At 72.9% G+C, this 57671-nt stretch carries 39 protein-coding genes and 2 pseudogenes; 18 read left to right on the top strand and 23 right to left on the bottom strand.

What is annotated here, in order from left to right:
- Positions 1–582 precede the first annotated feature (582 nt).
- Positions 583–1455, top strand: coding sequence for a peptidoglycan-binding protein (locus tag AC0682_RS08425; protein WP_478531687.1), 873 nt, complete (start codon positions 583–585; stop codon positions 1453–1455).
- 117 nt (positions 1456–1572) lie between these two features.
- On the opposite strand, the gene AC0682_RS08420 is transcribed toward AC0682_RS08425, so the two are convergent.
- From AC0682_RS08420 to AC0682_RS08410, 3 genes are all read right to left on the bottom strand, one after another.
- Positions 1573–3258, bottom strand: a complete 1686-nt coding sequence (locus tag AC0682_RS08420) for a vWA domain-containing protein (protein WP_478531685.1) — start codon at positions 3256–3258, stop codon at positions 1573–1575.
- A gap of 170 nt (positions 3259–3428) precedes the next feature.
- Entirely contained in the window at positions 3429–4346 is a 918-nt protein-coding gene (locus tag AC0682_RS08415; RefSeq protein ID WP_478531684.1) for an ABC transporter permease, read from the bottom strand.
- Positions 4343–6997: an alpha/beta fold hydrolase gene (locus AC0682_RS08410; protein WP_478531682.1), complete on the bottom strand. Its 2655-nt coding sequence runs from the start codon at positions 6995–6997 to the stop codon at positions 4343–4345. The genes AC0682_RS08415 and AC0682_RS08410 overlap by 4 nt, the downstream gene beginning before the upstream one ends.
- 146 nt (positions 6998–7143) lie before the next feature.
- Between AC0682_RS08410 and AC0682_RS08405 the strand changes: the two are divergent.
- Together AC0682_RS08405 and AC0682_RS08400 are read left to right on the top strand one after the other, a co-directional pair.
- Positions 7144–7580: pseudogene (locus tag AC0682_RS08405) on the top strand (GNAT family N-acetyltransferase).
- 69 nt (positions 7581–7649) lie between these two features.
- Positions 7650–8240: pseudogene (locus AC0682_RS08400) on the top strand (phosphatase PAP2 family protein); the annotation flags it as partial.
- A gap of 87 nt (positions 8241–8327) precedes the next feature.
- On the opposite strand, the gene AC0682_RS08395 reads toward AC0682_RS08400, so the two are convergent.
- The 8 genes from AC0682_RS08395 to AC0682_RS08360 all read right to left on the bottom strand — a co-directional run bounded on the left by AC0682_RS08395 (position 8328) and on the right by AC0682_RS08360 (position 18180).
- Positions 8328–9041, bottom strand: a complete 714-nt coding sequence (locus AC0682_RS08395) for a response regulator (protein ID WP_478531680.1) — start codon at positions 9039–9041, stop codon at positions 8328–8330.
- A 7-nt stretch (positions 9042–9048) separates the two neighbouring features.
- Entirely contained in the window at positions 9049–10431 is a 1383-nt protein-coding gene (locus tag AC0682_RS08390; protein ID WP_478531754.1) for a sensor histidine kinase, read from the bottom strand.
- 125 nt (positions 10432–10556) lie between these two features.
- Positions 10557–11177, bottom strand: a complete 621-nt coding sequence (locus AC0682_RS08385) for a DUF4291 domain-containing protein (protein WP_478531679.1) — start codon at positions 11175–11177, stop codon at positions 10557–10559.
- A gap of 80 nt (positions 11178–11257) precedes the next feature.
- Entirely contained in the window at positions 11258–12760 is a 1503-nt protein-coding gene (gene mmsA / locus AC0682_RS08380; RefSeq protein ID WP_254812522.1) for a CoA-acylating methylmalonate-semialdehyde dehydrogenase, read from the bottom strand.
- A gap of 73 nt (positions 12761–12833) precedes the next feature.
- Complete coding sequence (gene iolD / locus AC0682_RS08375; protein ID WP_478531677.1) at positions 12834–14879, bottom strand: 3D-(3,5/4)-trihydroxycyclohexane-1,2-dione acylhydrolase (decyclizing); 2046 nt, start codon at positions 14877–14879, stop codon at positions 12834–12836.
- Positions 14876–15904: a 5-deoxy-glucuronate isomerase gene (gene iolB / locus AC0682_RS08370; protein WP_478531676.1), complete on the bottom strand. Its 1029-nt coding sequence runs from the start codon at positions 15902–15904 to the stop codon at positions 14876–14878. Before iolB ends, iolD begins: the two co-directional genes overlap by 4 nt.
- A 9-nt stretch (positions 15905–15913) precedes the next feature.
- Entirely contained in the window at positions 15914–16933 is a 1020-nt protein-coding gene (locus AC0682_RS08365; RefSeq protein ID WP_478531674.1) for a Cgl0159 family (beta/alpha)8-fold protein, read from the bottom strand.
- The gene (locus AC0682_RS08360) at positions 16930–18180 is read right to left on the bottom strand and encodes a 5-dehydro-2-deoxygluconokinase (RefSeq protein ID WP_478531673.1); all 1251 of its coding nucleotides are present in this window, start codon (positions 18178–18180) and stop codon (positions 16930–16932) included. Before AC0682_RS08360 ends, AC0682_RS08365 begins: the two co-directional genes overlap by 4 nt.
- Positions 18181–18347: 167 nt before the next feature.
- Here AC0682_RS08360 and AC0682_RS08355 point away from each other — a divergent pair, with 167 nt between their 5' ends.
- Positions 18348–19280 carry a sugar phosphate isomerase/epimerase family protein gene (locus tag AC0682_RS08355; protein ID WP_478531672.1) on the top strand — a complete coding sequence of 311 codons (933 nt, stop codon included), beginning with the start codon at positions 18348–18350 and terminating at the stop codon, positions 19278–19280.
- 362 nt (positions 19281–19642) lie between these two features.
- On the top strand, positions 19643–19834 hold the full coding sequence (locus tag AC0682_RS08350) for a helix-turn-helix transcriptional regulator (protein WP_010064909.1): 192 nt from the start codon (positions 19643–19645) through the stop codon (positions 19832–19834).
- A gap of 18 nt (positions 19835–19852) precedes the next feature.
- On the opposite strand, the gene AC0682_RS08345 is transcribed toward AC0682_RS08350, so the two are convergent.
- Together AC0682_RS08345 and AC0682_RS08340 are read right to left on the bottom strand one after the other, a co-directional pair.
- Positions 19853–20605, bottom strand: coding sequence for a class I SAM-dependent methyltransferase (locus tag AC0682_RS08345; RefSeq protein ID WP_478531753.1), 753 nt, complete (start codon positions 20603–20605; stop codon positions 19853–19855).
- A gap of 248 nt (positions 20606–20853) precedes the next feature.
- Positions 20854–23274, bottom strand: coding sequence for an MMPL family transporter (locus tag AC0682_RS08340; protein WP_478531671.1), 2421 nt, complete (start codon positions 23272–23274; stop codon positions 20854–20856).
- A 157-nt stretch (positions 23275–23431) separates the two neighbouring features.
- Between AC0682_RS08340 and AC0682_RS08335 the strand changes: the two genes are divergently transcribed.
- The 3 genes from AC0682_RS08335 to AC0682_RS08325 all read left to right on the top strand — a co-directional run bounded on the left by AC0682_RS08335 (position 23432) and on the right by AC0682_RS08325 (position 27214).
- On the top strand, positions 23432–24169 hold the full coding sequence (locus tag AC0682_RS08335) for a TetR family transcriptional regulator (RefSeq protein WP_478531669.1): 738 nt from the start codon (positions 23432–23434) through the stop codon (positions 24167–24169).
- 191 nt (positions 24170–24360) lie between these two features.
- Positions 24361–24684 carry a heavy-metal-associated domain-containing protein gene (locus tag AC0682_RS08330; protein ID WP_478531667.1) on the top strand — a complete coding sequence of 108 codons (324 nt, stop codon included), beginning with the start codon at positions 24361–24363 and terminating at the stop codon, positions 24682–24684.
- A gap of 181 nt (positions 24685–24865) precedes the next feature.
- The gene (locus tag AC0682_RS08325) at positions 24866–27214 is read left to right on the top strand and encodes a heavy metal translocating P-type ATPase (RefSeq protein ID WP_478531666.1); all 2349 of its coding nucleotides are present in this window, start codon (positions 24866–24868) and stop codon (positions 27212–27214) included.
- Between the two features lie 661 nt (positions 27215–27875).
- Here the strand turns inward: AC0682_RS08325 and AC0682_RS08320 are convergent.
- Complete coding sequence (locus tag AC0682_RS08320; RefSeq protein WP_478531665.1) at positions 27876–29165, bottom strand: citrate synthase; 1290 nt, start codon at positions 29163–29165, stop codon at positions 27876–27878.
- Positions 29166–29379: 214 nt separating this feature from the next.
- A complete protein-coding gene (recD2, locus tag AC0682_RS08315) occupies positions 29380–31605 on the bottom strand; it encodes an SF1B family DNA helicase RecD2 (protein WP_478531664.1) in 2226 nt (741 codons plus the stop codon).
- Between the two features lie 127 nt (positions 31606–31732).
- Here recD2 and AC0682_RS08310 point away from each other — a divergent pair, with 127 nt between their 5' ends.
- Positions 31733–32239: a DUF6584 family protein gene (locus AC0682_RS08310; RefSeq protein ID WP_478531663.1), complete on the top strand. Its 507-nt coding sequence runs from the start codon at positions 31733–31735 to the stop codon at positions 32237–32239.
- Here the strand turns inward: AC0682_RS08310 and AC0682_RS08305 are convergent.
- On the bottom strand, positions 32212–32553 hold the full coding sequence (locus AC0682_RS08305) for a hypothetical protein (RefSeq protein WP_478531662.1): 342 nt from the start codon (positions 32551–32553) through the stop codon (positions 32212–32214). The genes AC0682_RS08310 and AC0682_RS08305 overlap by 28 nt on opposite strands.
- A 246-nt stretch (positions 32554–32799) precedes the next feature.
- Between AC0682_RS08305 and AC0682_RS08300 the strand changes: the two genes are divergently transcribed.
- The 3 genes from AC0682_RS08300 to AC0682_RS08290 all read left to right on the top strand — a co-directional run bounded on the left by AC0682_RS08300 (position 32800) and on the right by AC0682_RS08290 (position 34662).
- Complete coding sequence (locus tag AC0682_RS08300; RefSeq protein ID WP_478531661.1) at positions 32800–33636, top strand: helix-turn-helix domain-containing protein; 837 nt, start codon at positions 32800–32802, stop codon at positions 33634–33636.
- On the top strand, positions 33611–33832 hold the full coding sequence (locus AC0682_RS08295; RefSeq protein WP_478531660.1) for a DUF397 domain-containing protein: 222 nt from the start codon (positions 33611–33613) through the stop codon (positions 33830–33832). Before AC0682_RS08300 ends, AC0682_RS08295 begins: the two co-directional genes overlap by 26 nt.
- 113 nt (positions 33833–33945) lie before the next feature.
- Complete coding sequence (locus tag AC0682_RS08290) at positions 33946–34662, top strand: bleomycin resistance protein (RefSeq protein WP_478531659.1); 717 nt, start codon at positions 33946–33948, stop codon at positions 34660–34662.
- 383 nt (positions 34663–35045) lie between these two features.
- Here the strand turns inward: AC0682_RS08290 and AC0682_RS08285 are convergent, their stop codons facing one another.
- Together AC0682_RS08285 and AC0682_RS08280 are read right to left on the bottom strand one after the other, a co-directional pair.
- Positions 35046–35687: a hypothetical protein gene (locus AC0682_RS08285; RefSeq protein WP_478531658.1), complete on the bottom strand. Its 642-nt coding sequence runs from the start codon at positions 35685–35687 to the stop codon at positions 35046–35048.
- Between the two features lie 902 nt (positions 35688–36589).
- Positions 36590–38911 carry an MMPL family transporter gene (locus AC0682_RS08280; RefSeq protein ID WP_478531657.1) on the bottom strand — a complete coding sequence of 774 codons (2322 nt, stop codon included), beginning with the start codon at positions 38909–38911 and terminating at the stop codon, positions 36590–36592.
- Positions 38912–39167: 256 nt separating this feature from the next.
- Between AC0682_RS08280 and AC0682_RS08275 the strand changes: the two genes are divergently transcribed.
- A complete protein-coding gene (locus AC0682_RS08275) occupies positions 39168–40076 on the top strand; it encodes an AfsR/SARP family transcriptional regulator (RefSeq protein ID WP_478531656.1) in 909 nt (302 codons plus the stop codon).
- 202 nt (positions 40077–40278) lie between these two features.
- Here AC0682_RS08275 and AC0682_RS08270 read toward each other — a convergent pair whose 3' ends face one another.
- Genes AC0682_RS08270 through AC0682_RS08260 form a run of 3 tightly spaced genes read right to left on the bottom strand, consistent with a single transcriptional unit; the run spans position 40279 to position 43411 of the window.
- Complete coding sequence (locus AC0682_RS08270) at positions 40279–41112, bottom strand: sugar phosphate isomerase/epimerase family protein (protein ID WP_478531655.1); 834 nt, start codon at positions 41110–41112, stop codon at positions 40279–40281.
- A complete protein-coding gene (locus AC0682_RS08265) occupies positions 41109–42263 on the bottom strand; it encodes a dihydrodipicolinate synthase family protein (protein ID WP_478531654.1) in 1155 nt (384 codons plus the stop codon). The genes AC0682_RS08270 and AC0682_RS08265 overlap by 4 nt, the downstream gene beginning before the upstream one ends.
- Positions 42260–43411 carry a Gfo/Idh/MocA family protein gene (locus AC0682_RS08260; RefSeq protein ID WP_478531653.1) on the bottom strand — a complete coding sequence of 384 codons (1152 nt, stop codon included), beginning with the start codon at positions 43409–43411 and terminating at the stop codon, positions 42260–42262. The genes AC0682_RS08265 and AC0682_RS08260 overlap by 4 nt, the downstream gene beginning before the upstream one ends.
- Before the next feature lie 107 nt (positions 43412–43518).
- Here AC0682_RS08260 and AC0682_RS08255 point away from each other — a divergent pair, with 107 nt between their 5' ends.
- From AC0682_RS08255 to AC0682_RS08235, 5 genes are all read left to right on the top strand, one after another.
- Positions 43519–44589: a LacI family DNA-binding transcriptional regulator gene (locus AC0682_RS08255; RefSeq protein ID WP_478531652.1), complete on the top strand. Its 1071-nt coding sequence runs from the start codon at positions 43519–43521 to the stop codon at positions 44587–44589.
- 151 nt (positions 44590–44740) lie between these two features.
- The gene (locus AC0682_RS08250; protein ID WP_478531651.1) at positions 44741–47857 is read left to right on the top strand and encodes a type 2 lanthipeptide synthetase LanM family protein; all 3117 of its coding nucleotides are present in this window, start codon (positions 44741–44743) and stop codon (positions 47855–47857) included.
- A 119-nt stretch (positions 47858–47976) separates the two neighbouring features.
- Complete coding sequence (locus tag AC0682_RS08245) at positions 47977–48171, top strand: hypothetical protein (protein WP_478531650.1); 195 nt, start codon at positions 47977–47979, stop codon at positions 48169–48171.
- 70 nt (positions 48172–48241) lie between these two features.
- Positions 48242–51163: a helix-turn-helix transcriptional regulator gene (locus AC0682_RS08240; RefSeq protein WP_478531648.1), complete on the top strand. Its 2922-nt coding sequence runs from the start codon at positions 48242–48244 to the stop codon at positions 51161–51163.
- Positions 51164–51338: 175 nt separating this feature from the next.
- Positions 51339–53237: an AfsR/SARP family transcriptional regulator gene (locus tag AC0682_RS08235; protein ID WP_478531646.1), complete on the top strand. Its 1899-nt coding sequence runs from the start codon at positions 51339–51341 to the stop codon at positions 53235–53237.
- Between the two features lie 167 nt (positions 53238–53404).
- Here AC0682_RS08235 and lanKC read toward each other — a convergent pair whose 3' ends face one another.
- Positions 53405–56137, bottom strand: coding sequence for a class III lanthionine synthetase LanKC (lanKC, locus tag AC0682_RS08230; protein WP_478531645.1), 2733 nt, complete (start codon positions 56135–56137; stop codon positions 53405–53407).
- Between the two features lie 11 nt (positions 56138–56148).
- The gene (locus AC0682_RS08225; protein WP_478531644.1) at positions 56149–57471 is read right to left on the bottom strand and encodes an MFS transporter; all 1323 of its coding nucleotides are present in this window, start codon (positions 57469–57471) and stop codon (positions 56149–56151) included.
- Between the last annotated feature and the right edge of the window lie 200 nt (positions 57472–57671).

Here is a 57671-nt window from a genome sequence, read left to right as displayed (position 1 = left end):
CCGGCCGTGAGGGCGTCGAGCTGTTCCGCTCCGGCCGCCTCGGGTCCTTCGGCCCCGCGAACTTTTCGACCACCCGGCGGGTGACCGCCGCGGCGAGCAGGGCCCGGCTGAGCGCGTCGGTCTGCCGGTAGGCGGAGTCGTCCACCGCCGGGTCGGGCCAGGTGAACAAGCCCACCACCGGCGACCAGCAGCAGATCAGCACTCCCCCCGTGCGCCTTCTCGCCCTTCTCCTTGCTCCTTCTCGCCCTCCCCGTACCCGCCCGCTCCGGCGCCAGAACTGCCGCCCCAGCCGCCCCCCGCGCCTCCCTGAGCGGAATCTGTCGCACAAGGGTGGAGGGCCGACGAAACGTTCGGTAAGGGACGACGTTCAGGGCGGCGCAAGAACGGGCAAATCGATCCTGTAGGGCCCGTAGGCGGAATCCCGCCGCAGGGCGCCCCCCGCCTCTCCGCAAACCCGTTCGGGCGAGCGCCACTTCGGTGTGCCGTCCGGCATCCAGGCCTGCCCGCCACCCCTCGAACGTCTCCCGCACATCCCCCGTACATCCCTGCGAACACCTGCACCGCCGGGAAAGGAGCGCCACGATGGCGACGCCACTGTCCGCCGACAAGCTGCTCAAAGCCCTCCGCGACGAAGGCCTCCATGTCGTCGAGCACCGGAGCTGGCGTACCAACAACCGGAATCACAAGGGGCCCTGGGGCCCGACGCACGGCGTCATGATCCACCACACCGTCACCTCGGGCACCGCGTCCTCGGTCGAGCTCTGCTACAACGGCCACTCCGCCCTCCCCGGCCCCCTCTGCCACGGGGTCATCGCCAAGGACGGGACCGTCCACCTCGTGGGGAACGGGCGCGCCAACCACGCCGGGCTCGGCGACGGGGACGTGCTCCGTGCCGTCATCGCGGAGAAGGCCCTGCCGCCGGACAACGAGGCCAACACCGACGGCAACCGGTACTTCTACGGCTTCGAGTGCGTCAACCTCGGGGACGGGAAGGACCCCTGGCCGGCCGCCCAGCTGCTGGCGATCGAGCGGGCCGCCGCGGCTGTCTGCCGGGCGCACGGCTGGGGTGAGCGGTCGGTGATCGGGCACCTGGAGTGGCAGCCGGGCAAGGTCGACCCGCGCGGCTTCACGATGAGTTCGATGCGCACCAGGATCGGAAAGCGGCTGGGCGGCGCCCCGGACGGGCCCTCCCGGCCGCCGAGACCGACGTACGAGCCGTTTCCGGGGGCCTCGTTCTTCACTGTGGGCCGCAACAGCCCGATCATCACCGCGATGGGCAGGCGCCTGGTGGCCGAGGGCTGCGGCCGGTACACCGTGGGCCCCGGCCCCACCTGGTCGACCGCCGACCGGAACTCGTACGCGGCCTGGCAGCGCAAGCTCGGCTACACGGGCACCGATGCGGACGGCATTCCGGGCAGGACCAGCTGGGACCGGCTCAGGGTGCCCAACGTGTGAGCCGGGCGGGGGCCCGGCCCGGGGCCCGGCGTGTTCACCGCGCGGTGGCCGGCAGCGCGCGGGCCACCGGCACGAACACGGTGCGGACCTGGTGGAAGGTGTTCCAGCGGGGCCGGCTCAGCCGATCTCCCCCTCGCCCCCGTCCTCTCCCCCGTCGTCCGGGGCCGTACCGTCGCGGAGCGCCTGCGCCTGGCCGATCGCCTTCGCCAGCTTCCGTACGGAGTCGTCGTCGGTCTCGGCCGCCAGCCTCGTGGCGCGCGAGGCCAGTTCGCGGAGGGCGGGGGTGCCGGGCAGGTCGCCGCCGCGCAGGGTGTCGGCGAAGTAGGCTGCCACGGCGGCCACTTGGAGCCGCTGCGGTGCGGCGCCCCACAGCGTGCCGTCGATCGCCCCGGTCCGGACCGTGCCGCTCTCCTCGTACGCCTTGCGGGTCTCGGGGTCGAGCCAGCGCACGGTCGCCCTGGCCACCTCTCCCGAGGCGCCTTCGCGCAGCCGTACGGCATAGAGGGCGGTCACCGTGTGGCCGGGGCCGACCTCGCCGCCGTCGACGCTGTCGTCGCGGAAGTCCTCGTCGGCGACCTTGCGGTTCTCGTAGCCGATCAGCCGGAACTGCTTCACGGTCGTGCGGTCGAACGCCACCTGGGCCTTGGCGTCGCGGGCCCGCAGTTCGATGTGGGCGGGGAGCTGGTCGACGAAGACCCTGCGGGCCTGCTCGTCGTCGCCGACGTACGTGGTGTGGCCGTCGCCCTTGTTGGTGAGCCGTTCCATGAACGCGTCGCCGTACTGGCTGCCGACGCCGACCCCGAAGAGCGTGATGCCGTACTCGCGGCGGGCGGAGTCGATCCGCTTCAGGATGTTCTCGGCCTTGGTGTCCCCGGTGTTGGCGAGGGCGTCGGAGAGCAGCACCACCCGGTTGTTGACGCCTTCGCGGTGGCCCTTGACCGACTCCGCGTAACCGCGCAGGACCCCCGCCTCCACGTTGGTGGAGCGGGCGGGCCGCATCTCGTCCACCGTGTCCCGGATTCTGTTCCGGTTGCCCTTGACCCGGGTCATCGGGAGCCGGGTCTCGGCCTTGTCGCTGAAGGTGACCAGGGCGACGGAGTCGTCGTCGCGGAGTTCGCCGGTGAGGATGTTCAGGGACTTCCGGACCAGCTCCAGGCGGCCGGGGCCGGCCATGGAGCCGGAGATGTCGACGACGAACGTGAGGGCGGCGGGCGGCCGTTCACCGCTCGGCGGGGCCGCCTTGGTGGCCAGTCCGACGCGAAGCAGCGACCAGTCGGAGGGGCCGGACGCGGTGGAGCCGCGGGGGCCTGCGGGGATCCGGGCTCCGTCGACCGTGACGGAGAAGCCGTTGCCCTTCGGGCGTTCGTACCCCTGCTTGAAGCTGTTGACGAACTCCTCGGGCCGGATGTCCGCCGCGTTCGGCAGCCTGCCGTCGCCGAGGGTGCGGCGCGCGTAGCCGTAGCTCGCGGTGTCCACGTCCAGGGCGAAGGTGGAGAGGTAGTCGGGGGCGGCGAGGTCCGGCGCGGCCCTGTCGCCGCCCTCACCGTTCTCGCCGCCCTCCGGGGAGTGCCGGTGCCGTTCCGGCGCCACCGCGTCGGGCGCGGGCTGCCCGCCGCCGGTCACCCCCTGCGGGGGGCGTGCGCCGGAGCGCTGGTCGGCGGCGGTGCCGTCCGGCGAGCCGCTGCCGGTGCATGCGGTGAGCAGGATGCCGCCCGTCAGAGCAAGCGCCACCGCACCCGCCCGGCCGCCTGCCCAGGCCCCCGCCCGTGCCCCCGTCGTCCGCCTGCCGCTTCGCTGGTGCATCCGTATCCCCCACGTCATCACGGTGTCGTGCCCTTCGTCCCGGACACCTGTGAATGTGACGTACGAGCCCCCCGAGCGGAGTCGGCGAAAGCGTTGCGGAACCATCTCGATGCGGCAACAGAGGCCGGGCGGAGCGCCTTTGCGATCGGCAAACCCCCGGAACATCAGGTTCAGGACACGATGTCCTTACGACTGAACCCGCGGAACGCCAGAGCGAACAGGACCAGGGCGTACGTCACCGAGATCGCCGCCCCCTTGATCATGCCGCCCCACTCCAGTTCGGGCTGGAGCGCGTCCGCCCACGCGAACTGCCAGTGCGCGGGGAGGAAGTCGCGCCAGGAGCCGAGTGCCGTGACCGCGTCGAGCACATTGCCGACGATGGTGAGGAAGACCGCGCCGCCGACCGCGCCGAGCGGGGCGTCCGTCCTCGTCGAGAGCCAGAACGCCAGCCCTGCCGTCACGAGTTGGGAGACGAAGATGAACGCGACGACGAGCGCGAGGCGCGGCACGGTGTCCCCGGCCGCCAGCGCTCCGCCGGTCGGCAGTTTCAGCGGCCCCCACCCGTAGGCGGCCGTGCCCGCCGCCAGGGCGACGACCGGCAGCAGCACCATCGCGGCCAGGCTGAAGCCGAGCGCGACGACGAGTTTGGACCAGAGCAGCCGGGTCCGGGGCACGGGCGCGGCGAGCAGATAGCGCAGCGAGGACCAGCTCGCCTCGGAGGCCACGGTGTCCCCGCAGAACAGGGCCACCGGGATCACCAGCAGGAAGCCGGCCGAGACGAAGAGGGAGGTCGCGGCGAAGTTCGCGGCGGACTCGGTCGCCACGTCCATCAGGTTGATCCGGTTGCTGCGCCGGCCGCCGCCCTCGCCGTCCGGGGTGCCACCGATGGCGAAGGCGATGATCAGGATGAACGGGAGGGCCGTGAGGACCCCGCCCATGAGCAGGGTGCGGCGGCGGCGCAGCTGCCGCATGGCCTCGACGCGGAGGGGGAGCGTGCGCCCGGCGCGGTAGCCCGCGGCCTCCGGGTGCTCGGTCCCGGGGGCGCCGGCCTGCCCGGGGGCCTCGGGGGGCTGGACGGGGGCGCTCATGCTGCTCCTTGGGAGATCAGGGTGAGGAAGGCGTCCTCCAGGCGGCGGTGCGGGCCGATGCCGGTGACCGGGACGTCGAGCCGGACGAGTTCGGCGACGAGGCGCGAGGTGGTGGCCCCGTCCAGGCGGACGAGGAGGCCGCGCCCGTCGTCGGTGCGGACGGCGGAGCCGACGCCGGGCAGGGCGGCGACCTTCTCCGCGAGCGGCTCGGACACCTCCTCCGCCGTGGTCACCAGGATCATGTCGCCGGAGCCGGTGATCTCCGCGACCGGACCGGCCTGGACGAGCCGGCCCCGGTCCATGACGACCAGGTGGGTGCAGGACTGCTCGACCTCCGAGAGGAGGTGGCTGGAGACGATGACGGTCCGGCCCCCGGCCGCGTAACGGATCATCACGTCACGCATCTCGCGGATCTGCGGCGGGTCCAGCCCGTTGGTCGGCTCGTCGAGGATGAGCAGGTCCGGCAGGCCGAGCATGGCCTGCGCGATGGCGAGCCGCTGCCGCATGCCCTGGGAGTACGTCCGTACGGCTCGGGCCAGCGCGTCGCCGAGGCCCGCGATCTCCAGGGCCTCGTCGATGTGGGCGTCCTCGGCGGGGCGGCCGGTGGCCTGCCAGTACAGGTCCAGGTTGGCGCGCCCGGAGAGGTGCGGCAGGAAGCCCGCGCCCTCGACGAAGGCGCCCACCCGGGAGAGGACCGGGGCGCCGGGGCGGATGGCCTGCCCGAAGACGCGGATCTCACCCTCGTCGGGGGTGATGAGCCCCATGAGCATGCGCAGGGTGGTCGTCTTGCCCGCTCCGTTGGGCCCGAGGAGTCCGAGGACCTGGCCCTTTTCGACGCGGAAGGACAGCTCGCGCACGGCGTACCGGTCGACGGACTTCGCGTACTTCTTCGAGAGCCCGGTGATCTGGAGCGGCACGTCGGTGAGTCCGGGGTCCGGGGCGGGCGTCGCGGTCCGCCGCCGGGCGGTGAGCAGGAGCGCGGCCGCGATGACGAGGGCGGCGGCCGGGAGGCCCCAGGTCCACCAGGGAAGGGCGGCCGCGGCGGTCCTGACGGCGGGTGCGGTGGGGACGGTCAGGGGGCCGTCGAGGGTGACGGTGTACGTGGCGGGCTCGGCCGGAGAGGCGTAGCCGAGGTCCGTCGCGGAGAGGACGAGCCGCATCCGGTGCCCGGCGTCGAACTCGTGGTCCACGGCGGGCAGCGCCAGCTCGATCGGCCTGCCCTGCTGGTCGGGGGTGATCCGGTAGGGGGAGACGAGCTGGGCGGGCAGCCGCTGCTGGCGGCCGTCCGGCGACACGTCGTACACCTTGCCGAAGAGCACCGCGTCCCGGCCCTCGGTCGCCTTGACGGTCACCCGGACCGTGGGCGTGCCGGTGACGCGTACGGAGGTGTCCAGCGGGGCCGAGTCGAAGCGGCCGAACTGGCCGGGGAAGTCGAGCGAGAGCCCGACACCGAGCGAGGAGAGCTGCGAGATGCCGCCGCCGAGGCCGGGGACGGCGGAGATGGCGGGCGGGGCGGAGCCGGCGGGATTGCGGAAGGTCTTCGTCCCCTTGCCTAGCGCGATCTCCCGGCCGCCGCTGCGCAGCCCCGGGTAGGTGTCGCTGCTCGCGCCGCGCCGGAGGGCGGCGCCGTCGGTGGAGTCGACGCCTCCGGTACGGGTGACACGGAAGGCGGGACCGGCGTCGGCTCCGGTCTCCTCCTTCAGATACCGGTCGAACCAGTCCCCTACGCGCTCCTCGACCCGGTTCGTCTCGTTGTCACCGCCGTCGTGGCCGCCGGAGATCCAGTCGACGGAGACGGGTGCGCCGTTGGCGCTGATCGCCTTCTGCATGGCGTCGGCGTGGCCGAGCGGGAAGAGGGAGTCGGACTGGCCCTGGAGGATGAGCGAGGGGACCTTGATGCGGTCGGCGACGGCGGACGGCGAGCGCTCGGTGAGCATCTGGATCGCGGCCGGGTCGGGCGTGCCGCTGACCGCGACGCGCTCGTACATCTCGCAGAGCCGCTTCTCGAACTTCTCGCAGCCGCCCCCGGAGGTGACGAAGATCCCGGCCCAGAGCTTCTTGAAGACCCCGTCGGGGAAGAGGGCGTCGGCCAGGTTCCAGTACGTGATGACGGGGGCGATGGCGTCGACCCGCTGATCGTGCCCGGCGGCGAGCAGGGAGACCGCCCCGCCGTAGGAGGCCCCGGTGAGACCGACGCGGGGGTCGCCCTCCTCGTCCAGCTCCACCTCGGGCCGCTCGGCCAGCCAGTCGATGAGCCGGGAGACGTCCTTGACCTCGTGGTCCGGGTCGTTGAGGGAGATCTCTCCGCCGGACCTGCCGAAGCCGCGCGCCGACCAGGTCAGCACGGCGTACCCGTCGGCGGCCAGCTTCTCGGCCTGGGCCCGGACGTCGTTCTTGCTGCCGCCGAAGCCGTGCCCGATCAGCACGGCGGGCCGCTTGCCGGGACCTCCGGCATGGAAGTACGAGGTGTCGATCGGCACCCCGTCCATGCGCAGCGTCCGGTCCTCGCGCTGCACGGCGGGCGAGCCGTCGTCGGCGACGGCGGTCCAGGTGCCGCCGCCCACGAGCACGGCGAGCGCGGCACCGGCCGCGGCCCACCGGCCACGCGTACGGGGCAGCAGGCGCCGCCATCGAGCAGTAGGGGTCTCCATCCCTCGACCCTAAACGGCGGACGCAAGCCGGTTGAGTGCCGCCAGGGGGAGGTGAGCGGCCTCCTTGAGAGGTACGCGCCGCCCCCGCCGTACTCCGGACGCGGTACGCGGAACACGTACGGAAACCCCGCCCCCGGGAGGCCGTGGTGGACATGCGCCGCGCCACGGCCGTCACGGAACCCCTGGCCGCCGGCCACCTCCTCGACGTACCGCCCCGCGAGGTCCGGGCCACCCGCTTCCTCGCCGCGGACGGTCACGTGATGCTGATCGCCTACGTGGACGGCGTCCCGGCGGGCTTCGTCCCGGGCACCGGGATACCGCACCCGGACCGGGGCGCGGAGATGTGCCTGGACGAACACGGCGTCGACGGACCGTTTCGCCGCCGGGCATCGGCAGGGCCCTGACCCGGGCGCTGGTGGACCTCGCCCGAGAGCGAAGGTGCTACGAGGTGTGGGGCGGCGTGGAGCCGGACGACGAGGCGGCGCTCGCCACGTACCGGTCGGCGGGGGGGGCGGGTGACGACGGGCGGTTCGCGATGCCGGTGTGGAAGTTCGGAGGCGACACGGACGGGCGTCAACCCTGACGTTCGTCGGGGGGTGCTCCTGCCCTTCGGCCCCCGCGCCGGGCCGTCGCCCCTCCGTACGTTCGCCGCATGGCACAGCACACACAACAACACCACTGGCCGGCCCGGCTGTTCGGATCGTTCACCCTGACGGCTACGGCGGCGGCCGTGATCGCGATGCTCTCCCCCGGCGGCCTGGGGCGGCCCGGCCCGACCGAGGTCACGGGCGGGGCGTCCGTCTCCGCGTACCGCTCGCTGACGGAAGCGGTCGGTGATGCGCCGGGCTGGGCGGGGCCCCTGTTGGAGCTGTCGTCGGAGGCCACACTGATCGTCCTCGGCCTGCTGCTGCTCGGGATCTGCTGGACCGGCGTACGCCGGAGGCATCCGGACACGGTGGCGGGGGCCGTGCTCGTCGGCGCCGGGACCGTGGTGGCGTACGCCGTCAGCGAGGTGCTGAAGCTGGTCTTCGACGAGGAGCGGCCGTGCCGGGCACTGGACGGTGCCGAGGCGGTCGCCGCGTGCCCGGCACCGGGCGACTGGTCGTTCCCCAGCAACCACGCCACCCTGGCCGCCGCCCTCGCGGTCGGGCTGGCCGTGCGGCGGCCCCGACTGGCCGCGGTGACCCTGCCGTTGGCGGTGGCGGCGGCGCTGCTGCGGGTCCTGGTCGGCGTCCACTATCCGCACGACGTGGTCGCCGGCGCGCTGCTCGGCGGTGCGGTGGTCGCCTCGGTGCTCCTGATGCTGATGCGCCCCGCCGGTCTGCTCGCCTCAGCGCTGCTCGGGCGGTGGTGGGGGCAGGACCCCGGCCTCGTGGGCGACGACGGCCGCCGCGGCCCGGTTGTCGACGCCGAGGCGGGCCAGGACGGAGCTGACGTGCGCCTTGACCGTTCCTTCGACCAGATGCAGCCGCCGGGCGATCTGCCCGTTGGACAGTCCGCCGCCGAGGTGCGCCAGCACTTCGCGCTCCCTGGGCGTCAGCCCGGCGATCCGCTCCCGGGCGGCGTCCCGTCGTTCGGCCAGGGCCCCGGCCCGGGTGGATGCGAGGTGCGCGACCACCCGGGCGGTGACCTTCGGTGAGAGGTAGGCGGCGCCTTCGGCCACGGCCCGCACCCCGGCGACCAGTTCCTCGGGCTCGCCGGACTTGATCAGGAATCCGGCGGCCCCGGCCCCCAGCGCCCGCAGGATGTAGTCGTCCTCGCCGAAGGTGGTCAGCATGACGACGCCGGTATCGGGCAGTGCGCGCCGGATCTCGGCGGCGGCGTCGATGCCGTTGGTGCGCGGCATCCGCACGTCGAGGACGGCCACGTGCGGGCGGTGCGCCCGCACGAGCTCCACGGCCTCGTGCCCGTCGGCCGCCTCGGCGACGACCTCGATGCCCGGGTCGGTGGCGAGCACGGCGCGTACACCGGCCCGGATCATGGGTTCGTCGTCGGCGACGAGCACCCGGATGGGTCCGGCCACCGCCGTGTCGGCCCGGCTCATCGGGCGCTCACGGTGTCAGCGCGTCGCGGGAGACCAGTCTGCCGTCCCGGAAGCAGAGCCGGTACGCGTCGCCGGACCGGTCGTCGGAGCGGTCGGCCGTCATCGCGTAGAACTCGCACGTCACTCCCTGTTCCTGCCGTTCGTCTTCCTCCGGCCCGGCGGGCGTCGGCCGCGCCGCCGTCTGCCGGGCCGGCAGCACCTTCCGGATCTCCGACCGATCCTGCCCCACCCGCAGGCGGGCGTAGTCGCCCGGGTCGAGGACGGACCGGGACGCGGCCACGGTCTCCCACGTCCCGACCACGGCGAGCAGCACCGCGCCCGCCGCCAGCGGCACGGTCAGCGCGGTGAGCAAGGTGCGGGGGACGCGCCGCCGGGCCCGCCGGTAGCCCGGGGGCGCGGGGCTCTCCCGGTCGTCGGCGGGCAGCGGCGGGATGTGCGCGGGGGTACGGTGGGGCAGCCGGGCGGCGACGGCGAAGCCGCCGCCCCGGGGTCCGTGGTCGAGGGATCCGCCGACGTGGCGGACGCGTTCGTCGAGCCCGATGAGCCCGCGTCCGCCGTTGCCGGGAGGTGGGGTGGACGGTTGCCGGGCCGTAGGAGCCCCGTTGCGGACCGTCACCCGGGTCTCCCTCGCCGTGTGCGACAGTTCGACGCTCACGGATGCCCCGGGCGCGTGCTTGGCCGCGTTCGTCAGGGCCTCCTGCACGACCCGGTGCGCGGCGCGCCCGACGGTGGGCGGCAGCCCCGACGCGTCGCCGTCCACGGAGAGTTCGACCGGGAGCCCGGAGGCGGCCGCGTCCCCGACGAGCCGGGCGATGTCGGAGTCCCCCGGCCCCTGGGGCGGGCTCTCGCTCTCCTCGCGGAGGACGCCGATGACCTCGCCGAGGCGTTCCACCGCTGCCGCCGCCCTGCCCCGGATGTCCTGGGCGGCCTGCCGGTGCCGCTCGTCCAGGCCGGGCGCCAGTTTCAGGGCCCCGGCCGACAGGGCGATCAGACTCAGATCGTGGCCCAGCACGTCGTGCATGTCCCGGGCGATCCGGGCCCGCTCCAGCAGCCGCGCCTGCTCGGCGACCAACTGCCGCTCCCGTTCCATCTGTTCGGCCCGCTCCCAGTCGGCCCGGACCAGCTCCCGGTACTGGCGGGAGAACCGCCCCACGAACCAGGGCACCAGCACGGCGAGAACGATGACCGCGGCGAACTGGGGCGCGAGTGCGAGCAGGGACGGCACGAAGGCCACCGCCATCGCCCCGGCCGCCAAGGCCCCGGCCAGGAACAGGACGACGGTCCTGCCGCGCCCGGACCCCCGCCCGGCGGCGAACGCGGCGATCGCGGTCGGCAGACCCCACCACCACCCCACCAGGCTCAGCGCGCCGAACGCCGCCGCCGCGGGCACCAGCAGACCCCCCGGGTCCGCCCACCGCAGGCCGGGCCGTCCGCCGGCGGTCCTTTTCACGAGGGAGAAGCTGTTCACCAGGGAGAGGTTACGAAGGCCGGGGAGCCGTCCGGCACTGCCGAAAGTCACCTACCCGGCGCCGAGGAACCGCCTCGCACCGGCCGGGGCGCCGCCAGGTCGAGTGGCGTCTCCACCGGCAGCAGGGCCGCGGCCCGCTCCCGCTCCCCCGCCCGGACCGCCGCGTGCACCTCACGGGCGAGCGGGGTGACATCGCGGATGGAGACGGTCCACTCGTCCGCGTACCGCCGGGCGGCCTCGCCGCTGAGGCCGAGCTGGAGGGAGCGGTACGGGAGGGGGTTCAGGTCCAGGTCGCGTTCGGGGTCCCACTGGACCCGGGCCGGGGCGGTGCGCAGGCTCTGCTTCCAGGACGCCTGGTCGGGGTGCGCCTCGCGTACGTAGTGGGAGAGTTCGGCGTGCGCGAGGGCCCATTCCAGGCCGCTCCGGTCGATCTCGACGGCGAGCACCACCTCCTGGCCCTCCTTCGCGCCCCATCCGCAGCGGTACATCATCCACAGGAAGCTGGGCTTGATCCAGGTCATCCGGTCCCGCTTCCACGCGGCGGGGAACCGCCCGTCGCGGGCGGCGGGCAGCCCGATGGCGGGGCGGTACGCCTGGTAGACAGTGACCGTGGTGGCGGTGTGGTGGGCGCGGATCTCGTAACGGGGCGGGAGGGTCGGGGCGTTCATGCGCCCCAGGATGCGGGACACGGCCGCGCCCGGGCATCCGGTTTTGGCCGGATGCCCGGGCGCGGCCGGGGGTACGTCGGTCAGTGGTTGCGCGGGAAGCCCAGGTCGACGCCTGCCGGGGCGTCGGCCGGGTCGGGCCAGCGGGTGGTGGTGACCTTGCCGCGGGTGTAGAAGTGCACGCCGTCGTTGCCGTAGATGTGGTGGTCGCCGAAGAGCGAGTCCTTCCAGCCGCCGAAGGAGTGGTAGCCCACCGGGACCGGGATCGGCACGTTGACGCCGACCATGCCCGCCTGGATCTCCAGCTGGAAGCGGCGGGCCGCGCCGCCGTCGCGGGTGAAGATCGCGGTGCCGTTGCCGAACGGCGAGGCGTTCATGAGGGCGACGCCCTCCTCGTACGTGTCCACGCGGAGCACGCACAGGACAGGGCCGAAGATCTCGTCCTGGTACGCGTCGGAGTCGGTGGAGACCTTGTCCAGGAGGGAGAGGCCGATCCAGTGGCCGTTCTCGAAGCCCTCCACCGTGTGGCCCGTGCCGTCGAGGACGACCTCCGCACCCTGGGCGGCGGCGCCCGTGACGTACGAGGCGACCTTGTCACGGTGGGCGGCGGTGATCAGGGGGCCCATCTCGGAGGTGGGGTCGTTGCCGGGGCCGATCTTGATCTTCTCGGCCCGCTCGCGGATCTTGGCGACCAGCTCGTCCCCGATCGCGCCGACCGCCACGACCGCCGAGATCGCCATGCAGCGCTCACCGGCGGAGCCGTACGCCGCCGAGACCGCCGCGTCGGCCGCCGCGTCCAGGTCGGCGTCCGGGAGGACCAGCATGTGGTTCTTGGCACCGCCGAGGGCCTGGACGCGCTTGCCGTTGGCGGAGGCGGTGGCGTGGATGTAGCGGGCGATGGGGGTGGAGCCGACGAAGGAGACGGCGGCCACGTCGGGGTGGGCGAGGAGGGCGTCCACCGCGACCTTGTCCCCGTGGACGACGTTGAGCACACCGTCCGGAAGGCCCGCTTCGGCCGCCAGCTCGGCCAGCAGGTTGGCCGCCGACGGGTCCTTCTCACTCGGCTTCAGCACGAACGTGTTGCCGCACGCGATCGCCAGCGGGAACATCCACATCGGCACCATGGCCGGGAAGTTGAACGGGGTGATGCCCGCGACCACGCCCAGCGGCTGGCGGATCGAGGAGACGTCGACCCGGTTGGAGACCTGCGTGGACAGCTCGCCCTTGAGCTGCGTGGTGATCCCGCACGCCAGCTCGACGATCTCCAGGCCCCGGGCGACCTCGCCCAGCGCGTCCGAGTGCACCTTGCCGTGCTCGGCGGTGATCAGCGCGGCGATGTCGTCGCGGCGGGCGTCCAGCAGCGCGCGGTAGCGGAAGAGGATCGCGGTGCGCTGGGCGAGCGAGGAGGTGCCCCAGGCGGCGTACGCGGCCTTCGCCGCCGTCACGGCCGCGTCGACCTCCTCCGCCGAGGCCAGCGCCACCTGCGTGGTCACCTCGCCGGTGGCCGGGTCCGTGACCGGACCGTACGCGCCCGACGTGCCCTCCACTGTCTTGCCGCCGATCCAGTGGTTGACGGTCTTCGTCATGACGTACTCCTTCGGACTTCAGGCTTCGGCCGGGCTTCGGGCCTCAGCGCCTGAGGCGGGCGCGGGGCTGGTTTCACAGGTGGCGGCGTCGGGCGGCGACCTGGCGTTCGTACTTCTCACGGGCCTCGACCGCCGCCGGTCGGCCCGCGGTCTCGGCCACCGGAACATCCCACCACGCCTGTGCCGGAGGGGGGCCCGACACAGTGTCGGGCGTTTCGGTCTCGACGTAGACACAAGTGGGGCCCGTGGCGTCGCGGGCCTCCGCGAGGGCTTTGCGCAGGTCGTCGACGGTGGTGGCGCGCAGCACGTGCAGGCCGAGGGAGGCCGCGTTGGCGGCGAGGTCGACGGGGAGCGGCGGGCCGGTGAAGCCGCCGTCGGGGTCGCGCTGGCGGTAGGCCGTGCCGAAGCGCTCGCCGCCGACCGCCTCGGAGAGGCCGCCGATGGAGGCGTAGCCGTGGTTCTGGAGGATCACCAGTTTCAGCGGCAGGTTCTCCTGGACGGCGGTGACGATCTCGGTCGGGTTCATCAGGTACGTGCCGTCACCGACGAGCGCCCAGACGGGTCGGGTCCGCTCCTGGGCTCCGGTCGCGAGGAGGACGCCGAGCGCGGCCGGGATCTCGTAACCCATGCAGGAGTAGCCGTACTCCACGTGGTACTGGTCGCGGGAGCGGGCGCGCCAGAGCTTGTGCAGGTCGCCGGGGAGCGAGCCCGCGGCGTTGATGAGGATGTCCTCCTCGGTGACGAGGGTGTCGAGCAGGCCGAGGACCTGGGTCTGGGTGGGGCGCGCGGTGGGGTCGGGGGTGGCGAAGGACGCTTCGACCCGCTCCTCCCAGGCCTCCTTCGCGCCGGTGTACTCCGTCTCGTACGCCGGGTCGACCCGGTATCCCCGTCCGGCGAGTGCGCTGGTGAGCGCCTCCAGGCCCGTGCGGGCGTCGGCGACGAGCGGGAGGGCGGCGAGCTTGTGGGCGTCGAAGCCGGTGATGTTGAGGTTGAGGAAGCGGACGTTCGGGTTGGCGAAGAGGGTGCTGGAAGCGGTGGTGAAGTCCGTGTACCGGGTGCCGACACCGATCACCAGGTCGGCGGTGCGGGCCAGCTCGTCGGCGGTGGCGGTGCCGGTGTGGCCGATACCGCCGATGTCCGCCGGGTGGTCGTGGCGCAGGGACCCCTTGCCGGCCTGGGTGGAGGCGACCGGGATGCGGGTGGCGGCGGTGAACGCGGCGAGGGTCTCCTCGGCCCCGCTGTGGCGGACCCCGCCGCCCGCGACGATCAGGGGGCGGCGGGCGGAGCGCACCGCCCGTACCGCCGCTTCCAGTTCGGCCGCGTCGGGCGCCGGCCTGCGGACCGGCCAGACCCGCTCCGCGAAGAACTCCTCCGGCCAGTCGTACGCCTCCGCCTGCACGTCCTGCGGCAGCGCCAGCGTCACCGCGCCGGTCTCGGCGGGGTCAGCCAGCACCCGCATCGCCTGGAGGACCGCCGGAACCAGCGCTTCGGGGCGGGTGACGCGGTCGAAGTAGCGCGAGACGGGCCGCAGGCAGTCGTTGACCGACACATCACCGGCGTACGGCACTTCGAGCTGTTGCAGTACGGGGTCGGCGGGCCGGGTCGCGAAGGTGTCGCCGGGGAGGAGCAGGACGGGGAGGTGGTTGATCGTGGCGAGGGCGGCGCCGGTGACGAGGTTGGTGGCGCCCGGGCCGATGGAGGTGGTCACCGCGTGGGCGGAGAGCCGGCCGGACTGCCGGGCGTATCCCACGGCCGCGTGCACCATGGCCTGTTCGTTGCGGCCCTGGAGGTACGGCATCCGGGGCGCGGCCCGGTACCCGTCGCCGTTGCCCCTGACGTCTCCGTTGCTCTTGCCGTGGCCGTCGCCGACTCCGTTGCCCGCCTCCACGAGCGCCTGGCCGATGCCCGCGACGTTGCCGTGGCCGAAGATGCCCCAGGTCGCGTTGATCAGGCGGTGGCGGCGGCCGTCGCGCTCGGTGTACTGGCGGGCGAGGAAGGCGACCAGGGCCTGAGCGGTGGTCAGACGGCGGGTTCGGGGGCGCGGGTTCGCGGAACGCCCGCCCGCGGGGCCGGTGAAACGCGTCGGGCTCGCGGGGCTCTCGGGACTCGTCGGGGTCAACCTGATACCTCCGGGCCGGGCGACGGGCGCACCGTGTCCGGGCGGGCCGTCTGCGGATGCGCCGTGTACAGCGGCAGTCTGGCGTCCACCGGTTCGTGTCGCCAGGTGTCGCGGATCCATCCGTGGTCCGGATGGTCGCGGATCAGCCAGGCCCGCTCCTCCCCCGGCCCCGCCATGACGTTCAGGTAGTACAGCGTGCGGCCGGGCGGGGCGATGGACGGGCCGTGCCAGCCGTCGGGGATGAGGACCGCGTCGCCGCCGGCCACCTCGGCGAGGACATCCGCACCGCCCTCGCGCGACGGGGAGACCCGGTGGTAGCCGAGGCCGCCGCCCTCCACCTCGAAGTAGTAGATCTCCTCCAGTTCGCACTCCTCGCCCGGGACGTGCTCGTCGTGCTTGTGGGGCGGGTAGGAGGACCAGTTGCCGCCGGGCGTGAGGACTTCCACGGCGATCAGGCGGTCGCAGGCGAAGGTGTCGGCCGCCGCGAAGTTGTTGACCTGGCGCGAGCAGGTGCCGCTGCCGCGCAGTTCGACGGGTACCTCCGGCGCGGGGCCGTAGCGAGCGGGGAGTCGTCGCTCGCACTTCGCTCCTGCCAGGGCGAAGCGGCCTCCTGCGCCGGAGGAGATCTGCACCCGGTCGTCGCGCGGCACGTAGGCGAAATCGCTCACCCCGCTGAACACGCTTTCCCGGCCCAGCAGTTCAAATGTGCCACCTGCCGTATGCACCGTACAGCCACCGGTCAACGGCAGGACGATCCACTCGCACTCCCCGGTGACGAGCGTATGAACTCCGCCCGGCTCCAGCTCCAGAACGCGGAGACTGGACCGGTCCCATCCGGCCATTTTCGGGTCGATGTCCAGGACATAGGGCCCGCGCGCGGCGCTGCCGGAGGGCAGATGACGCCTCCCGGCGCGGCGCTCCGGGTACGGATCCCCGTACGGGTCCTGCTGCCGGTGGCCCTGGTGCCGGTCGTACTGCTGCCGGTGGCCCTCGTGCCGGTCGTCCTCGTGATGGTGCGTGTCCATACCCACTCCCTACCCGTCCCGGCCCGGCTGCAGCAGCGATACGGCGGTGTCGACGGCAGCGGCCACGTCTCCGTCGACCGGGTAGAGCAGTGAACGTCCCACGACCAGCCCCCGCACGGTCGGCAGCCGCAGCGCCTCGCGCCACCTCCCGTACGCCCCGTCCAGGTCGTCGCCCACCTCCCCGCCGAGCAGCACGGCGGGGAGCGTGGAGGTCTCCATGACCCGGGCCATGTCCTCCGGCTCCTCCGTGACGGGGACCTTGAGCCAGGTGTACGCGGAGGTCCCGGCCAGGCCCGACGCGATGGCGATGGAGGTGGCGACGGCGGCGGCGCTCAGGTCGTTGCGGAGGCGGCCGTCCGCGCGTCGGCAGAGGAACGGCTCGACGAAGACGGGCAGCCGCAGCGCGGCCATCGCGTCGATGGTGCGGGCGGCGGCGTGCAGGGTGTCCAGGGAGCCGGGGTCCTCGTGGTCGATGCGGAGCAGCAGCTTCCCCGCGTCGAACCCGTGGCGGACCAGGTCCTGGGGGCGGTGCCCGGTGAATCGGTCGTCCAACTCGAAGGCAGCGCCCGCGAGCCCGCCCCGGTTCATGGAGCCCATGACGACCTTGTCCTCCAGCGCGCCGAGGAGGAGCAGGTCCTCCAGGACGTCGGCGGAGGCGAGGACCCCGTCGACCCCGGGGCGGGAGAGGGCGAGGCGGAGCCTCTGGAGCAGCTCGAACCGGTTGGCCATGGCAAGCGCCCGGCCCCCGACGGCGAGGGCGCCGCGCGCGGGATGGTCGGCGGCGATGATCATCAGCCGGCCGGGGTGGTCCGCACCGCCGCGGGCGGTCTCGCCACCGGGGCCGGGGGCACTGCCGCGCGCGGGGGCGGTCCCGCTGTCGGTGCCGGGGGCGGAGTCGGTGCCGGGGGCGGAGTCGGCCTTACGGAGCAGGGGGCGCCGCTTGCGCCGCGCGGCGGCTTCGGCCACCGCTTCGGGGCGCTCGGCGCGGAGCCGGACGAGATCGTGGACCGAGGGCGCGGCCGGGCTCATGAGGCCGCCCCGGAAGGCCCGGAAGCCCGGCCTTCCGCGCGCGCTCCCGAGGGCCCGGTCGCGGAGGACCCGGACGGCCTGGTCGCGAAAGGCCCGGACTCGGAAGGCCCGGACACGCGGTCCGCCGGGACGGCCCCCGCCGCGAGCGCCCGTTCCACCTCGCCGGGGAAGGGCATGGCGGAGGAGCAGGCGAGGCGGGAGGCGACGATGGCCCCGGCGGCGTTGGCGTACCGCATGATCCGGCCGAGGGCCCACCCGGCCAGCAGCCCGTGGCAGAGCGCCCCGCCGAACGCGTCCCCGGCGCCGAGCCCGTTGACGACCTCCACCGGCAGCGGCGGCACATCAGCGGTGGCGCCGTCGCGGTGGACGGCGAGGACCCCCTTCGGCCCCTGTTTGACGACGGCCAGCTCCACCCCGGCCGCAAGGAGGGCGTGGGCGGCGGCGTGCGGATCACGCTCGCCGGTCGCGATCTCGCACTCGTCGATGTTGCCGACGGCGACAGTGGCGTGGGCGAGGGCTTCCCGGTAGCGGGCGCGCGCCACCGAGCCCCGGTCCCCGCCGTCCCAGAACATGGGCCGCCAGTCCAGGTCGAACACGGTGGCGGTCGCGGAGGCGGTGCCGGCAGAGCCCGTGCCCGTGCCCGTGCCCAAGGCTGTGTCCGTGCCTGTGCCTGCGCCTGCGCCTGCGCCTGCGCCCAAGGCTGTGTCCGTGCCCGTGGCCGAGGCTGTGCCCGTGTTAGTGGCCGTACAGCGCTCCCCGGCCCGGTCCTCGGTGCGGGCCCGGAGCGCCGCCAGCGTCGCGGCCCGGCTGGGCTCGGCGCTGAGGCCCGTACCGGTCATCCAGAAGATCCGGGCGGCCCGCACCGCGTCCAGGTCGAGTTCCGACGGGTGGATCTCCAGGTCGGGTGCCTTGGGCTGCCGATAGAAGTAGAGGGGGAAGTCGTCCGGTGGGAAGACCTCACAGAAGGTGACCGGGGTCGGGTACGCATCGACCGGCGTCACCCACCGGTCGTCCACCCCGAAGCCCCGCAGCTCCTGGTGGAGGTAGTCCCCGAAGGCGTCCCGGCCCGTCCGGGTGATCACCGCCGTCCGCCGCCCCAGACGCGCCGCCGCCACCGCGACGTTCGTCGGGGAGCCGCCGAGGAACTTGCCGAACGTCCCGACCCGGGCGAGCGGCACCCCGATGTCCAGGGGGTAGAGGTCGACCCCGATCCGCCCCATGGTGACCACGTCGTACGGCTCAGGCATCGCGCATCCCTTCGGCCTCCGTCCCCGCCCCTCGTTCCGCCTCCCGTGCGCCCCACCGGCCGGCTGCTCCCAGGTCTAGTCCCCGCCCGGGAGCCCTGTCAATATTTTGTCCGGACATTCGGACGAACTCTTGACACTCATCCGTACGGCCCGCGACGCTGGCCGATATGACCCCCTCCGCACCCTCTTCGGCCCGCATCCGCATCGGCTCGGCTCCCGACTCGTGGGGCGTGTGGTTCCCCGACGACCCGCGACAGGTGCCCTGGCAACGCTTCCTGGACGAGGTGGCGGAGGCCGGGTACGAGTGGATCGAGCTGGGTCCGTACGGCTATCTGCCCACCGACCCGGCCCGGCTGGCGGACGAGACCCGCAGCCGTGGGCTGACCGTCTCCGCCGGCACCGTCTTCACCGGATTGCACCACGGGCCCGACGTCTGGGACCGGACCTGGGCGCATGTCGCGGAGATCGCCGAACTGACCCGGGCCATGGGCGCCGAACATCTCGTCGTCATCCCCTCCTTCTGGCGCGACGACCGAACGGGAGAGGTCCTGGAGGACCGCACGCTCACCCCCGCGCAGTGGCGGGATCTGACGGTCCAGACAGAGCGGCTCGGCCGGGAGGTCCGGGAGCGCTACGGGCTCCGCATCGTCGTCCACCCGCACGCGGACACCCATATCGACGGCGAGGAGAACGTGGCCCGCTTCCTCGACGCCACCGACCCCTCCCTGGTCTCGCTCTGCCTGGACACCGGGCACTACGCCTACTGCGGCGGCGACAGCGTCGAGCTCATCGAGACGTACGGGGAGCGCCTCGGCTACCTCCACCTCAAGCAGGTCGACCCCGAGATCCTGGCGGCGGTGGTGGCGGACGAGGTCCCGTTCGGCCCGGCCGTGGCCCGGGGCGTGATGTGCGAACCCCCCGGAGGCGTGCCCGCCCTGGAGCCGATCCTGGCGGCGGCGCGCGACCTGGACGTCGACCTGTTCGCGATCGTGGAGCAGGACATGTACCCGTGCGACCCGGACAAGCCGCTCCCGATCGCGCGCCGCACCCGCGCGTTCCTCCGCTCCTGCGGAGGTCCCGGCTCCGGCTCGGCCGTCTGACACCGCAGCCCCGCCAGATCCCCGCACCCCCTCGGACTCCCGTACGCCCTTCGTTCCGCTCCCGGATCGGATCGGCGTGCCCGCAGAGGCGCGCACCCGGGACTGACAACGCCCGCCCTCCGCACCGCAGTCAGTGAGCGGGCGAGCGGGCGAGTGCCTGCGTGCGTGAGCGTGAGTGAGTGAGCCAGTCAGCCATTCACCCCTTCTGTCACAACAGTCACCGTTTCGCGACACATATCTCCGTTACGCGGGTTCTCCGTCACAGGCGGACCACAGCCCCACCCCGCCTGCCGTTGGAGGTCGTTCAACCGAGCACAGGCTTGAGTGATCACCGAACAGAGCAGCGCAGAGAGGTGTCACGGATGACGGACAGAACACTCTGGTCCTACAAGGACATTGCCGCCCACATCCAGGTCCAGCCGGACACCGTCCGCTCCTATCGCAAACACGGCCTCCTCCCCCCGCCCGACCAGGTGAAGAACGGAAAGCCCTACTGGTACGGAGACACCGTCCGCGCCTGGGTCGCCTCCCGCCCCCGCAACCGCGGCCGCTGACCCGCATCCCCTCTCCCCTCACTCCTCTTTGCGGAACAGCGCCGTCCAGAGGAAGGGCTCACCGAAGAGCGGCGAGTCGGGCGTCTCGTCGCGCATGCGGCGCAGCTCGATCTCCGTCAGGCCAGGGAGCGAGAAGATGCGGCGCAACTCCTCGGGGGTGTAGGCGAGTCCGCCGCCCAGGCCCCCCTGTCGGTAGAACTCCACGTCCGGCAGCTCGGAGCCCATGCCGCCCTCCCCCGCGGCGAAGCAAGTGAGCGCGAAGTGGCCGCCGGGGGCGAGGCAGCGGTCCAGGAGGGCGAGATAGCTGATGCGCCGGTGGGGCGGCAGGTGGTGGAAACACCCGGAGTCGTAGATCAGGTCGTACGGGCCTGCCGCCTCCGCCCCCCGCGCTGTCAGGGCGAAGGCGTCACCGAGGTGGAACCGCGCCTCCGCCCCCGACGCCCCGGCGCGTCGCTCCTCGGCCCAGGCGATCGCCGCCGGGGAGAGGTCGATGCCGTCGACGCCGAAGCCGAGCGCGGCCAGCCGGTGGGCGTTGCGCCCGGGGCCGCAGCCCAGCTCAAGCGCGCGGCCCGGCCTGATCAGCCCCCGTTCGACGTACGAGACGAGGTTCTCGTCCGGCTTGTCCACGAAGAAGGGCACCGGCTTCGAGCGGTCCTCGTAGAAGGCGTCCCACCATGAGGCGGCCTCGGTGGTCCAGCGGTGCGCTTCGGGTGCGAACAGGTCGTCAAGAAGTGTCATCACATCGTCCGTCGTGCGGATGTCGCGGCCCATCAGGTTCCCCTTCTTCATGCACCGATCTTAGTGATCGGGAGGAAGAAATCCCAGGTCAAGGCTGGTTCGAGGAGGGCGCAGGAGGCGCCTGGAGGGGGCGTGCCCGGGTGGCCGACCTCCGCCCCCTGCCGCCTGGCCGCCACCCACCGCACGCACCCTCACGGCCCGCCGGCGGGGCCTCCACGGCCGACCCGAGACCCCTTTCCGAACCGGTTCGCGGGTTGGCCGTTGGAGTGGCCCTCGGGCGTCTACGCCCCCGTGGTGACCTTCTCCCCCTCCCGGGCCGCCCCGGGTATCACCCCGTCGGCCGGGGGCTCCTCCGGGCCGCCGGGCCCGCTCTCCGCACCGGAGGCGGCCGGTGCCGATTCCCCTTCACTGAGGCCGAACCTCTGATGGAAGGCGCGCAGAGGCCTGGGTGCCCACCAGGTGGCGTGGCCCGTCAGCTTCATGACTGCCGGGACCAGCAGGCTGCGGACCACCATGGCGTCCATCAGGACGGCCAGGGCGATCCCGAGCCCCAGCATCTTGGTGTTGGTGACCCGTGAGGTGCCGATGGCAACCATCACGACCGCCAGGATCACTGCGGCCGCGGTGATCAGGCCGCCGGTGCGGGACAGTCCGAAGGTCACCGAGCGCTCGTGGTCCCCGGTGCGGTCGTACTCCTCCTTGATGCGGGAGAGCAGGAAGACCCCGTAATCCATGGAGAGGCCGAAGGCCACGCAGAACATCAGGACGGGCAGGGTCGTCTCTATGTCCCCCGTACTGGTGAAGGCGAGGACCCCGGAGAGGTTTCCGTCCTGGAAGACCCAGACCACCGCGCCGAACATCGCCGTCAGGCTGAGGGCGTTGAGCACGACCGCCTGGAGCGGGATGAGCACACTGCCGGTGAGCAGGAAGACCAGGAGCAGCGTCACCACGACGATGAGGCCGATCGCCCACGGCAGCCGGTCCGCGATGGCGTCCTTGGAGTCGACGAGGACTGCCGCGGTGCCGGTCACCGAGGTGTCGAGGGAGCCGGCGGGTATCGCGCGCAGGTCCCGTACGAGCTGCTGGGTCTCCTGTCCGACCGCCTCGCCCTCCGGCAGCACGCTGAAGTAGGCGACCGAGTCCCCCGTGACCGGGCCGTCGACGCGCTGCACGCCCGGGACCTTCTCGACCCGCCCCTTGAGGGCCGCGTAGGCGGCGGGCGTCCCCTCCCCCTCGACCAGCAGCTCCAGACCGCCGCCCGGGCTGCCGGGGAAGCCGTCCCTGATGTGCTCCTGGACCACCCGGGACTCGGCCCCGGCGGGGAGCTGGCGGTCGTCCGCCGTACCGAACGTGACGCCGAGGAAGGGCAGCCCGAGAAGCACGAGCCCCACCGTCGTGACGATGGCGAAGACGGGGGCCCTGCGCATCACCAGCCGGGCGAAGCGCGCCCACCCCTCCCCGGACTCCTCGGCGGCGACCGCCGCGCCGGGCCCGCGCTTGCGCCCCCGGCGCAGCAGGCGGCGCAGGTCGAGCGCGTTGACCCGGTGGCCCAGCAGCATGAACGCGGCGGGCAGCAGAATGAGTGCGGCGGCCGCCGCCAGCAGGACCACGGCGATCCCGGCGTAGGCGAAGGACCGCAGGAAGTACTGCGGGAAGACGAGCATGGCCGACAGGGACACGGCCACGGTCAGCGCCGAGAAGAGCACCGTGCGCCCGGCCGTACGCAGTGTGGTGCCGACCGCCGTCCGGGTGTCGGCCCCGGCGTCCAGCTCCTCGCGGAAGCGGCGGACGATGAACAGGGCGTAGTCGATGGCCAGTCCGAGGCCGAGAGCCGTGGTGAGGTTCATGGCGAAGACCGAGACGTCGGTGAACTCGGTCAGACCGCGCAGCACGGCGTTGGTGCCGAGGATGGCGACGATGCCGACGAGGAGCGGCAGCAGGGCTGCGACCGCGCTGCCGAAGACCATGACCAACAGGACGAGCGTCACCGGCAGGGCGATCAGCTCGGCCCGCAGCAGGTCCTCCTGGATGATCGTCTGCATCTCGTGCTGGACGGCGACGGGCCCGCCGACCGAGACCGTCACCGGCCCGCTCTTCCCGGCGAAGTCGGGCGCGATCCGTTCGAGCGTCTTGCCCGCCTCCGTCTCGTCACCGCCGATCCGGGCCGCGATCAGTGCTTCGCGGCCGTCCTCGGCGCGCAGGGCGGGTGCCTTGGTCTGCCAGTACGAGGTGACCCCCGATATGCCCGGCTCACCGGCGAGCCGCTCGCCGATCCTGGCGGCCTCCGCGGCCACCGCGGGGTCGTCGACGGAGGCGGTTCCGCTGCCCACCAGCAGGAGCAGGTTGGGCTGCGAGGCGGGGAACTCCCGCTCCAGCGCCTCGGTCGCGTACGACGACTCGGCGTCGGGGGCCTGCCAGCCACCGCTGCCCATCCGGTCGGCCACCCCGCTCCCGGCGAACACGGCGAGGGCGGTGATCACCAGGGCGGCCAGCAGCGCGAGCCGGGGCCTGGCGGTGACGAACCGGGTCCAGCCCCCGACGGGCCGCGCACCGGACGGACCGGACCGGCTGGACGGACCGGACCGGCCGGAGGCGCCGGACGCACCGGATGCTCCGGACGAACCCGATGAACCCGATGAACCGGATGCTCCGGACGGGCCAGGCGGGCGGGCCGAACCGGGTGGACCGTTGACTGCGGACATGGTGCGGTGTCCCCTTCACCGAGACCCGGCGGCGCAGGGCAGCATGGGTCAGTCGTTGCCACTTACACTGGCAAACACGAGTGATCGCTCGCGTTTCCCAAGAATGCGAGTGAGCACTCGCGTTTGTCAAACGCATCACGAAAGCTGGGGATTCGCCGTGCCGGAGGCCAGAGCCAAGAAGGACGCCGCAGGGGACGGCGCAGTCAAAGAACCCGCGACCGACAGGGCGGGCGGCGCCGCGGGGTCCGCCCGCCCGCGCCGCCGCCAGGCACGCGGCGAAGCCCGTATCGCACAGCTGCTCCAGGCGGCGGCCAGCGTCTTCTGCTCCTGCGGCTACACGGCGTCCAGCACCAACGCCATCGCCCGCGAGGCCGGCGTCTCGCCGGGCACGCTGTACCAGTTCTTCCCCAACAAGGAGGCCATCGCCGTCGAGCTGGGCGACCAGCTGCTCGCCCGCTGGCGCGACACCTACGGAGCGGCCTTCACCCCGAGCCACATCGAGCTGCCGCTCGACCGGATGCTCGACGCCGTGCTGGACCCGCTGATCGCGTTCAACTGCGAGAACCCGGCGTTCTTCGTGCTGATGCACGGTTCGGAGATCCCCGGCAGGATCACCGAGGAGCACGACACCCTGCACGCCACGATGCTGGGCCAGGTGAAGGGGATCCTCACCGACTACCTCCCCACCGTCCCCGCGGCCCAGGTCCACCGGGTCGCCGACATGACGTTCATGATGTTCAAGGCCGGGCTGGACCTGATCCTGGCGCACGAGGGCGAGGAGCGGGACGCGTACATCCGGGAGCTGAAGACCGCCATGCACCGCTACCTGGACCCCCTGATCGGCGGCGAGTCGCCCCACGCGGCCCCGCACGCCCGACAGGGCCGCACTCCCTAGGTGCCGGGCCGCGCGCCCCCTCGCGCCCCGGGCCGCGCACCGCCGCACACCGGGCGGCGCCGTCCGGGCCCCGAGGTCGGCGCGCCCACCTCGGCCTATACCCCCTAGGGGTATAGTATGGAGTGAGCGAGGCGCCCCGGGCACCCCTGTGGCCCCCCGCGCCACACTCGTACGCCGAAGAGGAGAACGCGATGACCGCCGAGACCGAACCCACCACCCAGTCCACCGGCTCCTGCTGCTCGCCCACCGGCGCCTGCAACGGCGGGGGCGCCGCCGACGTCCAGATCGAGCCGACGGATTCGGTCACCGCGGTGTACGAGGTCAAGGGCATGACCTGCGGCCACTGCGAAGGGGCCGTGTCGGAGGAGATCTCCGCGCTCGGCGGCGTGACGTCCGTCGAGGCCGTCGCCGCCACCGGCCGCGTCACCGTCTCCTCCAAGGCCCCGCTGGCCGAGGACGCCGTACGGGCCGCCGTCGACGAGGCCGGTTACGAACTCGTCGGCCGGGCCGCCTGAGCACCGCGCGCGCCACCTTCCCGCCTCGGGCCGGACCCACCAGCAGATACTGGTGAGGTACGGCCCGATGTGCGTCGCCGGGCCACCGGAGACGACCGGCGACCGGACACGACCGGCGACCGGTGACAACCGGCGGCCGGCCCACGTGTCACGCACCACCGCACCACCCAGGAGTTCGGACATGGCCAGCACAGCAGCAGGGACCCCGGCCGCGAACGCCTCCGAGGCCGAACTCGTGATCGGCGGGATGACGTGCGCCTCGTGTGCGGCCCGCGTCGAGAAGAAGCTCAACCGGATGGACGGCGTCACCGCCACGGTGAACTACGGGACCGAGAAGGCCCGCGTCACCTTCGCCGATGGGCTGGAGCTGTCTGATCTCGTCGCAACGGTCGAGAAGACCGGCTACACGGCCCGCCCGGTCACACCCCCGAAGCACCCGGCCACGCCCCCGGAGCGGGAGCAGCAGAAACCGGAACCGGAGGGAGAACGGACGCCGGAGCAGGTGCCCGCCTCGGCCGACGTACGAGCGGCATCCGCGGAAGCGGAGCAGGCCGCCTCCCTCGCCGCGCTCCGGCAGCGGTTCACCGTCTCCGCCGTCCTCAGCGTCCCCGTCGTCCTGCTCGCCATGGTCCCGGTGTTCCAGTTCGACACCTGGCAGTGGCTCTCCCTCACTCTCGCCGCGCCCGTCGTCGTCTGGGGCGGCCTGCCCTTCCACCGCGCCGCCTGGACCAATCTGCGGCACGGCGCGGCCACCATGGACACGCTCGTCTCGATGGGCACCCTGGCGGCCTTCGGCTGGTCGCTGTGGGCCCTGTTCCTGGGGGACGCGGGGGTACCGGGCATGCGCCACGGCTTCGACCTCACCGTCTCGCGTACCGAAGCGGGTTCCACGATCTACCTGGAGGTCGCGGCCGGGGTGATCACCTTCATCCTGTTGGGCCGCTATCTGGAGGCCCGCGCGAAGCGGAAGGCGGGGGCCGCACTGCGGGCGCTGCTGCACCTGGGCGCCAAGGACGTCTCGGTACTCGGGAGCGACGGTACGGAGGTGCGTGTTCCGGCCGACCGGCTCGCCGTCGGGGACCGGTTCGTGGTCCGGCCCGGGGAGAAGATCGCCACCGACGGCACGGTCGTCGAGGGCACCTCCGCCGTGGACGCCTCGATGCTCACGGGCGAGTCCGTCCCCGTCGAGGTCGCCGCCGGAGACACCGTCACCGGCGCCACCATCAACGCCGGCGGCCGCCTCGTCGTCGAAGCCACCCGCATCGGCTCCGACACCCAACTCGCCCGCATGGCACGCCTCGTCGAAGACGCCCAGAACGGCAAAGCAGCCGCCCAACGCCTCGCCGACCGCATCTCCGCCGTCTTCGTCCCCATCGTCATCGCCCTCGCCCTGGGCACCCTCGGCTTCTGGCTCGGCAGCGGCGCCGGACTCACCGCCGCCTTCACCGCCGCCGTCGCCGTCCTGATCATCGCCTGCCCCTGCGCCCTCGGACTCGCCACCCCCACCGCCCTCATGGTCGGCACCGGCCGCGGCGCCCAGCTCGGCATCCTCATCAAAGGCCCCGAAGTCCTCGAAACCACCCGCCGCGTCGACACCATCGTCCTCGACAAAACCGGCACCGTCACCACCGGCAAGATGACCCTCCTCACCGTCCACACCGCCGACGGCACCGACGAGAACGATGTCCTGCGGCTGGCCGGAGCCATCGAGCACTCCTCCGAACACCCCATCGCCCAAGCCGTCGCCACAGGCGCCGCCGAACGCCTCGGCGGAGCGACCCTCCCCACCCCCGAGAACTTCGCCAACGCCCCCGGACTCGGCGTCCAAGGCGTGGTGGACGGCCACACCGTCCTCGTCGGCCGCCCCCGCCTCCTCTCCGACGCGGGCGTCTTTCTCCCCGCGGAGCTGACCGCCGCGCTGGCGGAGGCCGAGGCGCACGGACGTACGGCGGTGGCCGTCGCCTGGGACGGGGCGGCGCGGGGCGTGCTCGGAGTGGCCGACGCCGTCAAGGACGGCAGCGCGGGCGCCGTGGCCGAGCTACGGGCCCTGGGGCTGCGGCCCGTCCTCCTGACCGGCGACAACCGGGCGGTGGCCGATGCCGTGGCCCGCGAGGTGGGCATCGAGGAGGTGCACGCCGAGGTGCTTCCCGAGGAGAAGGTGGCCGTGGTCAAGCGCCTTCAGGCGGAGGGTCGGAGCGTCGCGATGGCCGGCGACGGGGTCAACGACGCGGCGGCTCTGGCAACGGCAGACCTGGGGCTGGCGATGGGAACCGGGACGGATGCGGCGATCGAGGCGAGCGACCTCACGCTGATTCGTGGAGATCTCAAGGTGACTGCTGACGCAATCCGCCTTTCCAGGCGTACTCTTTCCACCATCAGGGGCAACCTCTTCTGGGCCTTCGGGTACAACGTCGCGGCTCTGCCCCTGGCTGCAAGTGGCCTGCTCAACCCAATGATCGCGGGAGCCGCCATGGCGTTTTCGTCCGTGTTCGTCGTCACGAACAGCCTCCGGTTGCGTGCCTTCACGTAACTTCCACAAAGAGATTTAGATCACACCGGCTTCAGGGTAACCATCCGGTGGGTTCATGAGTCTTAGAGTGCGATGCCAAGGATGTCTTGGGGGACGTCCGATGGAGTGTCTTGGGGGACGCTCCTGTGGCAAGCGTTGAGCCGGGGCACGTGCACCGGGGAGCTTTGAGCGGCCCTCCCGTGCGTACGTACCCCGGCAGACCGCAGCACAACAACATGGGGAGCTTCGGCTCCCCGCAGAGACGCCCGGCCGGATCCCGTGGGGGGAATCCGCTCCGGGATATGGGAAGCGCCCTGACCGTCGACCCGTGGGGGGATCGGCGGCGGGGCGTTTCTCGCGTCCGGGCCCGCCCGGGCCCCCTGACAACCGCCGCAAGGCCGCCCGCAGCAGGACAAGGGCCGCCCGGCGGCCTCTGAAGGGCCTACGGGTGACCCCGTGGCCGCGAGGCTCCAGTTCCTGGACGTGCCCTTCCGCCCCTTGGGGCGGCCCCCGTCACCCCCCGAAACGCCGAATCGCCCCGGACACCGCGCTCTGTGCGAAGCGCGGTACGCGGGGCGAAGGCAGTCGGCCGAAGAGGCCGGGCACGACAGGGTGGTGCGGAAACCCGGCGGTGCGGTGGTGCGGTGGTGCAGGTCCTACACGTACGGGTACGGGACCCGGCTCAGCGGCCCTCGACCGGGACGAAGTCGCGCAGGACCTCACCCGTGTAGATCTGGCGCGGGCGGCCGATGCGCGAACCCGGCTCCTTGATCATCTCGTGCCACTGGGCGATCCAGCCCGGGAGGCGGCCGAGCGCGAAGAGCACGGTGAACATCTCGGACGGGAAGCCCATGGCCCGGTAGATCAGGCCGGTGTAGAAGTCCACGTTGGGGTAGAGGTTGCGCGAGACGAAGTACTCGTCGGAGAGCGCGTGCTCCTCCAGCTTGAGCGCGATGTCGAGCAGCTCGTCGGACTTGCCGAGCGCGGACAGCACATCGTGGGCGGCGGCCTTGATGATCTTGGCGCGCGGGTCGAAGGACTTGTACACCCGGTGGCCGAAGCCCATCAGGCGGACGCCGTCCTCCTTGTTCTTCACCTTGCGGATGAAGGAGTCGACATCGCCGCCGTTGGCCTGGATGCCTTCCAGCATCTCCAGCACCGACTGGTTGGCGCCACCGTGCAGGGGGCCCCAGAGAGCCGAGATGCCGGCGGAGATCGAGGCGAACATGTTCGCCTGCGAGGAGCCGACCAGACGCACGGTGGAGGTCGAGCAGTTCTGCTCGTGGTCCGCGTGCAGGATGAGCAGCTTGTCCAGCGCCGACACGACGACCGGGTCCAGCTCGTACTCCTGGGCGGGGACCGAGAAGGTCATGCGCAGGAAGTTCTCGACGTACCCGAGGTCGTTGCGCGGGTAGACGAAGGGGTGGCCGATCGACTTCTTGTACGCGTACGCCGCGATCGTCGGCAGCTTCGCCAGCAGCCGGATCGTGGAGAGGTGGCGCTGCTTCTCGTCGAACGGGTTGTGGCTGTCCTGGTAGAACGTGGACAGCGCGCTGACGACCGAGGACAGCATGGCCATCGGGTGGGCGTCGCGCGGGAAGCCGTCGAAGAACCGCTTGACGTCCTCGTGCAGCAGCGTGTGCTGGGTGATCTCGTTCTTGAAGTCCGCCAGCTCGTCGACCTTGGGAAGGTCGCCGTTGATCAGCGTGTACGCGACCTCGAGGAACGACGAGCGCTCGGCGAGCTGCTCGATCGGGTATCCGCGGTAGCGCAGAATGCCCTGCTCACCGTCGAGGTACGTGATGGCGGATTTATAGGCGGCCGTGTTGCCGTATCCGCTGTCCAGCGTGACCAGGCCGGTATTGGCCCGGAGCTTCCCGATGTCGAAGCCCTTGTCGCCGACGGTGCTGTCGATCACCGGGTAGGTGTACTCGTCATCGCCGTACCGCAGTACTACAGAGTTGTCGCTCACGTCATCCCTCACCGACGTAGTGCCTCTTCTTCGAGGTGCCCTGACTGTCTCCACCCTCCCCCATTCGGCTCAGGAGAGTGCACTCGGGGTCGTCCATTGGACCTACTGGCGGCACTGAGTGCCGCCAACTTACTCATCCTGCCCCCTTGACTGCGGTTCCGGAAGACCTCCGTGATGTTTGCCACCGATTTGATCGATCATTTTTGCGCAGGGGTCACGCGAAGTCTTCTCCCGAGCCGCCGCGGAGCCGGAAATCCAGCGCCGTACAGCGTCTGCCTGCGGAGACCGTGCGGACGGCCTGACCGATCGCCTTACGGGACCCGACCAGCACGACGAGCTTCTTGGCCCTGGTCACGGCGGTGTAGAGCAGGTTGCGCTGGAGCATCATCCAGGCGCTGTTGGTGACGGGGATGACGACTGCGGGGTACTCGCTGCCCTGGGAGCGGTGGATCGTCATGGCGTAGGCGTGGGCCAGCTCGTCCAGCTCGTCGAAGTCGTAGGGGATCTCCTCGTCCTCGTCGGTGCGGACGGTGAGCCGCTGTTCGTCCAGGTCAAGGGCGGTGACGACGCCGACCGTGCCGTTGAAGACGCCGTTCTCGCCCTTGTCGTAGTTGTTGCGGATCTGGGTGACCTTGTCGCCGACCCGGAAGACACGACCGCCGAACCGCTTCTCGGGGAGGTCGGGGCGGCCGGGGGTGATGGACTGCTGGAGCAGCCCGTTCAGCTCGCCCGCGCCAGCCGGCCCCCGGTGCATCGGGGCGAGGACCTGCACGTCACGGCGCGGGTCGAGGCCGAACTTGGCCGGAATACGGCGGGCCGCCACGTCCACCGCCAGTCTGCCCGCGTCCGCCGTCTCGTCCTCCACGAAGAGGAAGAAGTCGTTCAGCCCCTGGGTGAGGGGCGGCTGCCCGGCGTTGATGCGGTGCGCGTTGGTGACCACGCCCGACTGCTGGGCCTGCCGGAAGATCCGGGTCAGCCGGACGGCGGGGACCGGGCTGCCCTCCGCGAGGAGGTCGCTCAGCACCTCCCCCGCCCCCACCGAGGGCAGCTGGTCGACATCGCCCACGAGGAGGAGGTGGGCACCGGGTGCCACGGCCTTCACGAGCTTGTTGGCGAGGAGCAGGTCGAGCATGGACGCCTCGTCGACGACGACCAGGTCGGCGTCGAGCGGCCGGTCCCGGTCGTACGCCGCGTCCCCGCCCGGCTTCAGCTCCAGCAGCCGGTGCACGGTGGAGGCCTCGGCCCCGGTCAGCTCGGCCAGCCGCTTGGCGGCCCGCCCGGTGGGCGCGGCCAGCACCACCTTCGCCCGCTTGGCCCGGGCCAGCTCCACGATGGACCGTACGGTGAAGGACTTCCCGCAGCCGGGCCCGCCGGTCAGGACGGCCACCTTCCGGCTGAGCGCGAGCCGTACGGCCTCCTCCTGCTCGGGGGCCAGAACAGCCCCCGTACGGGTGGCGAGCCAGGCGAGCGCCTTCTCCCAGTCCACGTCCTGGAAGGCGGGCATCCGGTCCTCCCCGGTCCGCAGCAGCCGCCGCACCTGCCCGGCGAGCGACAGTTCGGCCCGGTGGAACGGCACCAGGTAGACCGCGGTGATCGGCTCGCCCCCCTCCGGCGACGGCACCTTCTCCCGTACGACCCCCTCCGGATCGGCGGCCAGCTCGGCCAGGCACTCGATCACCAGCCCGGTGTCGACCTGGAGGAGCTTGACCCCGTCCGCGATGAGCCGCTCCTCGGGGAGGAAGCAGTGCCCCTGGTCGGCGGACTGGGAGAGGGCGTACTGAAGACCGGCCTTGACCCGCTCGGGGCTGTCGTGCGGGATGCCGACCGCCTGGGCGATCTTGTCGGCGGTGAGGAACCCGATGCCCCAGACGTCGGCGGCCAGCCGGTAGGGCTGGTTCCTCACGACGGAGATCGAGGCGTCCTCGTACTTCTTGTAGATGCGCACGGCGATGGAGGTGGAGACACCGACGCCCTGGAGGAAGACCATGACCTCCTTGATCGCCTTCTGCTCCTCCCAGGCCTCCGCGATCATCTTCGTCCGCTTGGGCCCGAGGCCGGGGACCTCGACGAGCCGCTTCGGCGCGTTCTCGATGATGTCGAGGGTGTCGACGCCGAAGTGGGTGGTGATCCGGTCGGCCATGACCGGCCCGATGCCCTTGATCAGCCCGGAGCCGAGATAGCGGCGGATGCCCTGGATCGTGGCGGGCAGGACGGTGGTGTAGTTCTCGACGGTGAACTGCTTTCCGTACTGGGAGTGCGAGCCCCAACGGCCCTCCATCCGCAGCGACTCACCCACCTGCGCCCCGAGCAGCGCACCGACCACCGTGAGCAGATCCCCGGCCCCGCGCCCGGTGTCGACGCGGGCGACCGTGTACCCGTTCTCCTCGTTGGCGTACGTGATCCTCTCCAGGACCCCTTCGACGACGGCCATGTTGGACATGACCCGACGCTACCGCCCGCCACTGACAACGCGGTTCGCGGCCCGGCCCTGGGGGTGGGACGGGGAACGGCCGACCTGGTCGACAACCCACTCGTACACGCCCCTCCCCCGCCCCCATGATGAGCGCATGGCCCTGAACGACACCCTGGCCCGCGTGGACGCGGACCTCGCCTCCGGACGCATACCGGTGGCGAGACAGCGCCTGCGCGGGCTGGTCTCCTCCTACCCCAACGAACCGGCACCCCGGCGCCGCCTGGCCGAGGTCTACCGCCTGTACGGGGACCCGGCGGAGGCGGGCCGCTGGATGTACCTGGAGGAGGACCGCTCCCCGGAGGAGACGGCGGCCTTCGAGGAGCGGTACGCGAACGCCGTCCGCCGGATGCGCGCGGTCGCCTGGCGCGGCCCGGAGTCGGCGGCTCCGACACCGTTCGCCGCTCGTCAACTGGCCGCCGTACGGGAGGCCGCCTCGGACACCCTCGGGCGCCCGGTGACGTGGGAAGGCCTGGCGAAGGTGAAGGGGGACATCGGGGAGAGCAGCCGACTGTCGGACGTCCTGACGGCCGGCGGGTGCCTGCTCTTCGCGATCGTGTTCCTGGGCATCTGGATCTACGGGCTGGTGTCGCTGTTCAGGTGAGGCCCCGCTTCCGCGAGCGCGGCCTCCAACCGGGACCCCCGGCTCTCCGCGATCCGCTGGACCTGCGCCAGGGACTCGCTCAACCGACTGGCGAGGAAATGGAGTTGCGGCGCGGTGGCGTCGGCCTCGGCCAGGAGCCCGTCGGCGTGCCCGAGCAGCTCGTACGCCATGTCGAGCTGGATCTCCTCCACCTCGTCGGCCCTCCGCGCCACGTACCCGGTGCCGCTCCCGACGAGGTAGCAGGGCCTCCCACCCGTGCCCGTCCACGGCAGCAACCGCGCGGCGGCACCGCTCTGCCCACCCATGACCCTCATGCGCGGACCTCGCTTCCGGGTGTGGAGCACGGGCTTGGGGAGGGCGGCAACGGGGTGGGGGGTGAGGTGGCGGGGTGGTTCATGGGGGCCTTCTCTCTTGCTTCGAGCTTGCTTCGGGCTTGCTTCGAGGACGAATGGGCGCCGCTTCTTTCCGTAGCGAACCCATCACAGAGTGGGGTCGGAAGTGGCTACGCTTCCAGGGGGTCGGGCATGACAGCACGCTGGTCAGATCGAGGAGTTGGGCGCATGCAGGCGGACGGAAGGCCGCGTACGGCACGGGAGAAGTACGGCGAGGAGCTGAAGCTGCGCCGCATGGCCGCCGGATTGACGCAGGAGGCACTGGCGAGGGAGGTGGTCTGTTCACCGACGCTCATCAGCCACTACGAGGCGGGGCGACGGCTACCGAGCCCGGACGACGCGCGGCGGATCGACCAGGCGCTGGGGACGGACGGGTTCTTCGAGCGGTGGCTGGAGGACTTGGACCCGGCGTTCGCCCACTACTTCGGCTTGGTGGCGGAGTTGGAGCAGGAGGCCACGGAGATCCGTCAGTACGGAGGGTCACTCATCCCAGGCCTGCTCCAGACGAAGGAGTACTCACGTGCCGTGTTCCAGGCCTACCGCCCGAACTACTGCGCCGAGGAGGTTGACGAGTTGGTTGTCAGCCGCGCCAAACGAGGACTTCTACTGGAGAAGGCGTCGGCACCGGAAACCTGGACTCTGCTGGACGAGGGTGCACTCAGGCGCTCCATCGGTGGACCGCAGGTGATGGCAGAACAGCTGAACAAGGTGGCGGACATGGCTGATTCGGGCCGTCTACGCCTGCATGTACTGCCCCTCGCCTGCGGAGCACACGCGCTTCTGGAGGGCATGCTCTACCTGCTGTCCTTCGCGGACGCGGCCCCGCTGGCGTACATCGAAGGGCTTCACAACGGGCGGCTGCTGGACGATCCGGCGCTGGTTGACGCCTGCCGCACCTCCTACACTCTCGCCCTGAGTGACGCGGCCTCGCGGCAAAAGTCGGTGGCGCTCGTCAGAAGCATCGCGGAGGAGCACGAACATGCACATCACCGAGCCCACCACTGACGTCGCGGCCCTGACCGAATGGCGTAAGTCCAGTTACAGCGGAGGGGCCAACGGCGAGTGCCTGGAGGTCGCGGACGGCCACGCCTCCGTCCCCGTACGCGACAGCAAGACGCCCACCGGCCCCACGCTGGCCTTCTCGCCCCAGGGCTGGTCCGGGTTCGTCATGGCCGTCAAGCGTGGCGAACTCTCCGCCTGACCTTCCGTCTCACGTACGACGACTGCCCAGCGGCCCCGTCACGGTCATCGACCTGACGGGGCCGTTGTCATACCCCATTGCCCGCGTAATCAAATTTGACTACCTTCAAGGCCATGACCGAGAAGACCATCCCTCTGCTGCCCTGCCGCACGGAACTGCTCCAGTCCGTGGTCGACTTCTACGCGGCCCTGGGCTTCGAGACGACGCACTTGCAGAAGAGCCCGTACGCGTACGCGGTGGTCGAGCGCGGGGCCGTCGAGATCCAGCTGTACGGCCTCAAGGACTACGACCCCAGCACCTCGCACGCCAGCTGCTACGTGCTCACGGAGGACGTGGACGGCCTGTACGCCGCGTTCCGGTCGGGCCTGAAGGCAACGTATGGGCGCATCCCGACGCGCGGGCTGCCGCGCATCGGCCCGCTGAAGGACATGTCGTACGGGGTGCGGCAGTTCCTGGCGACCGACCCGACGGGCAACACGATCCGGGTCGGCCAGACGATCGACGACGACAGCCCGGAGGACCCGGCCGACGCGGCACCGAAGGACGCCTTCGCCCGCGCCCTGCACATGGCGGACCTCTTCGCGGACTCGAAGCAGGACTTCCCGGGGGCCGCCAGGATCATCGACCGGGTACTGAACCTGAAGGGCGAACAGCCGACTCCGGTGCAGCGGTTGCAGCTGCTGGTGTTGCGTGGGGACCTCGCGCAACGGCTGAGGGATGCGAAGGGGGCACGGGGGTGGCTGGAGATGGCGGAAGCGGTTCAACTCACCACGGAGGAGCAGGCCTTGGCCCGCGATGCGCTGGCTCGGCTGGAGGAGCTGCGGGAGTGAGTGAGCGACTGGTCGGCCACTGGGGTTGCCCCCCTCCGTGTTCAGCGGGGGCGCCCTTACGGCTCTCCGCCGAGCCACCCGCCATGCGCACGACTCACGAATTCGCCGCGTCCGACCACCCCCCCCCTCTGTGATCATGTAGAGGTGAGCACACAGCCCGAGGGTCAAGGACTGGCAAAGCCCCCATAAACCAGCAGGTCAGGAAGTGTGGTCCCCGCGCGAGCGGGGGCACCCCGCGCTTGGAGGCGGCGGCCGGTTTCGAGTGCTTGTGGTCCCCGCGCGAGCGGGGGCACCCCGTAGGCAGATGGGAGAGGAGATCGACAAGGGCAGTGGTCCCCGCGCGAGCGGGGGCACCCCAGAAACAGCAGCCGTACAGGCAAACGTCAGCAGCTCTCCTCGAACTTGACCGCCGTGAACTCGACCGGTTGCCCGTTCAGAGCGGTTCCGGGAGACGGAGACTGGGTGCACACCCGCCAGTTGCTCTCCATGAGGACCATCCGGTCCTGGGCCGCATCCTTGACGGTGATCGACGTACTGGAGTCGAGTGCCTTGCGGGCGACCTTCACGGACTTCCCGACGAAGTTCGGCATCTCTCCGCCGACCGCCTCAGGCTCCTTCGCATCATCGGCCGGGCATTTCTCCTCCAGCTTCACGGTGCCGAAGTCCAGCACCGTGTCGGTGGGGATGACCTTGCCCGCCGCCATGTTCTGCGAACAGACCTTCCAGTTCCGGTCGAAGGCCTGTATACGGCCACGACCGGCACTGTCATGGGACCTGAGCGAGTAGAACCCTTCCTTCTGGGCGGCGTCCTGTGCGGACTGGAGTCCCATGCCGACGAAGTCAGGGACCGCCTTCGACTCGGCCGGCTCCTTCTCCTTGGCCGGCGACGACGTGGGGGCTTCACTGGCGGGGGTTGCCGCGGAGGCTTCGGGCTTCGCGTCGGTACCGGCGTCGGCGGGGTCGCAACCGACAAGGGCCATGGCGGCGACACAGGCGAGCGCGGCGGTGCGTGTGCGGGTGTTCAACTCGTCCCCCTCGGGCGGTTCGTGAAGGCCGACCGTAGCCGCCCGAACACACCCCAGGAAGCCGGAATGTTCCGGCGGTGACGGAGTTGTGACCAATGACGGCGGGCTGAGGATGCCTTCCCCCGACGCCGTCGATGAGCAGGCCGCTACAAGTCGAGCACCGCCCACACCCGACGACCGTCCTCGGCCGTGTCCATCCCACACGAGGCGGCGCCCAACCCGGCAAGTTCCAAGAGCGACCGGCCGTCCACAACCGGGCGCACCGGCCGGTGGGACAAGGCGACGATGAGCGCCTGTCGCCCTTGGTCCGCGAGCTGCACGGACACCTGGCGCCCGCCGTCCGCGGCGGCCATGCGCACGAGTAGTTCGGTCAGATCCGTCGCGGGCCGATCCCTTTCGCGGTGGCCCCACTCATGCAGTTGGAGGACCACGTGGTCCGAGGCCAATTTGGGCGCCCAGGAGGAGGATTCCAGAAGCCATTTCACCGATCGCCTGTGGTGAACCGGCATCCGGCGGCCCGCCGTACCGACCGGGCCTGTCTCCGGGCGCGGCGGGGAGATCGGGCGCTTCGGCGGAGGCGGGGTCTTCGGCGGATGGTCCGGGGCGTGATCCGACACGTTGGCTCCAGGGGCGGCGGGGCGCCCATCGTACGGCCGCTCATCGCGGCCCCTGCCCCCGATGAGCCGCCCCTTCACCCGTACAGATGGGCCTCCCCGGACAACTTGACGCGACTTTGCGCCAGGCTCCACGCCAGACCGGGCAGGGGAAGGTCTCCCGGCCGTCCCTTGCGCGGGCCCCGGCCACCGCCCCGGCCACCGCCTCGGCGGGGGCCCGCACCACGCGGTCGAACCGAGGCGCGTCGGCGCGCCGCTGATCACCGCGTCCGGCCCCCTCGCCGACCGTCAAGGCGTCGGCGTCGGTGACTTCGGGGTCCGGGCGGGCTCGCCGTCCGGGAGGCCGGCGGGAGGCGCCGGGGGCGACGACTCCCTCAGGCCCCAGCGGCGGTGGAGGGCGGCCAAGGGGCGCGGGGCCCACCAGTTGGCTCGGCCGGTCAGGCGCATCAGGACCGGGACCAGGACCGCGCGGATCAGGGTGGCGTCGATCAGGATCACCGCCACCATGCCCAGGCCCAGCATCTTGAGGAACACCACGCCCGAGGACGCGTACGTAGCGAAGGACGCGGCCATGACCACTGCCGCCGACGTGATGAGCGGGCCGCTGCGCTCCAGGCCCGTCGCCACCGAGGCCGTGGGGTCGCCCGTGCGGTCGTACTCCTCCTTGATCCGGGAGAGCATGAGGACCTCGTAGTCCATCGAGAGGCCGAAGGCCACGCAGAACATCAGGATCGGGATGCTCGGTTCGATCGCTCCGGTCGCGGTGAAGCCCAGCGCGCCGGACAGGTTGCCGTCCTGGAAGACCCAGACCAGGGCACCGAACATCACGCCCAGGCTCAGCACGTTGAGCACCGTCGCCTTCAGCGGGAGCAGCACACTGCCGGTCATCAGGAAGAGCACGACCAGGGTGACCAGCAGGACCAGGCCCAGCACCAGCGGCAGCCGGTCGACCAACGTGGCCCGGAAGTCGGCCAGTTCGGCCGGGTAGCCGCCGATCCTGATCTGATCGGTCTGTGCGCTCTCCCCTCCGGCCGCCGTCGCTCTGATCGCGGAGAGCAGGCCCTCCACATCCTCGGTCAGGCCCTCGTGGGTCGCCACCACCGAGTACCACGTGTTCTTCCGGTGCGCGAAGCGGTCCGTGTAGCCGGTCCCGGGGGGCGTCGTCCTCTCGCCCTGCGCGTACCTGCCCGTCAGGGCCTCCACCTGGTAGATCCCGGGGAGGCGGGACAGTGCCGTGGCCGTGGCGTCGATCTCCTTACCGTTCGCGGCCGTTCCAGGCCGGCCCCGGTGCAGCACCTGGATCGCGTCCATCTCCTCCGCCGCGAAGTTCTCCCGGATCTCCTGCTGGACGACGCGGCTGGACACGCCCTCGGGCAGCACCCGTTCGTCGGGGGTGCCGAACGTGAGGCCCAGTGCCGGGGCCGCCAGCGCCAGCAGGACCGCCAGGGCCGGAATGCCGTAGCGGAGCGGGTGGCGCATCATCCTCAGGGCTGTGGTGTGCCACCAGCCCTCTTCCTCGCGAGAGTTGGTCGCTCGCCTGGACGCCACGCGGCTCCCCGCTCCCGCCAGTGCCGCCGGGAGGATCACCAGCGCCGCGAAGACCGCCGTGAGCACGGTGCCGATCCCCGCGTACGCGAAGGACCTCAGGAACGGGAACGGGAAGAGGAGGAGGCACGAGAGGGACACCAGGACCGTCAGGCCACTGAACGCCACCGTACGGCCCGCGCTCTCCACCGTACGGGCCACCGCGTCCGGCACCGGGCGGCCCCGGCCCAGCTCCTCGCGGAAGCGGTTGATCACGAACAGGCTGTAGTCGACGCCGAGTCCGATGCCCATCACCAGCGCCAGGTTGGCCGCGAACGTCGACACCTCGGTGGCGTAGGTGACCAGGTGCATCAGCGCCAGTGTGGTGATCACCGAGAAGAGGCCCATGCCGAGCGTCAGCGCCGCCGCCGAGAAGCGGCGGTAGATCGCGAAGAGCAGCAGCAGCACCAGCGGGAACACGATCAGCTCGGCCCGGAGGAAGTCCTGCCGGGACTGTTCGGCCACCTGGCGGAAGATCTCGTCGCCGCCGCCGACGCGGACCGTGAACAGCTCCTCGTCCCGGGTGAACTCCGGGGAGATCCGGGCCAGTTCCGAACGGGCTTCGGTGACCGTACCGGCCATGCGGACGACGATCAGGGCCTGTCTGCCGTCGATGCTGCGCAGGGTCGGCGACCGGTCGCGCGACCAGTACGAGGCCACCTCGGCCACCCCGTCCTCACGCCCCAGCTCCGCCGCCAGCCGGTCACCCGCCCGCGCGACCGGCTCGTCGTCCACCGTCCCCTGCCGGGCCGTCACCAGGAGCAGCACGCTCGGTGTGCCCGTGACGAACTCGCGCTCCAGAGCTGCCCTGGTGGTCACCGACTCCGAGCCCGGGGTCTCGAACCGGCTCAGGACGAGCCGGTCCATCGCCCCGGCCGCGAGGACGAGCCCCACGACGGTCAGGAGGACGCCGATCCCGATCACCAGCCGGGAGCGGGCGGCGGCCAGGCGGCCCCAGCGGTGCAGGAGAGGGGGGTCGGTGGATGCTCGGGGGGAAGGTCGCGGTGTGCGGTGGGCAGAGGGCACGTTCCACTCTCCGGGGCAGCGGCACTCGTTCGTCGGACGGGACACGGTGGGCCGCGTCCCCGCCACCCTCACGCACGCCGCTGGACCGAACGCTGGACGGAGCGCTGGACGCCCTGGATGTATACGGGCGTTCCGCCGGCGCGGCGAGGCGCCGTGGCTGTCGTCGTGCGCCCGCCCGGGATGAACGGGACAGCCCTTAGCCTGGAACGAGCGTTCGCGGGCGTGGACTCGGGGCCCAGGGGGAGACATGTCGGGTGTGCTGCTGCGAGGTCGGGACGAGCCGGACGGGAGGCCGCCGGAGGGTGTCGGGGGTGGTGGGGAGGGAGTTGCGGGTGGCGGCGGCTCCTCGCGCCTCACCGTCCGCCTCTTCGGGCCCCTCCATGTCAGCCGGGGCGCCACGGATCTGGAGCTGGGGCCGCCCAAGCAGCGGGCGCTCCTGGCGGTGCTGCTCCTGCGGCCCGGCATGGAGACCGGGATCGATCAGCTGACCGAGGCGCTCTGGGGCGAGGAGTACCCGGCGTACGCGAAGAACCTGATCCAGAAGTCCGTCTCCGGGCTCCGGGCCCTGCTCCAACCGGGCGGGGACGGGGAGCAGGGCGCGGTGATCCACTGGTCCGGGGGCGGCTACCGGCTCGACGCCGGTGACGCGGAGGTCGACTTCTACACGTACGAACGCCTCGCCGCCGCCGGTCTCGCCGCCGCCCGCGACGGCCGGCTCCAGGAGGCGTCCGAGCTGCTGGAGCGGGCCCGCACCATGTCCACCGGGCCGCTGGCGGAAGGGCTGGACGGGCCGATGATGGAACGGGAGCGGCTCTTCCGCCAGGAGCGGTTCCTGACCGACATGGAGGTGCTGGCCGAAGTGGAGCTACAGCTCGGCCGCCACCGCCACGCCGTTCCCCTGCTGCACTACGCCGTGCACAAGTATCCGCTGCGGGAGCGGTTCGCCTGGCTGCTGATGCTCGCGCTCCACCGTTCGGACCGGGGCGGCGAAGCCCTCGTCGTGTACGCGCGGCACCGCGCCCGCCTGGTGGCGGAGCTGGGATCCGAGCCCGGCCCCTCCCTGCGCGCCCTCCACGCCCGGCTCCTCGCCCAGGACCCCGCGCTGATGGACGTGCGCACGCTGCGGGAGGACTCCCCGGCCGATCGCTCTCGGGTGCCGTCCTGAGTCCCGGCCCCCGGCGGGCGGGGCCCGAAAGCCGAATGGGGCCCGGCCTCGCGGCCGGACCCCCCTCGCTCTCCCCCCGTCGGGCCTTCCCGTTCCCCCCGGACCCCTCCCCGGAAGTTCCCGACGCCCTGTGTGACCCGAGAGGGCACGCGAAGGTTGCACCCCTTGACGATCTCTTTACCCTTGGGCTCGGTCAGGGCCGTCACCAGGCATGTTGCACATAGCGCTCGGCCACCTCGGCCAGCACCTCCGCCCCGCCCCTGGCCCACAGCGACTCGTTGAAGATCTCCACCTCGATCGGGCCGTCGTAGCCCGCCGCCTCCACCGCCGTACAGAGTGAGCGGAAGTCCACGCTGCCGTCGCCCAGTTGCCCCCGGCCCAGCAGGACGCCCGCCGGGAGCGGGGTGATCCAGTCGGCCAGCTGGAAGGCGTGGATACGGCCCGACGCCCCGGCCCGGGCGATCTGGGCGGGGGCCCGGTCGTCCCACCAGACGTGGTACGTGTCGACGACCACGCCGACCCGCTCGGCCGGGAAGCGTTCCGCGATGTCCAGGGCCTGGGCCAGGGTCGAGACCACGCAGCGGTCGGACGCGAACATCGGGTGCAGCGGCTCGATCGCCAGGCGTACGCCGCGGTCCGCCGCGTACGGGGCGAGTTCGGCCAGCGCGTCGGCCACCCGCTCCCTCGCCCCGTGCAGGTCGCGGCTGCCGGGCGGGAGGCCGCCGGAGACCAGGACCAGGGTGTCGGTCGCGACGGTCGCGGCCTCGTCCACCGCCCGGCGGTTGTCGTCCAGGGCGCGGGCCCGCCCGGCCGGGTCCAGCGCGGTGAGGAAGCCGCCCCGGCAGAGGCTGGTGACCGTGAGCCCGGCGTCCGAGAGGAGCCTCGCCGTGCGCTCGACGCCGTACGCCTGGATCGGCGCCCGCCACAGGCCGACCCGGCCGATCCCCGCCGTGACGCACCCCTCGGCCAGCTCGGGCAGTGACCACTGCCTGATCGTCTCCTGGTTGATCGACAGACGCGCGAGCCCGTCGGTCATCCTGATCCCCCCTGGACCGCCAGCAGGGTCCGCATGCGGTGCGCCGCCAGCTCGGGGTCCGGGAACAGGCCCAGAGTGTCCGCCAGTCGGTACGCCTTCGCCAGATGCGGCAGCGAGCGCGCCGACTGGAGGCCGCCCACCATCGTGAAGTGGTCCTGGTGGCCCGCGAGCCAGGCCAGGAGGACCACACCCGTCTTGTAGAAGCGGGTCGGCGGCCCGAAGAGGTGGCGGGAGAGTTCGACCGTGGGGTCCAGGAGGGCGCGGAAGCCGTCCACGTCCCCCGTGTCCAGGACCCGTACCGCGTGTGCCGCCAGGGGGCCGAGCGGATCGAAGATGCCCAACAACGCGTGGCTGTAGCCCTGTTCGTCGCCCGCGATCAGCTCCGGGTAGTGGAAGTCGTCGCCCGTGTAGCAGCGCACCCCGGCCGGCAGGCGGCGACGCACCTCGATCTCGCGGGCCGCGTCCAGCAGGGAGATCTTGATGCCGTCCACCTTGTCCGGGTGTTCGGCGATCACCTTCAGGAGCGTCTCCGTCGCCTCGTCCAGGTCCGTGCTCCCCCAGTAGCCCTCCAGCGCCGGGTCGAACATCGGGCCCAGCCAGTGCAGGATCACCGGCTCCCTCGACTGGCGCAGGAGGTGGGCGTAGAGCGCCACGTACTCCTCCGGGCCTCTTGCCGCGCGGACCAGGGCGCGCGAGGCCATCAGGATCGGCCGCACCCCGTTCACCTCGGCCAGGGCCAGTTGCTCCTCGTACGCCGATGCCACCTCCGCCAGGGTTGGTTCGGACGTCGGAAGCAGTTGGTCCGTGCCCACTCCACAGGCGATCCCACCGCCCACCGCCCTCGCCTCCGCCGCCGAGCGGCGGATCAGCTCCGCCGCTCCCGGCCAGCCCAGGCCCATCCCCCGCTGCGCCGTGTCCATCGCCTCCGCCACGCCCAGGCCGTGCGCCCAGAGGTGGCGGCGGAAGGCGAGCGTGGCCTCCCAGTCGACGGCCGCCGGGCCGTCCGGGCCGGGGTCCGCGTACGGGTCCGCGACCACATGGGCCGCCGAGTAGACCGTACGGGAGGACGAGGGCGCCCCTGACGGGGGCAGGTCCAGCGGGGTGGCGCGGGGGGTGTAGGGGCCGCTGGGCAGCAGCACCGACGCCCTCACCGTGTCAGCTCCGGGACATCGAGGCGGCGGCCCTCCGCCGACGACTTCAGCGCCAGTTCCGCTAGTTGGACCCCGCGCGCTCCGGCCAACAGGTCCCAGGTGTACGGCTCGTCCAGCACCACGTGGCGCAGGAACAGCTCCCACTGCGCCTTGAAGCCGTTGTCGAACTCCTGGTTGTCCGGGACCTCCTGCCACTGGTCGCGGAACGGCTCGGTGACCGGGAGGTCCGGGTTCCAGACCGGCTTGGGGGTGCAGGAGCGGTGCTGTACGCGGCAGTTGCGCAGGCCCGCCACCGCCGACCCGTGGGTGCCGTCCACCTGGAACTCCACCAGCTCGTCCCGGTCGACCCGGACCGCCCAGGAGGAGTTGATCTGGGCGACGGCCCCGCCCGCCAGCTGGAAGATCCCGTACGCGGCGTCGTCGGCGGTCGCCTCGTAGGGCTTGCCGCGCTCGTCCCAGCGGCGCGGAACGTGCGTCCGCACCTGGGCCGTCACGGAAGTTACCCGGCCGAACAGCTCGTGGAGCACGTACTCCCAGTGCGGGAACATGTCGACGACGATGCCGCCGCCGTCCTCCGCGCGGTAGTTCCACGAGGGGCGCTGGGCCTCCTGCCAGTCACCCTCGAAGACCCAGTAGCCGAACTCGCCCCGCACGGACAGGATTTCTCCGAAGAAGCCGCCGTCGATCAGGCGCTTGAGCTTCAGCAGGCCCGGCAGGAAGATCTTGTCCTGGACCACACCGTGCTTGATGCCCGCCTCGCGCGCGAGGCGGGCCAGGTCGAGGGCGCCCTCGACGTCCGCCGCCGTGGGCTTCTCCGTGTAGATGTGCTTGCCGGCCGCCACGGCTCTCCTGACCGACTCCAGCCGGGCCGAGGTGACCTGGGCGTCGAAGTAGATCTCCACCGTGTCGTCCGCGAGCACCGCGTCCAGGTCCGTCGACCACTCGGCCAGACCGTGCCGTGCGGCCAGCTCCTCCAGGGCGTGGGCGCGGCGGCCGACGAGGACGGGCTCCGGCCAGAGGACCTCTCCGCCGCCGAGGTCCAGGCCGCCCTGCTCGCGGATCGCGAGGATCGAACGCACCAGATGCTGCCGGTACCCCATGCGACCCGTGACGCCGTTCATGGCGATGCGCACTGTCCTGCGTGTCACGAAGTTCCCTCCCTACAGCGTAGTAAGCGCTTTCTACACGAGGGGACGCTAGCCTGCGGACAGCGGCCGGACAAGAGGGGCGCCGCACGCGACCACGGAGGAGAGCGATGACAGTCACCCTGGCGGACGTGGCGGCCCGCGCCCGGGTGTCGCCGGCCACCGTCTCCCGTGTGCTGAACGGGAACTACCCGGTCGCCGCCTCGACCCGGGAGCGGGTCCTGCGCGCGGTCGACGACCTGGACTACGTGCTCAACGGGCCCGCCAGCTCGCTGGCCGCCGCCACCTCCGACCTCGTCGGCATCCTGGTCAACGACATCGCGGACCCCTTCTTCGGGATCATGGCCGGGGCCGCGCAGAGCCAGATCGGCGGGCCGGGGGACGGCTCCGGGCGGGCGGGTGGCGAGAAGCTGGCCGTCATCTGCAACACCGGCGGCTCCCCCGAGCGCGAGCTGACCTATCTCACCCTCCTCCAGCGCCAGCGGGCCGCCGCGGTCGTCGTCACCGGCGGCGCGGTCGAGAGCCCGGGCCAGCAGGCCGCCATGGCCGCGAAGCTGGGCAAGCTGGCGGACGCGGGCACCCGGATCGTCTTCTGCGGGCGCCCCCCGCTCCCCGAGGGGGACTTGCTCGTCGCCGCGCTCGCCTTCGACAACCGGGGCGGCGGGCGGCGGCTGACCGAGCACCTGGTCGCGCTGGGCCACCGCAGGATCGGCTATGTCGCCGGACCGCCGGAGCACACCACCACCCGGCACCGACTGGAGGGCCACCGCGAGGCCCTGCGGGGCGCGGGGCTGGACGGCGGGGACGACGAGCGGCTCACCGTGCACGGCCCCTACGACCGGCGCTCCGGATACGAGGCCACCCTCGACCTGCTGCGCCGGGAGCCCGGCATCACCGCCGTCGTCGCCGCCAACGACACGGTCGCGCTGGGCGCCTGCGCCGCCGTACGGGACCAGGGACTCCGCATCCCGCAGGACATCTCGGTGGCCGGCTTCGACGACCTGCCGTTCTCGGTGGACGCCGCGCCCGCACTGACCACCGTACGGCTGCCGCTCTTCGAGGCGGGGGCGCGGGCCGGACGGCTCGCGATGGGCAAGGAGAACCCGCCGCCGGGCGGCATCGCCACCATCGCCGCCGAGTTGATGATCCGGGCGTCGACGGCTCCGCCCCGGGCGGTGTGAGTCCGCACAGGCCCTGGTGAGGCCGCACTCACCCCCGGGGTGCACGCCATCCGGCGAAAGATGGGGGCAACTCCCCCATGCGCCACGGGAGTCCCCACCGCCAGGATGGTCGCAGGCGGTCCGGTGGACCGCTCCCGACCTGGGAGGTGCGGTGGAGAAGGAACTGATCGGCAGCGGCGGTACGGGGGCTGCTGCCCGGCTCGCTCCCCCGGCCGTCACCGTGAACGGGTCCACCGCGGTGGTGAACATGAACCCGACCGGCGGCGCCCACGCCACCGGCGGGTTCGCCCGCGCCGCCGGGAACGGCCGCCCCTGCGCCTCCCCCAAGGTCGCAGCCGACAACTCCGCTCGTACCGGGCCCTGGTGGCTGCCCGGGGTCATCGGGGAGCCGCCCGTGGGCGAGCCCGACTGGGTGGTCTTCGTCCAGGGCGTCATCGCCGACGCACCGCCGCAGGCCCCGGTGGCCGAACGGCCCTACCCCGGGCTCACCGGCTTCGCCCTCGTCGTGGCCCCGTTCGCCGAGCGGGCCGCCGCACGGCTGCTGACCTCCCCGTCGAACAACGCCGTACGGGCCGGGACCGCCGTCGGGCTCGCCCCCGTACTGGAGGACTTCCGGTCCCAGCTGACCGCGCGGCTGGCCCGGCTGGCGGCGCGGACGCTCGTGCTGGAGCTGCACCGGGCGCGGCAGGCCGGGCGGCTGGCCGGGGAGGGGCCCGAGGAGCGGTTCCGGGACTTCCTGCGGGTGACGGCGGGGCGGGACGGGCTGGCGGCCTTCCTCACCGCCTATCCCGTGCTGGCCCACGTCCTGGCCCGGACGAGCCTGAGCGCGGCCGACGCCCTGACGGAGATGCTCGGCCGGCTGGCCGACGACCGGGAGCTGCTGGCCGCCTCCGGGGTGCTGGGCGACCGGGGTCCGGCGGCGGGGTCGCTGGGCGCGGGGCCGGGGCCGGGGGCGCTGACCGGGGTCGACACGGGCGCCGGTGACAGCCACCGCGGGGGCCGCTCGGTGATGCTGCTGCGCTTCAACGACGGCACCCGGCTGGTCTACAAGCCGCGCCCGCTCTCCGCCCACCGGCACTTCAACTCCCTGGTGGAGTGGTTCGGTTCGCTGCCCGGTACGCCGTCCCTGCGGGCGCTGCGGGTGCTGGACCGGGGTGATTACGGGTGGGTGGAGTTCGTCGCCGAGCGGCCCTGCTCGACCACGGCGGAGACCCGCCTGTTCTACCGCCGTCAGGGCGCGCTGCTGGCCCTGCTCCATCTGCTGGACGGGACCGATCTGCACCAGGAGAACCTGATCGCCTGCGGGCCGCATCCGGTCCTGGTGGACGTGGAGACGCTGTTCCACCCGCCCCTCGCCCAGGCGCACTCCGCCGACCCCGCCGCCCGCGCCCTGCACGCCTCGGCCTACCGGGTCGGGCTGCTGCCGCAGCTGCTGGTCGGGGACTCGGCCGCGCTCGACGTCTCCGCGATCGGCGGCGGCCGGGCCGCCCCCTCCCCCATCGAGACGGCCGACTGGGCCGACGCGGGCCTGGACACCATGCGGCTGGTACGGCGCTCCGCGCGGTTCACCGAGTCCGCCAACCGGCCCCGGCTGGACGGGGTTCCGGCCGACCCGTGCGCGTACACCGACGCCCTGTGCGAGGGCTTCCGCGTCGGCTACACCGCGATCAGCGAATACCGTGACGAACTACTCGGCAAGCGGGGCCTGTTGACGGACTTCGCGCGGGACGAGGTCCGGGTGGTCTCCCGGCCGACCTGGACCTACACGACGCTGCTCGACGAGTCGACCCACCCCGACCTGATGCGGGACGCCGCCGAACGCCACCAGGTCCTCTCGCTGCTGCGCACCCCCACCCTGGGCACCCCCGCGCTGCCCGGTCTGGAGGAGGAGGAGATCGAGGAGCTGTGGGCCGGTGACGTGCCGGTCTTCCTCACCCGGCCCGGCTCCACGGAGCTGTGGAGCGGCACCGGACGCGGGGTGCCCGGCACCTCGGGTGCCACCGGTCTCGAACGGGTCGAGGCGAAGGTACGGGCCATGGACTCGGTGGACCGCCAGGACCAGGAGCGGATCATCCGGGCCGCGATGGTCTCCACCTCCGCCGAACCGCCGCACAGGTCGGAGGGCGGGGCACGGGCCCGGACGGCCGCGACGGCCCCCGAGCCGGAGCACCTCCTCTCCGCCGCACGGTCGGTGGGCGACCAGCTCGTCTCGCTCGCCTACCGGTACGAGCACCGCACCAACTGGATCGGCCTGGAGCTGCTGGGCGAGCGCTACTGGCGGCTCGCCCCGATGGCGGCCGACCTCGCGAGCGGCTACACCGGCCCCGCCCTCTACCTGGCCCAGCTGGCCGCCCTCACCGGGGCCGAGCGGTACGCCGAGGCGGCCCGCGAGGCGCTGGCCCCGGTGCCCGGACTGCTGGACGCCCTGCACGGCCGGGTCGACGACCTCGCGGTGCTGGGCTCGGGGGCCTTCGCGGGTCTCGGCGGCATCGCGTACGCCCTGGCCGAGGTGGGCGCCCTGCTCAAGGACCGGACGGTGACGGAGCTGGCGGGCCCCGCCACCCGGCTGGCCTGCGCCGCGGGCGCCGCCGAGGCGGGGTACGGGGTGCGCGGCGGGGCGGCCGGCGGGCTGGTCTCCCTGCTCGCGGTCCACCGCACCACCGGCCGGGCCGAGGCGTGGCGGGGCGCGGAGCGGTGTGCCGAGCGGCTCGCCGTGGCCCCGCTCCCGGCGGCCGGCGGCTTCGCCGAGGGGGCCGCGGGCATCGGCTGGGCGCTGCTGCGCTTCGCCGCGGCGGGGGGCGGTGAGCAGTACCGTACGGCGGGGCTGCGGGCCCTGCGCCGGGCGACCGCCGAGGTGGCGGAGGGCGGGGCCTGGTGCGAGGGGGCGGCGGGGGCGGCCCTCGCGGTCGCGGACAGCCCGGGCGCCCTGGCCGATCCGGACCTGTCGGGCTGGCTGGCGGAGCGGGCCGGTGAGCTGGCGGACCGCCCCCCGCTCGCCGACGACAGCCTCTGCCACGGCGAGCTGGGCCTGCTCGAACTGCTCGGCCACCCGGCCCTGACCGGCGACCGCACCCCGTGGGTGCGCCGGGCCGGGACCCTGCTGGCCGCCGCCGACCGGGAAGGGCCGCGCTGCGGGACCCCCGGCCACGTACCGCACCCGGGGCTGCTCACCGGCCTCTCGGGGATCGGTCACGGGCTGCTGCGGGCGGGGTTCCCCGACCGCATCGGCTCAGCGCTGCTGCTCAACCCGTCCGCGGGGGCCGCATGAGGGCCCCCGGGTGCGGGCCCGGTCCCCGTACCGCGAGACCCGCCGACCATCGACCGTCCGACCGACCCATTGTGTGATTGCACGTCAGAAACCTTTCTTTCAAGGAGAATGAGGCAGAGATGACGCACATCAGCGAATCGGCGATGCAGGGATCCGCCAAGCACTCCCAGGAGGGCGGCTACGACCACCCGGCCGGGCAGATATCCTTTGGTATCGGCGGCGGGCTGGGCATGCGCAGCAGACTCCTCAGCGCCTCGGAGGGCGAGACGGGCAACACCATCGACCTGCCGTGGACCACCATGATTCCGCTTTAGCCGCGCCTCGGCCGGATTGTGGCGCATTGGGGCGCTGCCGGATGAGTTACGACTCCAGTAGCCTGCGCCCATGCGAGCCACTTCGCCGGTCATCGTCGGGCGGGACGAGGAGATCGGCCTGCTGAGCAGCGCCCTGGACGCCGTGCGACGGCGTTCGGGGCGCGCCCTGTTCTTCGTCGGCGAGGCCGGGATCGGCAAATCCCGGCTGGTGGGTGAGTGCGCCTACCGGGCCTACGGGCTCGGCATGCCCGTGCTGCGCGGCCGGGCCACCTCGACCGGTCTCGTCGTCCCTTTCCGGCCACTCGTGGAAGCCCTCTCCTCCCGCTTCCGGGCCGCGGGCACCCCGACCGATCCCGAACTCGCGCCGTACCACCCCGCGCTGGCCCGGCTGGTCCCGGAGTGGCGCCAGAAGGCCTCGCCCGGCTACCCGGAGACCGTGGTCGAGCTGGCGGAGGCGCTGCTGCGGCTGCTCTCCGTGCTGGGCCGGGAGTCCGGCTGCACGATCCTGCTGGAGGATCTGCACGACAGCGACGCGGAGACGGTCGCGGTCGTCGAGTACGTCATCGACAATCTCGCGGACCTGCCGATCCTGCTGCTGGGGACCCTGCGCCCGGAGGCGGGGGCAGCACTCGATCTCGTACGCTCGGCCGAGCGCCGACAGGCCGCGGTCATCAGGGAGTTGAAACCGCTCGGGGACGACCAGACGCGGGTGCTGACCGGTGCGTGCCTGGAGGCGGCACCCGAGGAGATACCCCAGGTCGTGCACCAGCGTCTGGCCGAACGGTCGGGCGGAAACCCGTACTTGTTGGAAGTGCTGCTGGCCGATCTGCTCGATACCGGTCAGTTGCGGCAGGCAGAGGGCGGCTGGGAGGCGGCCGAAGATCCCGGCGGGCCGGTGCCCTCGGGGATCGTCCGGAGCTGGACGCGTCGGCTGGACCGGCTGGACGAGCCGGTGCGGGAACTCTTATGGGCGGCGGCCACCCTGGGCGGCCAGTTCTCGGTCACTGTGCTCCAGACCGTCACGGGCTTCGAGGACCGGGCCCTGTTCACCCATCTGCGCTCCGCCGTGGAGGCCGGGGTGATCGCCCCGGACGGCGCCGCCCCCGACCGTTACGCCTTCCGCCACTCGCTGACCGCCGAGGCCCTGATCTCCTCGCTCGCCCCGGCCGAGCGCGCCGCGCTGGCCCGCCGGGCCGCCGGGGCCGTCGAGCGGTCCGGGCAACCGCTGGACGAGGACGGACAGCAGCTCGTCGCCTCCCTCCATCTGGCCGCCGGCAACCGGGCCGGGGCCGCGCTGCGGTTCGCGGAGGCCGGGAGGCGGATGCTCGCCTCGGGGGCCCACGGTTCGGCCGTGGTGCTGCTGGAGCGGGCCTGCCCGCTGGCCGCCGACGCCGACCGGCCCGCCATCTGCGAGTCGCTGGCGGTGGCGAAGGCCGAGGGCGGCGACCTGGACTCGGCCCTGGAGCTGGCCGACGCGCTGCCGCCGGTGCCCGCGCGCACCGAGGCCGCCGACCGGCGCGGCGAGATCCACATCAAGATCGCGTGGGTGGCCGTGATGGCCGAGCGGGCGGCCGACGCGGCCCGCCAGATCGAGGCCGCCCGCACCCTGCTCGGCGAGGAGCCCGCCCCCGGCCGCCGGGCCGCACTCGGCGTCGCCGACGCCCATCTCGCCCTGCTGCCCGGCCAGGAGCACCGCTGCCCCTCGGAGACCGAGCGGGCCGCCCGGGAGGCGGCGGAGATCGCGGAGGCCGAGGGGCTGCCCGTGGTCGCCTGCCAGGCCTGGCAGTTGCTGGCCCTGCTGCTGCGCGAGAGCGGGTTCGACGCGGCGGACGCCTGCCTGGAGCGGATGCTCGCGCTCTCCACCGACCACGACCTGCCCGTCTGGCGGGTGGAGGCCCTGGTGCGGCTGGGCGCCAACGCCTTCATGCGGACCGGGGACGCCTCCCGGCTCCGCTCGGCGCGGGCCGCGGCGATCGAGCTGGGGGCGTTGCTGCTGACCCAGACGGTGGACGGGCTGCTCGCCATGAACGCGGTGCTCTGCGCCCGGTGGGACGAGGCGCAGGAGATCATCGACCGTTCTCTGGAGGCCAGTGCCCGGGTCGGCAACCACTCGGCCCACCGCTATCTGCTGCTCTCCGCCGCCACGATGGCCGCGCACCGGGGGCGGCGGCGGGACATGGACCGCTCGCTGGCCGCGTTCAGACGGGCGGGCGGCGAGCAATCCCTGCTGGTACCCCACCAGTTGGGGCTGTGCAAGGCGATCGGCGCCCTGCTGGAGGAGGACCGGGAGCGGGCGCTGGCGCAACTGGACGCGGTGCTCGCCTGGGAGCGTGACCACCCCAGCTACTTCTACCTGAGCGGGAGTTACGGGCTGCGCCCCCTCCTGCGGGTCCTGGCGGGGGCGGCGGACCGGGCGGAGTTCGCGGCCGTACGCGCCTCGTCCGGTGCCGAACTCGCCTGGAACGGGCAGTTTTTGGAGCTGGCAGAGGCGGTGCTGCTGGGCCGCGACGGCGACCGGTCCGAGGCCGCCCGCCTGGTCGCGTCCTTCGACGCCCGGGCCGCCCCCTTCCCGGTCGCCCGCCATCTCGGGCTGCGCCTGGTCGCGGACGCGGCCCGGGCCGACGGGTGGGGCGAGCCGGTCGCCTGGCTGCGCCGGGCCGAGGAGTTCTTCTACGGGGTGGGGGTGCAGCCGGTCGCCTCCGCCTGCCGGGCCGCGCTACGGCAGGCCGGGGCGAGCGTCACCCAGCACCGGGGCGGCTGGGACCGCATCCCGCTCTCACTGCGGACCAGCGGGGTGACCCCGCGTGAGTACGAGGTGTTCGTGCTGCTGCCGGAGCGGCCGGGCAACCAGCAGATCGCCCGGCGGCTCTCCATCTCGCCGCGCACGGTGGAGAAGCACATGGCCAGCCTGCTCAGCAAGACGGGCCGGGCGGACCGCTCGGCGCTCTGCGAGTTCGCGGCGGAGTGCGCGGTGGAGGTCGAGCCCGCGTGAGCGCCGCGACCGCCCGTGCCGGGCCCCCACAACATGGGGGCGCGGGGCGGTTTCGGTCGGGTGCGGGGGCGGAACATGCGGGTACCGCCCCGATGTGCCGGTGACCGTGCGGTAGGGAGCATCGAGGGGTACGTACGGCAGTCTGCCCTTCGTCCCCGCTTCCGGAGGCCCGCTGATGATCCGACCTCCCGCCCGCCCGGCCCCGGCCGGTGCCGTGTACTTCTCGCTCCTGGGCCCGCTCACCGCCCGACGGGACGGCCGGCCGCTCCCGCTCGGCCCCCGCAAGCAGCGCATCGTCCTCGCCACCCTGCTCTCCCGGCCCAACACCCCGGTCTCGGTCGATGTGTTGACGGACGCGGTCTGGCCCGACGACCCACCGAGAACCGCGCGCAAGAACCTCCAGGTCTATGTGAGCGCCGCTCGCGCCCTGCTCGGCAGCACCGGCGACGACGAACGCGACCGGGTCGTCCACGGCTGCGGCGGCTACCGGCTCACCATCGACGAGGCCGAGTTGGACACCCTGCGCTTCCGGTCCCTGGCCCGGGCCGGGCGGGCGGCCGGTGAGCGCGGCGACCTGCGGGCGGCGGCCCGGCTGCTGCGGGAGGCGTTGGACCTGTGGGCGGGGCCGCCGCTGGACGACCTGCGGGACTCCACGGGGGTGGCGGAGGAGGCGGAGCGGCTGGAGGCCCGCTGTCTGACCGTCTACGAGGACTGGGCCGAGATCGAGACCGAACTGGGCCGCAGCGCCGTGGCGGTGGACGGGCTGCGCGATCTGGTGGAGCGCCACCCGCTGCGGGAGCGGCTGCGGGTGGCCTGGATGAACTCGCTGCACCAGTCCGGGCGGCAGGCCGAGGCGCTGGCGGTGTACGACGACTACCGGCAGTTGCTGGCACGGGAGCTGGGCCTGGAGCCGAGCCCGGCGATGGCCGCCCTCTACAAGGCGATGCTGGGGCGGGGCCGCTCCCACCGGCCGCCGGGGGCGGGGCGGGAGAGCGCGAGCGGCGCGGCCCTGCCCGCCGCACCGCGCCACTTCACCGGCCGTCGCGAGGAACTGCGGGAGCTGCTGGGGCTGTTGGGCGCAGCGGACGAGCGGGTCATGGTGGTGTCGGGGCCCGCGGGGTCCGGCAAGTCGGCCCTGGCCCTGCGCGCCGCCCATCTGCTCGGCGACGCCTTCCCCGACGGGCGCTTCCACGTCGGGGTCCGCCGCGAGGACGGCTCGGCCCGTACGCCCGCCGAAGTCCTGGCCGAGCTGGCCCGGTTGTGCGGGGTGCGGGTGCCGGGGAGCGTCCCGGGGGTGGTGGGTGTGCCGGTGGTGGCGGCCGTCGGCGGGCCGGGGGCCGTTCCGGCCGTGGGGGTGGCGGTGGCGGTCTCGCAGGGGGCGGAGGAGGCCTGGCAGGAGTGGCTGTCGCTGCACCGGGCGCTGATCGTCCTCGACGACGTACCGGACGAGGCTTCCGTACGGGGGCTGCTGCCCCGGTCCTCCGGGCCGTCCTCGGTGGTGGTCACCGCGCGCGGCCAGCTGCCGGGACTCGCCCCGGTGCACCGGATCGCCCTGGCCGCCCTGGCGGACGCCGAGGCGCTGGAGCTGCTCGGCAAGTTGATCGGGCCCGGCCGGCTGCGGACCGACCCGGCGGCGGCCCTGCGGATCGTCCGGGCCTGCGGGGCGCTGCCGCTGGCGGTCTGGGTGAGCGGAATGCGGCTGGCGGTGCTGCGCCACCTGCCGCTGGCGGAGTACGCGGACCGGCTCGACGAGCCGTCGGCGGCCCTGGACGAACTGGTCGCCGGAGACGTCTCCGTGCGGCGGCGCATGGCGTCGGGCTGGCAGGACCTGGCGGTCGACGACCGGCGGGCGCTGGGGCGTCTGGCCGGGCCCGCGCAGGAGGGCGGCATCACTCTGGACCGGGCGATGGAGGCGCTGGGGTGCGGGGAGCGGGCGGCGATCCGTACGGTCGAGTCGCTGATCGACGCGGGGGCGGTGACCTCACCGACGGGGGAGGTCACCGCCCACGCCGCGCTCTACGAAGTGCCGCGGCTGCTCTGCCTGTACGCCCGCGAACGGGCGGGCGCGCAGTAGGGGTGGTGTGCGGAGGGGGCTGGAGGCACGGGAGGGGCCGGGGCCGCGCGGGCAGGGTTGCGCGGGCAGGGGCCATGCGGGCCGGGGTTGCGCGGGAGGGGGCCATGCGGACAGGGCCATGCGGGCAGCCGGTCCCCGCCCGGTCCGTCCGGCCGGTCACCGGAGCGTCACCCCAGGGTGAGCAGTTCCAGCAGGCCGGGGGTCCCGTCCGCCTCCGTCCCCGCCGCGCCCGCCCCCGTAGCGCCCCCGGAGAGGAAGTGCAGGGCCAGCAGCAGCCCCGCCGCGCCCGTCGCCAGGTCGGCGGAGCAGCGGCGCAGCCGGGCGCCCGGCACGAGCAGCCGGTCCTCCTCGGCGAGCAGATGCCAGGACAGGTTCCGTAGCGAGGCGAGGACGTCGGGGGCCCGGCGGCCGTCGGGCGACAGCTGGCCCGCGGTGGCCATGAGCCCCGCGCGGCCGGTGAACAGCCCCGGTTCGCGGACGAATTCGAGGACGCACCCCCGCCGGACACCGGGCAGCAGGGCCGCCAGCGACGGGGCGGCACGGCGGGCCAGATACGCCTGGGCCACCAGCGCGACGCCGCCGCTCCCCTGGTCCAGGTAGAGCAGATGGCGGCGGCCGTCCTTCACCTGGACCGTGCCCCCCGGCATCGTCACGCAGTGCCCGGCCTCCCGCTCCAGGGCCCGGCCGGCGGCCCGCAGGTGGCGGTCCTCACCGGTGAGGGCGTGGAGTTCGAGGTGGAGCAGGGCGGCGCCGCTGAGCCCGCGCAGCAGTCCGGCCGAGGCAGGTGCTGCCAGCCCCGGCACGGATGCGCCGCGCACCAGGCGGTCCAGGTCGTGGGCGGTGCGCAGGGCCGACTCGACGAGGTCGTGGTCGACCCCGGCATCCGGGTGGGCTACGGGCCCGGGGCCGGTGGTGGCATGCGGGTGGGGCCGAGCGGGCGGGTGGACCGTGGCAGGACGGCCGGACGCGGTGCCCGGGCCCGCCATGGCATCCGGACCCCCGACTCCCCGGCCTGCCGACCGGGCCAGGCGCAGGGCGGCGAGCGCGATGCCCGCGCGGCCGTTCAGCAGGTCGGCCGAGGCGGGCGGGGGCGCGGCGGCGGCCCGCTCGAAGAGTTCGCGCCCCTCGTCGGCGCGGCCCAGCAGCGACAGGACGACCGCCGTGCCCGGCAGCCCGCCGTACAGGCCGCCGGGCGCGGCCGGGTCGCGGCGGCGGGCGGCATCCGAGAGCCAGTCGGTCCAGGCGGGCTCCACGGGGGCGCCGACGCGGTGCAGGGCGTACAGCACCCCCGCGGCCCCGTGCGCGAGGTCGCCGCCGCCGGTCGCGAAGGCGTGCGGGTCGCCGGGGAAGAGGCGGTCGGTGCGCTCGGGGGTCGCCCCGGCGCGGATGCCCGCGACCAGCCGGGTCCGCAGCTCGGCCCAGTCGGGTACCGGCCCGTCGAGGAGCGCGGCGATCTGGCTCTCGCCGCCGAGGCGGTCCTCCGCGGCCCGCAGGGCGGCGGGCCGGACGGGCCCCGCGTCGGCCGCCAGGCGGTACCTCCGGCGGGCCCACCGCTCCAGGGTCACCGCCTTGGCCCGGTCGTGCCCGGCCATCTCCATGAGCGGCATCAGCATGGTGAGCCAGGTCGCCCAGAGCGCGTAGGCGTCGGCCTCGGCGCCGGGGGTCCCGGTGGGCGCCTGGAGCCCCGGCGCACCGGCCACCGGGGTGTCCCGGTCGTCGAGGGCGGTGGCGTACTCGAAGTCGACGAGGACCACCCGGCCGTCGGGCCGGATGACGACGTTGGAGGGGTGGAGGTCCCCGAAGCGGAATCCGCGGGCGTGGATGGCGGCCAGCGCCTGGGCGAGCCGCTCGGTGACGGAGTCCACCCAGGCGGTGTACGTGGCGAGTTCGGCGTCCGTGCCGGAGCCGTGGAGGAGGGCGAAGCGGGCGACGATCTCCTCCAGGAGGGTGGCCCCCTCGATGTACTCCTCGATCAGGAAGTGGTGCTCCCACACGCTCCGCACGCCGTGGACCTCGGGGACGCAGTCCAGCCCGGCCAGTGCGGTCAGCGCCCGGTGCTCGCGGTGCAGCCGGGTCACCGCGTCGTGGCCCGCCGCGTCCAGCCCGCAGTGCGGCCGGGCCTCGCGGAGCACCACCTGCCGGCCGGTCTCCCGGTGCCGGGCCCGGTAGATCCCGCCCGCGTTGGAGAACTGGAGGGACTCCGTGACCGTGTACGGGAACGTGGTGTCCCCGGCGGCGGCACGGGCCGCGAGGTGCGGGCGCAGCGCCTCGGGGACGGTGACCCACGGCGGCACCCGGAAGACCACGCCCCGCTCGTCGGGGACCAGTTCACCGGACGGGTGGCGCAGGGCCGGGACCCGCTCCCCGTCGGCGTCCCGGCACCAGCGGGCGACGAAGGCTCCGTACCGTACGTAGACCGGGGCGTCCCCGATCCGCAGGTCGCTGAGGATGTACGGGCCAAGGCGTCCGGCGAGCGCCGGGACCAGCTCGTCCAGCACCCGTAGGAAGACGGTCTCGTCCGGCGGGTAGAGGGTGAGGAACTTCCCGGCGCCGGAGCGGGCCATGTACTTGTCGGACATCAGCAGGAGCGCCTGCTCGCTGCGGAGGAACTTGAACGGCACGCCGTGGGCGAGGCAGATCCGGGCGGTGTCGCGCAGGGTCGCCTCGGCCTCCTCCGGGACGGTGGAGACGTGGATCTTCCAGCCCTGCTCGGCGAGTTGGCGGCCCTCGGGGAGCAGCGAGGTCCACAGCCCGTTCCGGACCCGGCGGCGGCCCTCGGGGGGCGGGGCGGAGTCCAGCGGATAGCGGGTCTCCTCGTCCGGGAGCCGGGCCGGGGTCTCGTAGTAGGTGGGGTCGGCGAGGCAGTAGAGCTGGGTCTGCTGGATACCGGAGACGGACACGGTGGATCTCCTCAGTGCGCGCCGGGGCCGGCGGAGTCGGGGGCGGGGCGGGGCGTTCCGGCAGGCTCGGGCTCGGGCGTCGGCTTCGCCTCCGCATCGGGCTCCGGCTTCGGCTCCCCGGTCGGCCCTGCCGTCGCCGCACCCGCCCGGACCGAGGGGGCGAGCGTCACGACGGTGGCCGAGACGGCCAGCACACAGCCGACGGCGCTGAAGGCGATACGGCTGCCGAACAGCGTCAGCAGGGCACCGCCCGCGAGCGGCCCGAAGGGCTGGACCATCGAGGAGAGGAAGCCCGCTGCGCTCTGCACCCGCCCGATCCGGTCCTCCGGGGTGACGATCAGGAGGGTGGAGAGGAAGCCGATGCTGGCGACCGTCGAGAGGCCCATGCAGATCGCGCAGAGCAGTCCGGCCAGCAGCGCGCTGCTCAGCCAGGCGAGCGCGGCGGCGGTCAGGACGCACGCCCAGCAGGTGGCGACGATGAGGGCGCGGGCGTGGCGGTCCGGGGCGATCCGGGGCGCGAGCAGCGCCCCGGCGAGCGAACCGGCCGAGACGCACGTGAGGACGAAGCCGCCGCCGAGACCCGAGGCTCCGTTCCCGGAGAAGACGGCGAGCGCCGTGAAGGTGAGGGCGCCGAAGGCGAAGTTCATGCCGAGGCCGAAGACGAGCAACACGGTCCGCAGGTAGGGCAGTTGCCAGAGGAAGGCGAGCCCGGCGGTGAGTTCGCGGCGGCTGAGGACCGAACCGGCCCGGCTGCCGGCCTCGGAGCGGGTGCGCACGAGCGCCACACAGACGGTCGAGAGGAGCAGCCCGAGGAACTGCGCCGCGAAGGGCAGGGCCTCGTGGACACCGAACAGCGCGCCTCCGACGAGCGGGCCGACCATCTTGACCGTGGAGGTACGGGCCTGGAGCCGTGCGGTGGCCGTGCCCATCTGGTCCGGCGGCACGACCGCGCGCATCAGTCCGAAGGCGGCGGGGCCGTAGACGCTGCTCAGGACGGCTCCCGAGGTCGCGACCAGCAGGACGAGCACCATGGGGGCGTGCCCGTACCAGACCGCGATGGTCAGGGCCGTGACGGCGGCGAGGCTTCCGGCGTCGCAGAGCCGCATCAGCCGACGCCGCTCGACTCGGTCGGCCATGACCCCGCCCGGCAGCATCGTCACCAGCAGGGCGCAGACGGAGACCGTCCCCACCGCGCCGGCCTGCACGGAGGAGCCGGTCGTCCTGAGGACCAGCAGGGGCAGGGCGAGGGCGCTCATCTGGCTGCCCAGAACGGCGAAGAGGCCGCTCAACCAGAGCAGCCGGAAATCCCGGTTGGAGCGGAGCGGCGTGGCCATCGGGGGCTCCCGTCGTTCGTCGGGTCGTCGGCTGTGCGCAGGGGCGGGTGGGCTTCGGTCCCGTACGCGGGGCGGGGGGGGGGGGGGGGGGGGGGGGGGGGGGGGGAGAAAAGGGGGGGGGGGGGGAAAACACCCGGAAAGGGGAAAGACGGCGAATACCCACCAAACCCCCAAAGTGGGAAGGGAATGCAACCAAAAAA

It is taken from the genome of Streptomyces sp. NPDC043746 (assembly GCF_056436485.1).
This window is presented reverse-complemented; position numbering and strand designations above follow the sequence as displayed.

Bases quoted from the DNA above. Each gene is read 5' to 3' on its own strand.
- mmsA (WP_254812522.1), bottom strand. From the start codon at position 12,760: ATGACGAAGACCGTCAACCACTGGATCGGCGGCAAGACAGTGGAGGGC.
- AC0682_RS08355 (WP_478531672.1), top strand. From the start codon at position 18,348: ATGACCCCCTCCGCACCCTCTTCGGCCCGCATCCGCATCGGCTCGGCT.
- AC0682_RS08305 (WP_478531662.1), bottom strand. From the start codon at position 32,553: ATGAGGGTCATGGGTGGGCAGAGCGGTGCCGCCGCGCGGTTGCTGCCG.
- AC0682_RS08350 (WP_010064909.1), top strand. From the start codon at position 19,643: ATGACGGACAGAACACTCTGGTCCTACAAGGACATTGCCGCCCACATC.
- AC0682_RS08235 (WP_478531646.1), top strand. From the start codon at position 51,339: ATGATCCGACCTCCCGCCCGCCCGGCCCCGGCCGGTGCCGTGTACTTC.
- AC0682_RS08240 (WP_478531648.1), top strand. From the start codon at position 48,242: ATGCGAGCCACTTCGCCGGTCATCGTCGGGCGGGACGAGGAGATCGGC.
- AC0682_RS08225 (WP_478531644.1), bottom strand. From the start codon at position 57,471: ATGGCCACGCCGCTCCGCTCCAACCGGGATTTCCGGCTGCTCTGGTTG.
- AC0682_RS08255 (WP_478531652.1), top strand. From the start codon at position 43,519: ATGACAGTCACCCTGGCGGACGTGGCGGCCCGCGCCCGGGTGTCGCCG.
- AC0682_RS08420 (WP_478531685.1), bottom strand. From the start codon at position 3,258: ATGCACCAGCGAAGCGGCAGGCGGACGACGGGGGCACGGGCGGGGGCC.
- AC0682_RS08310 (WP_478531663.1), top strand. From the start codon at position 31,733: ATGGCCCTGAACGACACCCTGGCCCGCGTGGACGCGGACCTCGCCTCC.
- AC0682_RS08290 (WP_478531659.1), top strand. From the start codon at position 33,946: ATGACCGAGAAGACCATCCCTCTGCTGCCCTGCCGCACGGAACTGCTC.
- iolB (WP_478531676.1), bottom strand. From the start codon at position 15,904: ATGGACACGCACCATCACGAGGACGACCGGCACGAGGGCCACCGGCAG.
- AC0682_RS08415 (WP_478531684.1), bottom strand. From the start codon at position 4,346: ATGAGCGCCCCCGTCCAGCCCCCCGAGGCCCCCGGGCAGGCCGGCGCC.
- AC0682_RS08385 (WP_478531679.1), bottom strand. From the start codon at position 11,177: ATGAACGCCCCGACCCTCCCGCCCCGTTACGAGATCCGCGCCCACCAC.
- AC0682_RS08360 (WP_478531673.1), bottom strand. From the start codon at position 18,180: ATGCCTGAGCCGTACGACGTGGTCACCATGGGGCGGATCGGGGTCGAC.
- AC0682_RS08300 (WP_478531661.1), top strand. From the start codon at position 32,800: ATGCAGGCGGACGGAAGGCCGCGTACGGCACGGGAGAAGTACGGCGAG.
- AC0682_RS08410 (WP_478531682.1), bottom strand. From the start codon at position 6,997: ATGGAGACCCCTACTGCTCGATGGCGGCGCCTGCTGCCCCGTACGCGT.
- AC0682_RS08365 (WP_478531674.1), bottom strand. From the start codon at position 16,933: ATGAGCCCGGCCGCGCCCTCGGTCCACGATCTCGTCCGGCTCCGCGCC.
- AC0682_RS08340 (WP_478531671.1), bottom strand. From the start codon at position 23,274: ATGTCCGCAGTCAACGGTCCACCCGGTTCGGCCCGCCCGCCTGGCCCG.
- AC0682_RS08245 (WP_478531650.1), top strand. From the start codon at position 47,977: ATGACGCACATCAGCGAATCGGCGATGCAGGGATCCGCCAAGCACTCC.
- AC0682_RS08345 (WP_478531753.1), bottom strand. From the start codon at position 20,605: ATGGGCCGCGACATCCGCACGACGGACGATGTGATGACACTTCTTGAC.
- AC0682_RS08395 (WP_478531680.1), bottom strand. From the start codon at position 9,041: ATGAGCCGGGCCGACACGGCGGTGGCCGGACCCATCCGGGTGCTCGTC.
- AC0682_RS08325 (WP_478531666.1), top strand. From the start codon at position 24,866: ATGGCCAGCACAGCAGCAGGGACCCCGGCCGCGAACGCCTCCGAGGCC.
- AC0682_RS08270 (WP_478531655.1), bottom strand. From the start codon at position 41,112: ATGACCGACGGGCTCGCGCGTCTGTCGATCAACCAGGAGACGATCAGG.
- AC0682_RS08295 (WP_478531660.1), top strand. From the start codon at position 33,611: ATGCACATCACCGAGCCCACCACTGACGTCGCGGCCCTGACCGAATGG.
- AC0682_RS08330 (WP_478531667.1), top strand. From the start codon at position 24,361: ATGACCGCCGAGACCGAACCCACCACCCAGTCCACCGGCTCCTGCTGC.
- AC0682_RS08425 (WP_478531687.1), top strand. From the start codon at position 583: ATGGCGACGCCACTGTCCGCCGACAAGCTGCTCAAAGCCCTCCGCGAC.
- recD2 (WP_478531664.1), bottom strand. From the start codon at position 31,605: ATGTCCAACATGGCCGTCGTCGAAGGGGTCCTGGAGAGGATCACGTAC.